The 57671-nt window shown below is 70.8% G+C and carries 48 protein-coding genes (1 of these 48 running past the window's edge); 24 read left to right on the top strand and 24 right to left on the bottom strand.

Features of this window, described 5'->3' with window-relative positions:
• The 11 genes from JNK30_RS21750 to JNK30_RS21700 all read right to left on the bottom strand — a co-directional run.
• Positions 1-253 carry the beginning of an alginate export family protein gene (locus JNK30_RS21750; protein WP_293485670.1) on the bottom strand. The gene continues 1088 nt to the left of window position 1, outside the view, so the window shows 253 of its 1341 coding nt (coding positions 1-253); its start codon is at positions 251-253; the stop codon falls past the left edge of the window.
• Positions 250-1941, bottom strand: coding sequence for an amidohydrolase (locus tag JNK30_RS21745; protein ID WP_293485668.1), 1692 nt, complete (start codon positions 1939-1941; stop codon positions 250-252). The genes JNK30_RS21750 and JNK30_RS21745 overlap by 4 nt, the downstream gene beginning before the upstream one ends.
• A 79-nt stretch (positions 1942-2020) precedes the next feature.
• The gene (locus tag JNK30_RS21740) at positions 2021-3745 is read right to left on the bottom strand and encodes an amidohydrolase family protein (protein ID WP_293485666.1); all 1725 of its coding nucleotides are present in this window, start codon (positions 3743-3745) and stop codon (positions 2021-2023) included.
• Between the two features lie 13 nt (positions 3746-3758).
• Positions 3759-6584 carry a TonB-dependent siderophore receptor gene (locus tag JNK30_RS21735; protein WP_293485664.1) on the bottom strand — a complete coding sequence of 942 codons (2826 nt, stop codon included), beginning with the start codon at positions 6582-6584 and terminating at the stop codon, positions 3759-3761.
• Between the two features lie 207 nt (positions 6585-6791).
• Positions 6792-8543, bottom strand: a complete 1752-nt coding sequence (locus tag JNK30_RS21730) for an amidohydrolase (protein WP_293485662.1) — start codon at positions 8541-8543, stop codon at positions 6792-6794.
• A gap of 149 nt (positions 8544-8692) precedes the next feature.
• Positions 8693-10078 carry an amino acid permease gene (locus JNK30_RS21725; RefSeq protein WP_293485660.1) on the bottom strand — a complete coding sequence of 462 codons (1386 nt, stop codon included), beginning with the start codon at positions 10076-10078 and terminating at the stop codon, positions 8693-8695.
• Complete coding sequence (locus JNK30_RS21720; protein WP_293485658.1) at positions 10075-11421, bottom strand: aspartate aminotransferase family protein; 1347 nt, start codon at positions 11419-11421, stop codon at positions 10075-10077. The genes JNK30_RS21725 and JNK30_RS21720 overlap by 4 nt, the downstream gene beginning before the upstream one ends.
• 95 nt (positions 11422-11516) lie before the next feature.
• Positions 11517-12542, bottom strand: coding sequence for a LysR family transcriptional regulator (locus JNK30_RS21715; RefSeq protein WP_293485656.1), 1026 nt, complete (start codon positions 12540-12542; stop codon positions 11517-11519).
• On the bottom strand, positions 12539-14194 hold the full coding sequence (locus tag JNK30_RS21710) for an amidohydrolase (protein ID WP_293485654.1): 1656 nt from the start codon (positions 14192-14194) through the stop codon (positions 12539-12541). Before JNK30_RS21710 ends, JNK30_RS21715 begins: the two co-directional genes overlap by 4 nt.
• Positions 14184-15827, bottom strand: coding sequence for an amidohydrolase (locus tag JNK30_RS21705; protein ID WP_293485652.1), 1644 nt, complete (start codon positions 15825-15827; stop codon positions 14184-14186). Before JNK30_RS21705 ends, JNK30_RS21710 begins: the two co-directional genes overlap by 11 nt.
• Positions 15828-15993: 166 nt before the next feature.
• Entirely contained in the window at positions 15994-17472 is a 1479-nt protein-coding gene (locus JNK30_RS21700; RefSeq protein ID WP_293485650.1) for an MFS transporter, read from the bottom strand.
• Between the two features lie 499 nt (positions 17473-17971).
• On the opposite strand from JNK30_RS21700, the gene JNK30_RS21695 reads away from it, so the two are divergent.
• The 13 genes from JNK30_RS21695 (at position 17972) to JNK30_RS21635 (ending at position 28848) form a co-directional block, all read left to right on the top strand.
• A complete protein-coding gene (locus JNK30_RS21695) occupies positions 17972-19654 on the top strand; it encodes a globin-coupled sensor protein (protein WP_293485648.1) in 1683 nt (560 codons plus the stop codon).
• Positions 19654-19923, top strand: coding sequence for an STAS domain-containing protein (locus tag JNK30_RS21690; protein WP_293485646.1), 270 nt, complete (start codon positions 19654-19656; stop codon positions 19921-19923). Before JNK30_RS21695 ends, JNK30_RS21690 begins: the two co-directional genes overlap by 1 nt.
• Positions 19924-20286, top strand: a complete 363-nt coding sequence (locus JNK30_RS21685; protein ID WP_293485644.1) for a response regulator — start codon at positions 19924-19926, stop codon at positions 20284-20286.
• Between the two features lie 8 nt (positions 20287-20294).
• Positions 20295-22469: a chemotaxis protein CheA gene (locus JNK30_RS21680; RefSeq protein ID WP_293485642.1), complete on the top strand. Its 2175-nt coding sequence runs from the start codon at positions 20295-20297 to the stop codon at positions 22467-22469.
• A 7-nt stretch (positions 22470-22476) separates the two neighbouring features.
• Positions 22477-22938 carry a chemotaxis protein CheW gene (locus tag JNK30_RS21675; RefSeq protein WP_293485640.1) on the top strand — a complete coding sequence of 154 codons (462 nt, stop codon included), beginning with the start codon at positions 22477-22479 and terminating at the stop codon, positions 22936-22938.
• The gene (locus JNK30_RS21670) at positions 22938-23792 is read left to right on the top strand and encodes a protein-glutamate O-methyltransferase (protein ID WP_293485638.1); all 855 of its coding nucleotides are present in this window, start codon (positions 22938-22940) and stop codon (positions 23790-23792) included. The genes JNK30_RS21675 and JNK30_RS21670 overlap by 1 nt, the downstream gene beginning before the upstream one ends.
• Positions 23789-24820, top strand: a complete 1032-nt coding sequence (locus tag JNK30_RS21665) for a chemotaxis response regulator protein-glutamate methylesterase (RefSeq protein ID WP_293485636.1) — start codon at positions 23789-23791, stop codon at positions 24818-24820. The genes JNK30_RS21670 and JNK30_RS21665 overlap by 4 nt, the downstream gene beginning before the upstream one ends.
• Positions 24820-25209, top strand: coding sequence for a response regulator (locus JNK30_RS21660; RefSeq protein WP_293485634.1), 390 nt, complete (start codon positions 24820-24822; stop codon positions 25207-25209). Before JNK30_RS21665 ends, JNK30_RS21660 begins: the two co-directional genes overlap by 1 nt.
• Positions 25206-25757: a chemotaxis protein CheD gene (locus tag JNK30_RS21655; RefSeq protein WP_293485632.1), complete on the top strand. Its 552-nt coding sequence runs from the start codon at positions 25206-25208 to the stop codon at positions 25755-25757. The genes JNK30_RS21660 and JNK30_RS21655 overlap by 4 nt, the downstream gene beginning before the upstream one ends.
• Positions 25757-26107 carry a hypothetical protein gene (locus JNK30_RS21650; protein ID WP_293485630.1) on the top strand — a complete coding sequence of 117 codons (351 nt, stop codon included), beginning with the start codon at positions 25757-25759 and terminating at the stop codon, positions 26105-26107. The genes JNK30_RS21655 and JNK30_RS21650 overlap by 1 nt, the downstream gene beginning before the upstream one ends.
• Complete coding sequence (locus tag JNK30_RS21645; protein ID WP_293485628.1) at positions 26101-26706, top strand: response regulator; 606 nt, start codon at positions 26101-26103, stop codon at positions 26704-26706. Before JNK30_RS21650 ends, JNK30_RS21645 begins: the two co-directional genes overlap by 7 nt.
• Entirely contained in the window at positions 26703-27188 is a 486-nt protein-coding gene (locus JNK30_RS21640) for a hypothetical protein (protein ID WP_293485626.1), read from the top strand. Before JNK30_RS21645 ends, JNK30_RS21640 begins: the two co-directional genes overlap by 4 nt.
• Before the next feature lie 94 nt (positions 27189-27282).
• Positions 27283-28848 carry an ATP-binding protein gene (locus JNK30_RS21635; protein WP_293485625.1) on the top strand — a complete coding sequence of 522 codons (1566 nt, stop codon included), beginning with the start codon at positions 27283-27285 and terminating at the stop codon, positions 28846-28848.
• Positions 28849-29066: 218 nt separating this feature from the next.
• Here JNK30_RS21635 and JNK30_RS21630 read toward each other — a convergent pair whose 3' ends face one another.
• The 4 genes from JNK30_RS21630 to JNK30_RS21615 form a co-directional block, all read right to left on the bottom strand.
• A complete protein-coding gene (locus tag JNK30_RS21630) occupies positions 29067-29699 on the bottom strand; it encodes a response regulator (RefSeq protein WP_293485623.1) in 633 nt (210 codons plus the stop codon).
• Between the two features lie 127 nt (positions 29700-29826).
• The gene (locus JNK30_RS21625; protein WP_293485621.1) at positions 29827-30228 is read right to left on the bottom strand and encodes a MarR family transcriptional regulator; all 402 of its coding nucleotides are present in this window, start codon (positions 30226-30228) and stop codon (positions 29827-29829) included.
• A gap of 142 nt (positions 30229-30370) precedes the next feature.
• Positions 30371-30799 (bottom strand): response regulator, encoded by a 429-nt coding sequence (locus tag JNK30_RS21620; protein WP_293485620.1) that lies wholly within the window; start codon positions 30797-30799, stop codon positions 30371-30373.
• 83 nt (positions 30800-30882) lie between these two features.
• On the bottom strand, positions 30883-31281 hold the full coding sequence (locus tag JNK30_RS21615) for a response regulator (RefSeq protein WP_293485619.1): 399 nt from the start codon (positions 31279-31281) through the stop codon (positions 30883-30885).
• 401 nt (positions 31282-31682) lie between these two features.
• Here JNK30_RS21615 and JNK30_RS23025 point away from each other — a divergent pair, with 401 nt between their 5' ends.
• Together JNK30_RS23025 and fixJ are read left to right on the top strand one after the other, a co-directional pair.
• Positions 31683-33614, top strand: coding sequence for a PAS domain S-box protein (locus JNK30_RS23025; protein ID WP_367118774.1), 1932 nt, complete (start codon positions 31683-31685; stop codon positions 33612-33614).
• The gene (fixJ, locus tag JNK30_RS21600) at positions 33607-34209 is read left to right on the top strand and encodes a response regulator FixJ (RefSeq protein WP_293485617.1); all 603 of its coding nucleotides are present in this window, start codon (positions 33607-33609) and stop codon (positions 34207-34209) included. Before JNK30_RS23025 ends, fixJ begins: the two co-directional genes overlap by 8 nt.
• Before the next feature lie 58 nt (positions 34210-34267).
• Here the strand turns inward: fixJ and glf are convergent, their stop codons facing one another.
• Positions 34268-36523 (bottom strand): UDP-galactopyranose mutase, encoded by a 2256-nt coding sequence (glf, locus tag JNK30_RS21595; RefSeq protein ID WP_293485615.1) that lies wholly within the window; start codon positions 36521-36523, stop codon positions 34268-34270.
• A 157-nt stretch (positions 36524-36680) separates the two neighbouring features.
• Positions 36681-37733 carry a UDP-glucose 4-epimerase GalE gene (galE, locus tag JNK30_RS21590; protein WP_293485613.1) on the bottom strand — a complete coding sequence of 351 codons (1053 nt, stop codon included), beginning with the start codon at positions 37731-37733 and terminating at the stop codon, positions 36681-36683.
• Positions 37734-37843: 110 nt separating this feature from the next.
• Here galE and JNK30_RS21585 point away from each other — a divergent pair, with 110 nt between their 5' ends.
• A complete protein-coding gene (locus tag JNK30_RS21585; protein WP_293485727.1) occupies positions 37844-40078 on the top strand; it encodes a sugar nucleotide-binding protein in 2235 nt (744 codons plus the stop codon).
• 3 nt (positions 40079-40081) lie between these two features.
• Here JNK30_RS21585 and JNK30_RS21580 read toward each other — a convergent pair whose 3' ends face one another.
• The 5 genes from JNK30_RS21580 to JNK30_RS21560 are packed head-to-tail and all read right to left on the bottom strand — an operon-like array spanning position 40082 to position 44359.
• The gene (locus tag JNK30_RS21580) at positions 40082-40294 is read right to left on the bottom strand and encodes a hypothetical protein (protein ID WP_293485611.1); all 213 of its coding nucleotides are present in this window, start codon (positions 40292-40294) and stop codon (positions 40082-40084) included.
• Positions 40295-40343: 49 nt separating this feature from the next.
• Entirely contained in the window at positions 40344-40967 is a 624-nt protein-coding gene (locus tag JNK30_RS21575) for a 2-dehydro-3-deoxy-6-phosphogalactonate aldolase (protein ID WP_293485610.1), read from the bottom strand.
• Positions 40964-41887 carry a 2-dehydro-3-deoxygalactonokinase gene (locus JNK30_RS21570; RefSeq protein WP_293485608.1) on the bottom strand — a complete coding sequence of 308 codons (924 nt, stop codon included), beginning with the start codon at positions 41885-41887 and terminating at the stop codon, positions 40964-40966. Before JNK30_RS21570 ends, JNK30_RS21575 begins: the two co-directional genes overlap by 4 nt.
• The gene (locus tag JNK30_RS21565) at positions 41887-42633 is read right to left on the bottom strand and encodes an SDR family NAD(P)-dependent oxidoreductase (RefSeq protein ID WP_293485606.1); all 747 of its coding nucleotides are present in this window, start codon (positions 42631-42633) and stop codon (positions 41887-41889) included. Before JNK30_RS21565 ends, JNK30_RS21570 begins: the two co-directional genes overlap by 1 nt.
• Position 42634: 1 nt before the next feature.
• Positions 42635-44359, bottom strand: coding sequence for an IlvD/Edd family dehydratase (locus JNK30_RS21560; RefSeq protein ID WP_293485604.1), 1725 nt, complete (start codon positions 44357-44359; stop codon positions 42635-42637).
• Between the two features lie 457 nt (positions 44360-44816).
• Here JNK30_RS21560 and JNK30_RS21555 point away from each other — a divergent pair, with 457 nt between their 5' ends.
• The 3 genes from JNK30_RS21555 (at position 44817) to JNK30_RS21545 (ending at position 47487) form a co-directional block, all read left to right on the top strand.
• Entirely contained in the window at positions 44817-45053 is a 237-nt protein-coding gene (locus JNK30_RS21555; RefSeq protein WP_293485602.1) for a hypothetical protein, read from the top strand.
• 83 nt (positions 45054-45136) lie between these two features.
• Complete coding sequence (locus JNK30_RS21550; RefSeq protein ID WP_293485600.1) at positions 45137-46435, top strand: family 1 glycosylhydrolase; 1299 nt, start codon at positions 45137-45139, stop codon at positions 46433-46435.
• Positions 46435-47487, top strand: coding sequence for a hypothetical protein (locus JNK30_RS21545; protein WP_293485598.1), 1053 nt, complete (start codon positions 46435-46437; stop codon positions 47485-47487). The genes JNK30_RS21550 and JNK30_RS21545 overlap by 1 nt, the downstream gene beginning before the upstream one ends.
• Here the strand turns inward: JNK30_RS21545 and JNK30_RS21540 are convergent.
• On the bottom strand, positions 47459-48787 hold the full coding sequence (locus JNK30_RS21540) for an APC family permease (protein WP_293485596.1): 1329 nt from the start codon (positions 48785-48787) through the stop codon (positions 47459-47461). The two genes, JNK30_RS21545 and JNK30_RS21540, sit on opposite strands and share 29 nt — an antisense overlap.
• A gap of 68 nt (positions 48788-48855) precedes the next feature.
• Positions 48856-49479, bottom strand: a complete 624-nt coding sequence (locus JNK30_RS21535) for a TetR/AcrR family transcriptional regulator (RefSeq protein ID WP_293485594.1) — start codon at positions 49477-49479, stop codon at positions 48856-48858.
• A 236-nt stretch (positions 49480-49715) separates the two neighbouring features.
• Between JNK30_RS21535 and JNK30_RS21530 the strand changes: the two genes are divergently transcribed.
• The 5 genes from JNK30_RS21530 to JNK30_RS21510 form a co-directional block, all read left to right on the top strand.
• A complete protein-coding gene (locus tag JNK30_RS21530; protein WP_293485592.1) occupies positions 49716-52043 on the top strand; it encodes a TonB-dependent receptor in 2328 nt (775 codons plus the stop codon).
• Between the two features lie 26 nt (positions 52044-52069).
• Positions 52070-53329: an aminotransferase class V-fold PLP-dependent enzyme gene (locus tag JNK30_RS21525; protein ID WP_293485590.1), complete on the top strand. Its 1260-nt coding sequence runs from the start codon at positions 52070-52072 to the stop codon at positions 53327-53329.
• Between the two features lie 15 nt (positions 53330-53344).
• Positions 53345-54673: an aspartate aminotransferase family protein gene (locus tag JNK30_RS21520; protein ID WP_293485588.1), complete on the top strand. Its 1329-nt coding sequence runs from the start codon at positions 53345-53347 to the stop codon at positions 54671-54673.
• Between the two features lie 41 nt (positions 54674-54714).
• A complete protein-coding gene (locus JNK30_RS21515; protein ID WP_293485586.1) occupies positions 54715-56238 on the top strand; it encodes an arylsulfatase in 1524 nt (507 codons plus the stop codon).
• On the top strand, positions 56235-57671 hold a 1437-nt coding region (locus tag JNK30_RS21510; protein WP_293485584.1), incomplete at its 3' end, for a DUF3604 domain-containing protein. The genes JNK30_RS21515 and JNK30_RS21510, both read left to right, overlap by 4 nt.

The raw sequence follows: 57671 nt of genomic DNA, 5'->3' as shown, positions 1-57671 counted from the left end.
GCAGGAAGCTGGGCCCGCCCGCGGCGCCCAGGTCGGCGGGGTCGATGCGCTCGATCCGCACGCGGGCCTCTCCGCCCATCGTCACCCAGCCCTCGCCCGCCGCCAGATAGCGCAGGCGGTCGACGCCGGTCAGCGGCTGGCCGGCGAGCGCGCTGCAGTCCTCTAGCCAGCGGATCTGCTGCGGCGCGCAGGGGTCGGCCCGGGCGGCCCCGGCGAAGGCCGCCAGCGCCAGGATCGCCGCCGCCGGCCTCAAGCCTGGTAGACGGTGGCGCCGCCGACCACGGTGCGCTCGATCCGGATGTCCTTGATCCTGTTCGGCTCGACCGTGTGGGGGTCGTCGCCCAGCACCACGAAGTCGGCCAGCTTTCCGGGCGTGATCGACCCCTTCAGGTCTTCCTCCATCGTGTCGTAGGCCCCGTTCAGCGTGTGGACCTTCAGGGCCTCCGCCACGGTGATCCGCTGGCCCGCGCCCCAGGTCTTGCCGTCCCAGCCCGTCCGGGTCACCACGCCCTGCATGCCCATCAGCGGCGGGAAGACGCCGGCGCCGAAGTCCGAGCCGGCGCACACCGGAACGCCGGCGTCCAGAAGGGTCCGGTAGGCCATCATCCGGCCCATCAGGTCCTCGCCGTAGAAGCTGAACTTGTCGGCGTTGAAGTACAGGTAGGTGTTGAACAGGGCCGGGGTGACCCCGGCGGCCTTGATCCGCCGGGCCAGCGCCTCGTCCACCAGGCTGCAGTGCGTGATCTTGAAACGCGGGTCCTTGCGGGGCCACAGCGACTGGGCCCGCTCGAAGGCGGTCAGCGCCTGGGCGATGGTCACGTCGCCGTTGGCGTGCACGTTCACCCGGATGCCGGCGCGGTGCATCTTCTCGACCCAGGCGTTCACGGCCTCCTGGGTTTCCTTCAGGTTGCCCTTGTAGCTGGTGCCGGGGAAGGCGACGCTCATGGCCATGGTCCGTTCTGACAGCGACCCGTCGGTGGACCGTTCAGCCGTTCCGCCCAGCCGGATCCACGCGTCGCCGAGACCGGTCCGCATGCCGGCGGCGATCATCGGCTCCCAGACGTCGACGTAGCACTCGTAGTTCACCCGATGCTTCAGACGGCCCTCGGCGCGGATCTCCTGCAGCGCGCGCAGGCTGCCGCCCTGGTGGCAGACGCCGGTCAGCCCGAACTCGGCGAACTTCTGCGACAGGAAGGCCGCGCCCTCGCGCTCACGCTGCGCCGCCTCCTCGGGCGGCCAGGTCATGGGCTTGCCGACCTTGTCGAACACCAGCCGGGCGTTGTCGGTCACGCGCCCGTTCAGCTCGCCGTCGGGGAACCGGTCGTAGGTGCCGCCCGGTACGTCGGGCGTGGCTCGGCTCAGGCCCGCCATCCGGAGGGCGACCGAGTTGTAGAACGACGTGTGGCCGCCCCGGTGCCTCACCACGACGGGATGGACCGACGAGACCCTGTCGAGGTCGCGGACGTTCAGCGGCCGGCCGTCCCTGGTCTTCACATCGTCGTAGAAGTAGCCGGTGACCCAGACGCCCGGGGGCGTCTTGTCGGCGCGCGCCTTCAGCTTGGCCACGATGTCGTCGATGCTGGAGAAGCCGGTGCCGTAGGGGTCGCCCACGACCACCTCGTAGAGCAGCGACTTGCCGTCGGCGTGGATGTGGCAGTCGATGAAGCCCGGCACGACGGTCATGCCCTTGGCGTCGAGCACCTTCGTGGAGGGGCCCGCCAGGGCGCGCACCTCGGCGTCCGAGCCGACGGCCAGGAAGCGGTCGTCCTTGACGGCCAAGGCCTGGGCGCGCGGGAAGCGGTCGTCGACCGTGTAGACGCGGGCGTTGTGGACCACGAAGTCGGGCCGGGCGTCGGACCCGAAAGCGCGGGTGGCCCAGAGGGCGGCGCCTCCGGCGGTCAGGCTCAGGAAATGGCGGCGGCTGTGCGGAGGCGCGGTCATCGAAGGGCTCCGGGAGAGCAGGACCTTCAGCTACCGCGGCCCGAGGGGACCGGCCGCGGCAGCTTCCGGTCGGCGGAGTTCAGTGCGGAGTCGCTGTTCCCCGGCCGTAGAGGGGCAGCCCCGGCTTGGCGCCGGTATGCTGGCCGTTGTCGATCACGAGCACGCCGTTCACGACCACATAGGGCACGCCGACGGCGTAGGACTTGGGCTTCTCGAAGGTCGCCGTGTCCTTCACCGTGGCGGGGTCGACCACCACGACGTCGGCCCACTGGCCCTGGCGGAGCAGGCCGCGGTCCTGCAGGCCGAGGATCTGGGCGGGCAGCCCCGACATCTTGCGGACGGCGTCTTCCAGCGTGAGCACGTTGGTGTCGCGCACATAGTAGCCCAGCACCTTCACGTTGGTGCCGAAGGCCCGCGGATGCGGGAAGCCCGGCTCCTCGGTGTTGATCGCGCCGGCGTCGCTCGAGATCGCGACCCAGGGCTGCTTCATCACCAGGCGGACGTTGTCCTCGGACATGGTGTGGAAGATGCCGCCGATGCGTCCTTCGGCCTCGGCCATCAGCTTGAGGCAGGTGTCGGCCGGATCGGCGTCGCCCTCGAGCTTGGCGATCTCGGCCAGACGCATGCCTTCGTACTTCTTCTGCCGCTCCACGGTGGTGCGCGCGAGCACGATGCCCTGCCAGCCGCCGTGCTCGATCACCCAGTCGCGGAAATCGGGGTCCGCCTTGATCTTCTTCACGGTCTTCGGGTCCTTCAGCATCTTGGCGAAGGCCTCGGGGCCCTTCTCGCGCGCCCAGACGGGGAAGAAGACGTTCCAGCCGTGGTTCATGGCCGTGTAGGGGTACTGGTTGACGGTGACGTCGATCCCCTCGGCGCGAGCCGCGTTGATCCGGTCGATGTAGTGCTGCTGCTTCGGCCAGTTCACCTCGCCGCGGATCTTGTAGTGGAAGATGTGGATCGGGACCTTGGTCTCCCGGGCCATGCGGAACATGAAGTCCAGTTCCTGGTCCTGCTCGAAGCCCTCGCTGCCGATGTGCGCGGTGACGTTGCCGCCGTACTGATGGACGGTCTTCGCGAGCTCGATCACCTCCTCCGGATAGCGCGGACCGCCGCTCTCGAAGCGGAGCACCATCCCCCAGGCGCCTTCCTCCATGGATCGCGCCATCAGCATCTTCATCCGTTCGAGCTGGGCCGGCGTGGTGGCGCCCGCGCCGTAGCCGGTGGCGGCCAGGCGGATCTGCTCGAAGGCGGCGTGCGAGATGATGTTCATCGACGCGCCCTGGCGCTTCAGCCGGTCGAAGTAGCCGGTGAAGGTGGTCCAGTCGGGCTGGGGGCCGCTCTCCCGCGTCTGAGGCAGGCCGTCGCGCGGGGCGACCGACTGGCTCTCGCCGATCACGTCCAGGGTGACGCCCTGTCGCACTTTGCTCTGCGCCAGCGGGTCGGCGAGGATCGACATGTCGGTGTGGGTGTGCAGGTCGATGTAGCCCGGGGTCACCACCTTGCCCGTGGCGTCGATCACGCGCTTGGCGGTCGCGCCGGGAAGCTCGCCCAGGCCGGCGATGCGGCCGTCGCGGATGCCCACGTCGCCCGCGTACCAGGGGTTGCCGGTGCCATCGATGATGTGGCCGCCCTTGATCAGGATGTCGAAGCTCTGCGGCGCCGGCGGCGCCGACCACGCGGCCCGCGGCGCGGCGAGGCACGCCGCCGCCAAGGCCAGCGCCGTCCCCGTCACCAGCGCCCGCCGGGCGAAGCCGTCGGCCGAAGCCGCTGCCGCCGGGCCGCGGCCCATCGTCTGCCGTGTCATGTCCGTTTCCCCCTTAGAACTGCACTTCGAGGCTGGCCTTGATGATCCGCCCGAGCTGGTCGTAGATCCGCACGGTCTGCGGGAAGGCCGCCGTGCTGTTGCTCGACGTCAGGTTCGCCACCAGGGGCGGGTCCTTGTCGAAGACGTTGCGGATCGACAGCTGCAGGTCGCCCTTCTTGCCCCCGACCTCGAACTCCCAGCCCACCGTGAAGTCGAAGAAGACCGCGGCGGGGATGCTGTTGTCGTTGATGGTCGGGTGCTGGACGGTGGTCGCGGGGCAGTTGGTCTGGCACTCGATGTAGGAGTTATCGAGCTTGCCCGAGCTGACCCCGCGCGCGACGAGGTTGTAGGTCCAGGGCTTGTTCGAATAGGTCGCGCTGAGCCGGTAGATCCAGCTGGGCTGGACGGTGGCGCCGGCGGCGTCGGTCGGGAAGCCGATCCCGCGGTCGGTCACGTTCTCGATGTAGTGGGTGATCATGCCACGGAACGTCAGGTCGCCCGGCAGGTCCGCCATCACGTCGTCCAGCCGCAGGCGGTAGGCGCCTTCGATGTCGAAGCCGCGTTCCTTCTGCTTGGCGAAGTTGAAGGGCTGCAGCTTGATCGTGCTGATCGACTGCAGGACCCCGTTCACATAGGTCCCGATGATGTTGGCGCACTGGGCCTGGACGTTCTGCAGGAAGCAGAGGTCGGCCACGTCCTGCGGCTGCAGCTGGCCGATCGCGTCCTTGATCTTGATCTCGTAGTAGTCGAACGCGACCGTGAAGCCGGGGATCACGCGCGGCGAGGCCACGAAGCCCACGGTGAAGCTGTCGGCCACCTCCGGATCGAGGTTCGGGTTGCCCGTGGCGTTCTGGACGTAGGCGAACGAGCGGTTGTTGATCAGCACGCTGTTGCTGCGCGCCGTGCCCGCCGCGAACAGCTCGTCCAGGTTGGGCGCTCGGATGTCGCGCGAGATGTTGCCGCGGAACTTGATGTCCTCGATCGGCGCCCAGGTGCCCCCGATCTTCCAGGTCTGAACGTCGCCCGAGGTGCTGTAGTGGGTGTAGCGACCGGCGGCGTTCAGGTTCAGGCCCTCGATCACCGGGACGTCCAGTTCGACGAAGCCTTCCTCCACCTCGTAGTTGCCGAAGTTGGGCAGGTAGTTGCCGTACAGCCAGCCGCTGTTGAAGCGCGGTTCCACGAAGCCCGACACCTGCTCGCGGCGCCATTCGCCGCCGAACGCGGCCTGCACGGCGCCGGCCGGCAGGTCGAAGACGGGACCCGAGAACGTCAGCGCCGCCACCGTCTGCGTCAGCTTCTGTTTGCGGTAGGGGTCCGCCGGAATGATGTAGTTCAGGGCCGCCTGAGTGACGCCGCCGATGCCCAGGCGGTTGATGGGCACGCAGCCGTTGGTCGGGGCCGTCAGGGTCGAGCGGCAGACGATGGTCCCCGCCGGGATGCCCGCGGCGTTGCCGGCCGGCGCGAACACGGCGTCCTGGGCCAGCGCCAGGTTGGCGTTGTTCCAGCTCCCGAACAGCTGCTCGCGGGTGCGGGCCTGGCCGCGCTGCACGTAGAAGTCCCAGTTCCAGGGCTTCTCCATCAGCTCGAACTTGCCCTTGGCCCCGGCCACGTAGCGGTAGACCTCGCGGCGATTGCGCGCGCCGCCCACCGGGATGCCGAAGTTGGTGGTGCCGATCTGCAGCGTCGTGAGGCCCAGGGCCGTCATCTGGTTGCGCACCGAGGTCGGCAGGTAGGCGTTGTCCGACCGGATCGTGACGTTCGCGATGTTGGTCGGCTGGATGTAGTGGTTCGAGCCCGAGTAGCGGTTCCAGGACGCCTCGGCGAACAGCTCGATGCTGTCCGAGACCTCGTACGACGTGCGGCCGAACAGGCCGGTGCGAATTTCGCCGGGGAGGAGGGACTCGCTCCCGAAGTAGTTGCTGCCGGTGTACTGCCAGTCGCCGCCGATCATCCATTGGCCCAGCGCCAGGCCGTACGCGAGCTGGCCCACCGTCGCCCGGCCCGTCGCCGGATCGATGCGCCCGAAGTAGGTGCCGCGAAGGGGGCCCGAGGTGACGAGGCCGCCGGGGGTGACCTGCGCGGGCCCGATGCCGTAGCCCACGAACTTCTCGGGCTGGCCGTTGCCCGGCGCGTACAGCGGGTTCTGGATGTTGAAGTAGCCCTTCATGTTCCAGTCGCGCGGAACGTCGGGGATTTCCTCGGTGCGGGCGTACTCGGCGTTGGCGAGGACGCGCAGCTTCCCGCCCATGAACGCGTCGCCGAAGGTGACCGTGGCCTTGTAGTTGGCGCCGTCGCCGTAGGTGGTCTCGCCGTACTCGATCTTCGCCTTCAGGCCCTCGTACTTCTTGTTGAGGATGAAGTTCACCACGCCGCCGACCGCGTCCGAGCCGTAGGCGGCCGAGGCGCCTCCCGTCACGACCTCCACCCGCTCCACCAGGCCCTGCGGGATGGTGTTGATGTCGACGGCGCCCGTGGTGGTCGAGGCGACCGACCGCTGGCCGTCGATCAGCACCAGGGTGCGGGTGATGCCCAGCGCGCGGAGGTTCAGGGCGTTGATGCCGGCCGAGCCCGCGCTCAGCGACGGCGAGCTGCTGGCCGGCGTGGTGCTCCCGACGATCGCCGGGATGGTGTTGACGAAGTCCGCGAGGTTCGCGGGCGCCTGCGCCTTGATCTCGGCGGTGCCGACGACGCTGACCGGCGTGGGCGCATTGTAGCCGTCGCGGACGATCCGCGAGCCGGTGACCGTGATCTCCTCGACCTCGGACTCGGCGGTGGCCACGGCGTCCTCGGCCGCGTCCGCGGCCTGCGCCGCCTGGGCGCCGATGAGCAGCGCGGCCACGCTCGCCGTCGCGAGCCTGTAGACGCGCGCGCTTCGGCCAGCCCTGGACTGAGCCGCGCGTTGCTGATGAAGATCCATGACTGCCCCCTCGTTTCGTGATGACGCAGTCGAGCCGGCGTCATCAGTCCTGCATTCGTTCCATTCGATACTCCCTACTCGGACGTTCTCTTCTTGAGCCGCTCTGACGGCGGCTTTGTTGTTTATTGTCTAGTTCTTCTGGTCCCGTACGAAGACGTCTCGTCCACCGATGACCGTCCTCTCGATCTTGATGTCCTGGAGCCGCTCGGGCGGGATGGTCAGGGGGTCGTCGCTCAGCACCACGAGATCGGCGACCTTGCCGGGCTCGATGGAGCCCTTGGTCTTCTCGTCGAAGGTGAACCAGGCGGGCTCCAGGGTGTGCATGGTGATGGCCTCCTTGACCGTCACCGCCTCCTCGGGCCCGTGGACCTTGCCGTTCCACCCGACCCGGGTGACCGCCGCATAGAGCGCGGCGACCGGGCCGTAGGGGCCCGCGTCCGAGCCGTAGGAGACGCGGATGCCGCGATCGAGCAGGCTGCGGGACGGATCCTGGCGCGCCGCCGCCTCGGGCTCGAGCGCCTCGTCCGCGTAGGATCCCAGCGAAAGCAGGAAGCCCGGCTGGCTCGCCACGTTCAGCTTCAGCCGGGCCATCTTCTGCATGGTCTCTTCCGGCAGCGGCGCGGCCACGTGGTGCACGTAGTCGCGGGGGTCGGACTTGGGCGGTACGGCGGCCCGGACCTTCTCCATCTCGTTGGCGACCATCTGCACGGCCGCGTCGCCCATGGTGTGGATGCCCACCTGCCAGTTCAGCTCGGCCGCGCGCTTGGCGACGGCGTAGAAGGCGGTGTCCGGAATGCGCTGCTCGCCGTGGAAGCCGGGCCGGCCGCGATAGGGCTTGATCGACCAGAAGATCGGCGCCGAGAGCCCGCCGTCGATGCTCATCTTCACGGCGCCGAGCTTGAGCTTGGGGTGCTTGAAGACCTTGCTGCGGTCCTTGCCCAGCGCGTCCAGCTCGGCGATCGAGACCCTCACGCCCTCGGCGACGTCGTCGTGCTGGTCGTAGCCGGGAGACACCCGCAGCTGCACCACCATCCGGGGCAGCTCGTCGCCCCAGCGGGCGTAGAGCGTGTCCACCAGCTTGAGCTCGTTGGGCCGGACCCCGGCCACGTTGACGCTGGTGATGCCGAGGCTCTCGAGCTGGTGCAGCAGCTCGCGCCAGTCGGCCAGGCGCTTCTCGGGATCGCCCGCGCCTTCGCGCGCGCCCGGCGGCATGGCGTTCCAGATGACGCGGCGGGCCGACTCCAGGACGATGCCGGTGGGCTCGCCCTTGCCGTCCCGGACGATCTCGCCCCCCTCGGGCTTCGTCTCGGGCGTCACCTTGGCGGCTTCGAGCGCCTTCGAGTTGACGATCAGGGTGTGGGGGCCGCGCGCGATGGCGACCGGATGGTCCGGCGCCGCCGCGTCGAACGCCCAGCGGTTGGGGAGCGTGCCGTTGGGCCACTCCTCGCGCGGGATCTCCCCGATGATCCAGGTTCCCTTCGGCAGGGTCGCGGCCTGGCCCTTGATGGCCGCCAGCAGCTCCGGGATCGTGTCGACGCCCTGGAGCCAGGGCTCCACGCGCCCGATCATGCTGCTGTACTTCCAGGGCTGCAGCGGCTCGCCCAGGTGGATGTGGTTGTCGTTGAAGCCGGGCAGCATGGTCTTGCCGCCGAGGTCGATGACCGTCGTGGAGCCCTTGGCCATGGCGCGGATCTGGGCGGTCGTCCCGACGGCCAGGATCTTCCCATCCGAGACGGCGACCGCCTCGCGGATGTCGAAGGCCGGATTGACCGTCACGACCTTGCCGTTGACGTAGATCGTGTCGGGGACCGAGCCCTTGCCCCACGCGGCCGAGGCGACGGCGAGGACGCTCAGGCAGGCGGCGGCGGCGAATTTCGACATCGATCGGACCCCTCGGGGAATGCCGGCCGCCTGTCCCCTGCAGGGGCTTCGGCCGGGCTTTCCTGTGAAAAATCCTGTCGGTGCGGCGGGTGGTGCGAAAGGTGCGAAACTCCCGCCCCTGGTGCGCGGGGCGCACCGCCCCGGAGCCCTCAGGACCCCGCGCGGCGCCGCCGGGCGGCGACGAGGCAGGCCACGCCGGCGACGGCGACGATCAGGAGGCTGGCCCAGACCTGCGAGGCGAGCTCGGGCGTCAGCGCCATGGCCAGCAGCACGCCCGCCATGGCCGCGAGCGTCGCCAGCGCGCCCCAGGGATGCAGCCACATGCGCAGCACCAGCCGGTCCGGTTCGCTGCGTTCGAGGCGGTTGCGGATACGGATCTGCGCGACGGCGATCATCCCGTAGATGACGATCATCAGCGCGCCGGACGCGTTGACCAGGAAGGCGAAGACGCGCTCGGGCGAGATCACGGACGCCCCAAGCGCCGCATAGGCGAAGACGCTGCCGATGAGGATCGCGCGCGCCGGCACGCGGCGGCGGTCCACGGCCACCAGCCAGGGCGGGGCGTCGCCCTGGGCCGCCAGTCCGAACAGGACGCGGGACGTCACATAGAGGCCGGAGTTCAGGCAGGACAGCACCGCCACGAGCACGATGGCGTTCATGACGAGTTCGCCGCCGGGGACGCCCATGACGCCCAGGGCCGTCGCGAACGGCGACACGCCCGGCGTGATCTGCGTCCAGGGAATGGCCGCCACGATCAGGCCGATGGACAGCACGTAGAAGATCAGGATGCGCAGGGCGACGGTGTAGGTCATCCGGGCGACGGTGCGCGCGCCGCCCGCGGATTCGGCGGCGGCCACCGTCGCGATCTCGGCCCCCGTGAGGGCGAAGATGACGCTGGTGACGCCGCCGATCACCGCGGTCGCGCCGTTCGGTATGAAGCCGCCGTGCGCCGTCAGGTTGGCGAGAGTCGGTCCGTCGGGGGCGGTGAGGCCCGCCACGAACGCCCCGGCCACCAGGATGAACACCAGGATCGCGGCGACCTTGATCGAGGACAGCCAGAACTCGAACTCGCCGTAGCTGCGCGTGGACAGGAGGTTCACGCCGGTCAGCACGGCCATCAGGCCGACGCCGATGACGCCCACCGGAAGGGTGGGCAGCCATTCGTGGATGATCCTGGCCCCGGCGATCGCCTCGATGGCGACGACGACGACCCAGAAGTACCAGTAGAGCCAGCCGCTCACGAAGCCGGCCCAGTGACCCAGGCCCAGCCGGGCGAAGTCGGCGAACGACTGCACGCCGGGCAGCGCGACCGCCATCTCGCTCAGCATGCGCATGACCATCAGCACGATCGCGCCGGCCAGGCCGTAGCTGACCATCACGGCGGGTCCGACCGCGGCGATGGAGGCGCTGCTGCCGACGAACAGGCCGGCGCCGATGATCCCGCCGATCGCGATCATCTCGACGTGCCGGTCTTCCAGCGCCTTGCCCAGCGGCGCGGCCGCCGGAGCCGCGGCGTCGTCGGGGACTGCGCTCATTCGACGTCCTTCAGGATCTGGCCGAGACGGCCGAACATCTCGTGGATCTGCGCCTCCTCGACGATCAGCGGCGGCGACAGCGCGATGATGTCGCCGGTCACACGGATGAGCAGACCGTCGTCGAAGCAGCGCCGGAACGCGTCCATCGCACGTGCGCCCGGGGCGCCCGGGCGGGGCTCGAGCTCTATGCCGGCCACCAGGCCGAGGTTGCGGACGTCGATCACGTGGCGCGCGTCGGCGAGGCTGTGCGCGGCCGCCTCCCAGAGCGGCGCCAGGGCGGCCGCGCGGCCGAAGAGGCCCTCGTCCGCGTACAGCTGCAGGCAGGCGAGACCCGCCGCGGACGAAAGCGGGTGCCCCGAGTAGGTGTAGCCGTGGAAGAACTCGATGCCCGGCGGCGCGCCCTCGACGATGGCGTCGTGCACCGCCCGGCTCGCCGCCACCGCGCCCATGGGCGCCGCGCCGTTGGTCAGGCCCTTGGCCAGGGTGAGGATGTCGGGCGTGACGCCGAAGAACTCCGCGCCTGTGGCCGCGCCCAGCCGGCCGAAGCCGGTGATGACCTCGTCGAAGATCAGCAGGATGCCGTGCTTTCGTGTGATCTCCCGCAGGCGTTGCAGGTATCCGGCGGGCGGCACGAGCACGCCTGTCGAGCCGGCGACCGGCTCCACCATCACCGCGGCGATCGTCTCGGGACCGTGCAGGGCGACCAGGTCCTCCAGCTCGCCCGCGAGGTCGGTGTTCACGGCGGTCACCCCGCGGCTGAAGGCGGGCGCCGCGCCGTGCGTGTGGCCGAGGTGGTCGACCCCCCACACCTGGGCGGCGAAGCCCCGGCGGTTCCCGCCGATGCCGCCGACCGAGGTGCCCCCGAAGTTGGTCCCGTGATAGCCGCGCTGCCGGCCGATCAGGCGCAGGCGGCCGGGCTCGCCCCGCGCGCGGTGGTAGGCCAGCGCCATCTTCAGAGCGGTGTCCGCCGACTCCGACCCCGAGTTGGTGAAGAAGATGCGGTCCATGCCCGCCGGCAGCAGCCGGCTCAGCCGCTCGGCCAGCTCGAAGGGCAGGGGATGTCCCAGCTGGAAGGTGGGCGCGAAGTCCATCACCGCCGCCTGGCGCTGGATGGCCTCGACGATGGGCCGCCGGTTGTGGCCGGCGTTCACGCACCAGAGGCCGGACGTGGCGTCCAGCACGGCGCGTCCCTCGGGCGTGCGGTAGTACATGCCGTCCGCGGACGCGAGCAGACGCGGGTGGGCCTTGAAGTAGCGGTTGTCCGTGAACGGCATCCAGAACGCGGAGAGGTCCCGGGCGGGCGCGGACTGGGGTGCGGCGGCGGCTGTGATGGGCGCGTTCATCGCTCCGGACAGTCCGCCCCCGCCGAGCCCGCGGGCAAGTGCGATCAGCGCCCAGGTGGTGCGCCGCGCGCACCGCTCCGGACAGGCAGGGACGGTCAGCCGCGCGCGGTCACGGCCGCAAACCGCGCCACCTCGCCCTGGAGGAAGCGGCGGAACTGGAGGATGCCGTCCATCGACCAGCGGTCCTCGCGCGTGACGAAGGCGTAGGCGCCGATCACCACCGGACGGGTGCCGGGAGGGCTCACCTCGACGAGGCTGCCGTTGGCAAGGTCATGGCCCACCAGGAAGGTGCTGGCGAGCGCCAGGCCGCGGCTGTTGCGGGCGGCGGCGATGGCGAGGTGCGCATGCCAGAGGAGGGGGCCGGGAAGCACCTCGGGCAGGCTGCTGACGTTGTTGAGGGCCAGCCAGGCCCGCCACTGCTGGTCGTGCTCCTCGTGGAGCAGCGGCGCCTGGCGCAGCTCGTCGACGGTCGCGCCCTTCCACTGCTCGGCCACCGAGGGACTGGCCACGATCATGATCTGGGGCCGGGCCAGCTCGACGTACTGCAGGCCGCGACCGCCCGGGTCGGGCGGCCAGTCGTCGAGGTAGAAGCGGATGTCCACGTCCGCCTCGTGGGTCAGCAGGTTGGCCTTCACGTCGGTCGGGCGCAGTTCGATGCTGAACTCGGGCTTCAGCTTCTCGAAGATCGCCAGGCGGTCCGACACCCACTGGGCGGCGAATCCCGGAACGCACCACACCAGGACCTTGCGCTCCTCGCCGCCGCCGCTGATCTCGGCGGTCGCCAGCGCCAGCTCGGCCAGGGCCGCGGAGATGCGGCCGTGGTAGCGGGCCCCGGCCTCGGTCAGGTTCACCTGGCCGCCCGTCCGCTGGAACAGCGCCACGCCGACCCAGTCCTCGAGCTGGCGCAGGTGCCGGCTCACGACCGAGTGGTCCAGCATCAGGCTGGTGGCCGCCTTGCGGATGCCGCCGAGGCGGCCCACCGCCTCGAACGCGCGGATCGCCGCCAGCGGGGGGATGCCGCGCGCGCTGGCGGGCTCCCGGACCCGCTCGCCGCCCGCGCCGGATTCGGCGAGCTGAACGCCCTCGGCGTGCTCGGAGAGCTTGCCGAGGTGCAGGGTCATTTCCGCCAGTCCCAGTCGATGGACGACTTCTCGAAGGTTGTCTTCGGCGCGTTCGAGGCGCGGCCGACGGCGCTCTGCGGCATGGCCGGCGGGTAGGCGACCTTGAGGAACTGCAGGTAGGTCGCCTTGCCGTCGGGGTCGTACTCGTAGGGCGCGAGCGCGGCGCGGTATCGCGACATCTCCTCGACGTTGAGGTAGGTCGGCGGCTTCGCCTCGGCGGGGATGAAGGACTTCCACGTCGGGTAGGCGGCCAGCTGGCGCGCGAAGTCGCTGCGGATGCCCTCCAGGAGCGCCGGGTCGGTCATCAGGTCGAGCGCGGTGGCCGCCACCGCCTTCGCGCCCGCGGCGATCCCCTTGTGGGCGATGGGCGTCGCCGGACCGAGCGCCGCCGACCAGTGGTGGCCCGCAAGCGCGCCGGGCGTCGTGGTCGGGATGTAGAGGCGCGCCAGCGGCATCTGCCACGACACGTCGCCGGCGTCCGATGTGGACGAGCCCTGGCCGTCCGACCGCAGCGGGGTCGGCGCCGTCGCAAGTCCGGTCAACGGCTGGCCCATGGAGGTCTGCACCGCCCGTGCGAAGGCCACGTCGTCAGCGGACCACTTCGGCATGCCGACGAGCTGGATGTTGCGGTCGACGACCTCGGCCAGGGCCTTGTTGCCGTTGTAGGGCCACGACCCGGAGAGGATCCGCTCGGTCACCTCGGTGCGGGTGGACAGCGCCGCGCCTTTGCCGATGTCGCGCATCCACGCCAGGATCGACTGGACCAGCTCGGGCGACTTGGCGCGGATGTAGTACCAGTTGGTGGCCTCGCCCGGGACGACGTTAGGCTGCCGGCCGCCGTCGGGGATGACGTTCTGGATGCGCGCGTCGGCCGGGTCGTAGCCGTGCTCGCGCATGAAGTTGATCCCGGCGTCCATCAGCTCCACGGCATCCAGGGCCGAACGGCCCTGCCAGGGCCGCGCGCCGTGCGCCTGGAGGCCCTTGAAGCTCCACTGGACCGAGACGTTGCCGAAGTTGTTGAGGCCGTAGCTGACGCCGAACTGGCTGCCGACGTGCACGTCCATGAGCGCGTCCACGCCCTTGAACAGGCCGGCGTTCACCATGTAGCCGCGGCTCGCGAGGAGCTCCTCGGCCGGCCCGCCGTAGACGACGATCGTCCCCGGCAGCTTGTGGCGGTCCTTGACCGCCTTGATGGCGAGCGCGGCGCCGATCAGCGCCGGCTGGTGGGTGTTGTGGCCTTCGCCGTGGCCGGGCGCGCCCTCGACGATCGGATCGTGGACCAGCGCCGTCGGCTTCTGCGAGGCCCCCGGCACCCCGTCGAAGTCGGACATCAGGCCGATCACCGGCGAGCCCGAGCCGTACCGGGCGACATAGGCGGTGGGCATGCCGGCCACGCCCGTTTCCACGGCGAACCCGGCCGCCTTCAGCTCCCGGGTGACCAGGGCGATGGTCTTGGTCTCCTGGAAGCCGATCTCGGAGTACGAGAAGATCGCGTCGCTGAGCCGGCCGAGCCGGTCGGCCTTGCCGTCCACCACGGCGAAGGCTTCGGACTTCAGCTGCGCGATGTCGGCGCGCGGCTCGGCCGACGCCGCGCCGGCAACGGCCAGGCCGGCGAGCACGGCCACCAGGCGAAGGGTGATCCTATTCGCCATCGCGGCCTCCCACGGCGTTCGAGGCCTTGCCCACGGCGCTGTCCGGCATGGGCGGCGGGTACTTGATCTTCAGGAACTCCAGGTAGCTCGGCTTGCCGTTCGGGTCGTATTCGAAGGGCTTCAGCGCCCCGCGATGGCGCGCCATCTCCTGCACGTTGAGGAAGGTGGCCGGTTCGGCGTCGGGCGGGATCAGGCTCTTCCAGGCGGGGTAGCGCGCGAGCTGCGCGGCGAAGTCGGCCTTGATGCCGGCGAGCTTGGCCGGATCGGTCATCAGGTCGACCGCGCTCGCCACCAGCACCTTCGAGGCGGCGGCCATGCCCTTGTGCGCCAGCGGGGTGGCCGGCGCGATGGCCGCCGACCAGTGGTGCGCCGCCAGTTCGCCCTCGGGCTTGGCCGGGATGGTGAGCCGGATGTACGGCGCCTGCCAGGTCACGTCGCCGGCGTCGGACGAGCTCGAGATCTGGCGCGTCTCGCGCAGCGCCCGGACCTTGTCGGGCAGGCCGGTGACCTTCGCGCCCATGGAGACCTGGTAGGCCCGGGCGAACGCCTGGTCGTCCGCCGACCAGGCCGGCATGCCCACCGCCTCGATGTTGCCCTGCACCAGTTCGGCGAGCGCCTTGTTGCCGTTGAAGGGCCACGAGGCCGACAGGATGCGCTCGGACACCGTGGTCCCGGTGGCCAGCGCCGCGCCCTTGGCCGCCGCGCGGGCGCGCTCGAACAGGCCCCACACATTGTCGGCCGTCGTGTGCCGGAAGTAGTACCAGACCGCCGCCTCAGCAGGGACCACATTGGGCTGCTTGCCGCCCTCCGGGATCACGTAGTGGATGCGGGCGGGCGGATCGATGTGCTCGCGCATGTAGTTGGTGGCGGCGTTCATCACCTCGACGGAGTCGAGCGCGCTGCGGCCCTCCCAGGCCCGGGCGGCGTGGGCCTGCCGGCCATGGAAGGTCCACTGGGCCGAGATGATCGCGAGGTTGCCCAGGCCGTAGCTGGTCGAGAGCTCGGAGCCGATGTGGACGTCCATGATCGCGTCCACGCCCTTGAAGAGCCCCGCGTTGACCATGTAGCCGCGGCTGCCCAGCAGCTCCTCGGCCGGGCCGCCGTAGACCACGATCGTGCCCGGCAGGCCGTGGCGGTCCTTCAGCGTCTTGATGGCGATCGCGGCGGCGATGAGGGTCGGCTGGTGGGTGCTGTGCCCCTCGCCGTGACCGGGCGCGCCGGGCGCGATGGGATCGTGGACCAGGGCGGCGGGCTTCTGCGAGGCGCCGGGGATGCCGTCGAAGTCCGACATCAGGCCGATCACGGGCGAGCCCGAGCCGTAGCGGGCCACATAGGCGGTGGGCATGCCGGCGACGCCGGTCTGCACGTCGAAGCCGGCGGCCTTCAGCTCGCGGGTGACGAGGGCGATCGTCTTCGTCTCCTGGAAGCCGATCTCGGCGTACGAGAAGATCGCGTCGCCCAGCCGCCCGATCCGCTCGGCCGAGCCGTCGATGAGCGCGTAGCCCTCCTGCTTGAGCTGCATCGCAGGCGGCGCGGCGTGGGCGGCGCCCGCCAGCAGGAGGACGGCCGCCAGCGCCAGCGCGACCCTCTCGCCCAGCGCGGCCCGATCCGCGCGTCGCTTCGCTTCACTCACGCCAGCCCCCCGTTGGCCCGTGACCCGGCGCGAGGAGGGCGAGCCGGATCGGGTATTGGCAAGACGGCGCGGCGGCGGGCGCTCATCCTTTCGCCCCGGGCGCGCCTTATGCCGCGAAGTTGGGCGCCCGGCGCCGAACTCCAGCGCGGTCTGCGCTCCGCAGCCTTTAGTCGGCGGCCGCGGCGGCCAGCCGCCCGCCGCGTGCGGCCCGGGCCTCGAGCAGCCTGGCGCGCGTCGCCTCGTAGCTGGCGCGCGTGATCCTGTAGCGAGCGTAGAAGAGGAGGGCGATCAGCCCGGGAACGGCGGCGAGCGGGCCGTCGACGATGGCGAGGCTGCGGAGCGTCTCCTCGGGCACCTGGCCGGGGGTGGCCTTTTCCGGGAACGCGACGAGGTCCAGCGCGATGCCCGCGAAGAGGTGCCCGATCGCGGTGTCCAGCTTCGCGAAGAACGACCGCGTCGAGTAGAGGACGCCCTCCTGGCGGTAGCCGTAGCGCAGCTCGTTCTCGTCGGCGATGTCGGCCAGCTGCGACATCACCGAGATGTTCATGACGCTGCCCGCCGCGGCCGAGACGCCGGCGAAGGCGATGACGAGGGGCAGGAGGCTCGGGTCGTCGGGCGCGGGCATCAGGCCGGCGAGCTGCAGCACGAGCGGGACGGCCGGCGTGACGGCCAGGAAGGCGCCGGCCACCAGCACCGCGATCTTCTTGTCGAACCGCGCATGCACCCGTGGGGTCAGGAAGAAGCCCACGAAGAACCCGCTGAGCGTGCCGATCACGAACCAGCGGATCTGCTCCGAGGTGAAGCCCCAGAAGAAGGTGTTGATGTAGAGGTTCAGCCCCTCGCGCATGCCGAGCATCAGCGACAGGAAGAAGAACCCGACCAGCAGCCATACGTAGTTGATGTTGGAAAAGGCCCCCTTCATGTCCCGGAAGAACTCGAAGGGGCTGAACGGCGGCAGGTCCTGCGGCGGTTTCGGCAGGTAGGGGATGCGGTCGCGGGTGAACCAGGCCGAGATCATCAGGATGAGCAGGCCGGCCGCCGCCACGGCCAGGGCGAAGGGCGTGTAGGCGTGGGGGTTCAGGAGCCCGCGCGGATACTCCTCGGTGGCGTGGAAGAACAGGCTGAGCGCGATGAAGGACGTCGAGGCGCGGCCGATCATGCCCAGCAGGTTGTTCCAGGCCATCACCTGGCTGCGCTCGGTGTAGCCGTGCGCCAGCTCGCCCCCCAGCGCCATGTGCGGCACGTGGCAAACCGCCATGAAGATACGCAGGGTGACGACGAAGCTCGCGAACCAGAAGAACAGCCACAGGTGCGGCAGGTCCTTGGGCGGGTTGAAGATGGCGATGACGCAGATCGCCACCGGGATCACGCCCACGAACATGAAGGGGTGGCGGCGGCCCCAGCGGCTGCGCGTCCGGTCCGACAGCGAGCCCACGATCGGCTCGGCCATGCCGTCCAGCACCAGGCTGACCGTGATCGCAAGGCCGGCCAAGGTGGCGGGCAGCCCCACGACCTGATTGTAGAAGAACATGGCGTAGCCGCCGATGGCGGCAAGGGTGACCATCTCCGAGGCTGAGCCCAGCCCGTAGACGAACTTGGTCCAGACCGAGAGCTTCGGCGGCTCCGCCTGCCCCGCCTGCGTCATGCGTCCTCCGTATCGGGTTCTGGTTGGGGTGGGTCGGCCGCGTCAGCCCCGCCGCGGGCGCGCCGCCAGGCCGCGCGCAAAGCTCGGCCGGACCGAGTGCATGGATCGGGCGAATGTCGGACGTCCCACCCCGAGGCTCCTCGCGATCGGCGCCGCGTCCGCGCCAGCCCGCCGGAGGCGGGCCGTGAGGAAAGTCCGACATCGCGCGCGCCGCCACGCACGCCAGAGGGGCCCGGACCTGACTTCGAAGGACTAGATGGGCGCCGGGGCCGAGGGGTCAAGGCCAAGGCGAAGCTCGGCCCGCGCGCCGAGGAACCAGCCGTTCCGCGACCGCCACGTCCCAGGCGCGCTAAGCCCAAGATCAAGGCGAGCATAGTATTGTTTTCAGCCTGAAAACATCTCCATACGAGACGTTATCTGGCTCGGAATATTGCAAAGCACGAGTAAATCCAGATGTGGAACAACGGTCCCGACGAACAGGAAAGTCAGGGGCCGATACATGTCTGACGACAACAGCTTGAACGAACGACTGTCGTTCATCCAACTGGACGCCGAGGCGCGGGAGTCGCTCGTCGCGTCCCGCCCCGTCATCGAGAAGGCGATCGACGAGAGCCTTGAACGGTTCTACGCGCAGATCCGGCGCTTCCCCGCGACGGCGCGCTTCTTCTCGACGCCCCAGCAGATCTCCGGCGCCAAGAGCGCCCAGGCCGAGCACTGGCGTCGGATGGCGTCGGGCCAATTCGACGGCCAGTACGTCGCCAACGTCCGCCGCATCGGCCTCACCCACGCCCGCATCGGGCTTGAGCCCCGCTGGTACATCGGCGGCTACGCGATGGTGCTGGACGGCCTGATCGACGGGATCATCCAGAGCCACTTCGCCAGCGCCGGCGGCGCCCAGGACGGCAAGTCGTGGTGGGGCCGCGGCCGGTCGGCCGGGCCGGACGCGCAGGCGCTCAGCCGCTCGCTCAGCGCCATCATGAAGGCGGCCATGCTCGACATGGACCTGTCCATCTCGATCTACCTGGACACCCTGGAGGAGGCCCGAGCGGACGCCGACCGGAAGCGCCTGGAGGCGGAAGCCGAGCAGAAGCGCGTCGTCGAATGCACGGCCGCGGCGCTGGCCGACCTGGCGTCGGGCGACCTGACGAAGCGGATCTCGGCCGACTTCCAGGGCGACTACCTGAAGCTGAAGGAGGACTTCAACCAGGCGCTCGACAGCCTGGAGTCCGTCCTCTCGGAGATCTCCGCCAACGCGGCCGCCATGCGCTCGGGAACGGGCGAGATCAGCCAGGCCGCCGACGACCTCTCCCGCCGGACCGAGCAGCAGGCCGCGACCCTCGAGGAGACGGCGGCCGCCCTCGACCAGATCACCGCGACGGTCCGCAAGACCGCAGAGGGGTCCTCCCGCGCCGGCGCCGTCGTGCTCTCGGCGAAGGAGGACGCCGAGCGCAGTGGCGAGGTCGTGGGCCGGGCCGTGGCGGCGATGGACGCCATCGAGGAGTCCGCAGGCCAGATCGGCCAGATCATCGGCGTGATCGACGAGATCGCCTTCCAGACCAACCTGCTGGCCCTGAACGCGGGCGTCGAGGCGGCGCGCGCCGGCGACGCCGGGCGCGGCTTCGCGGTGGTCGCGTCCGAGGTGCGGGCGCTGGCCCAGCGCTCGGCCGAGGCGGCCAAGGAGATCAAGTCGCTGATCTCGGCCTCCACCTCGCAGGTGAAGACGGGCGTCATGCTGGTGGGCCAGACCGGCGAGGCGCTTACCGCGATCGTGGAGCGCGTGGCCGAGATCAACGGCCTGATGGGCGAGATCAGCGCCTCGGCCCAGGAGCAGGCCACGGCGCTCTCGCAGGTGAACACGGCCGTCAACGAGATGGACCAGACCACCCAGCAGAACGCCGCGATGGTCGAGCAGTCCACGGCCGCCAGCCACAGCCTGACGCAGGAAGCCCTCCAGCTGAACCAGCTCGTCGGGCGCTTCCGGGTTCGCGCGGCTTCAGGGGTCGAGGCCGCCGAGGCGCCTGCCCGGCGCCGGCCGCGGGCCGTCGCCGGGAATCCCCGGATCGAAGAGGCCCGCGCCCGCGCCGCCGCCTTCGCCAAGTCGCTCCCGCCCAGGGGCCGGCACGCCACGGTCGGCGCGGCCGCGGTGGAAGCCTCGTTCGACGCGGACTGGGAGGAATTCTGATGAGCGAGGCGCAGCTTGAGCTGCCCGCGCGCCTGGAAGGCGCGGCCCTGGCGCCGCTCCGCCTCCAGCTCCTGGAGGCCGGCGGTTCCGACCTGACGCTGCAGGGCGCCGGTGTGGAGCGGATCAACGGGCTCGGGCTGCAGCTGCTGGCCGCCGCGGCCCTCACGCGACGCGCTGCGGGCCAACGCCTCCTCATCGCGGACCCCTCCACGACCCTGGCCGCCGCGCTCGCCCGCATCCCCGAGGCCTTCGAGACAACGGAAGAATAGATGAGCAAGACTATTCTGACTGTCGACGACTCCCGCACCATGCGGAACATGCTGCGCCTCGCGCTGGCCCCCTCGTTCGAGGTGGTCCAGGCGGTGGACGGCGAGCACGGGCTCGAGGTGCTGGAAGACTGCGCCCCCGACGCCATCATCACCGACATCAACATGCCAAGGCTCGACGGGTTCGGCTTCATCGAAGCGGTCCGGCGGGATGAGGCGCGGCGCACCATCCCGATCCTCGTCCTCACCACCGAGAGCGACGCCGAGAAGAAGCACCGCGCCCGGGCCGCCGGCGCGACCGGCTGGATCGTCAAGCCCTTCGACTCGGTGAAGCTCGTCGAAGCCGTTCGGCGCGTCACGGACTGAGGCGCGCCATGGACGAAATGGAAGCCATCCGCGCGACGTTCTTCGCCGAGTGCGAGGACCTTCTCGGCGACCTGGAGGCAGGCCTTCTGGCGCTGAAGGCCGGCGCCGTCGACGAGGACACCGTCAACGCCGTGTTCCGCGCCGTGCACTCCGTGAAGGGCGGTGCGGGCGCCTTCAGCCTCGAGGCGCTGGTCGGCTTCTCGCACGCCTTCGAGACGTCGCTGGACGAGCTGCGAAAGGGCAGGCTCAGCCCCGGCGCCGAGGTCGTCGCGGTGCTGCTGCGCGCATCCGACGTCCTGGCCGACCTGGTCTCGGCGGCGCGGGACGACCGCGCGCTCCCGCAGGAGTTCGGCGCCGAGGTCGTCCATGAGCTGGAGGGGCTTCTCACCGTCCAGGACTCTGTCGCGCCGTCGCCGGCGTTCACGGCGCCTCCGGCCGAGGCGCCCGCGCCGGGGGCTCCGTCGTTCGCCTTCACGCCGGTCAACATCGCGTTCGAGGCGGAAGCTCCGCCCTGCGCCTGGATCGTGTGCTTCCGCCCGCTGGACGGCATGTACGCCGCCGCCAACGACGAGATGCTCCTGCTGCGAGAGCTGGAGCGCCTGGGCGCGGCCGAGGTCACGGCCGATGTTTCGGGCCTGCCCGACCTCAGTGAGCTCGAGCCCGAGCGTCCGCGCCTGGCGTGGCGCGTGCGGCTGACGGGCGACGACCTGTCCGAGGCGCGCATTCGCGAGGTGTTCGAGTTCGTCGGCGACGACTGCGACGTCACCGTGGCCCAGGAGGCCGCCCCTGAAACCGTCCCCGAGCCGCTCGCCGACGCAGGGCCGGACGACGCCGTGGCCGAGGTGCTCGCGCGCATCGCCGCAGAGACTGCGCCGCCCGAGCAGGCCGGGCCTCCCGCAGCGCCGGAAGAGCCGGCGGCCACAGCCCCCGCGCCCGCGGCCGCGCTGGCCGCCCAGGGCGGCGAGCGGCGCGACGTCCAGGCCACGATCCGCGTGGATCTCGACCGTGTGGACCGCCTCATCAACCTGGTCGGCGAACTGGTGATCAATCAGGCCATGCTCGGGCAGCGCGTGGTGGAAGCGGGCCTTGCGAAATCGAGCACCGTGGCCGTGGGCCTGGACGACCTGGAGCAGCTGACGCGCGAGATCCAGGACAGCGTCATGGCGATCCGCGCCCAGCCGGTGAAGTCGGTCTTCCAGCGGATGCCGCGCCTGGTCCGTGAGGTCGCCGCGGCCACCCGCAAGCAGGTGCGCCTCGTGACGGAAGGCGAGGGCACCGAGGTCGACAAGACGGTCATCGAGCGGTTGAGCGATCCGATCACCCACATGATCCGCAACGCCATCGACCACGGCCTCGAGTCGCCGGCGGATCGCGTGGCGGCGGGCAAGCCGGCCGAGGGCGTGGTGCGCCTCAGCGCCATGCATCGCTCGGGACGGATCGTCATCGAGGTGGCCGACGACGGGCGCGGCATCAACCGCGACCGCGTCCGCGACATCGCTGTCGAGCGCGGGATCGTGGACCGCGACGCGACCCTCACCGACGAGGAGGTCGACAACCTCATCTTCGCGCCCGGCTTCTCCACGGCGCCGGCGGTGTCCGACATCTCGGGCCGGGGCGTCGGCATGGACGTGGTCAAGCGCTCGATCCAGGCGCTCGGCGGCCGCATCTCGATCAGCTCGCGCCCGGGGGAGGGCTCGACATTCACGCTCAGCCTGCCGCTCACGCTGGCGGTGCTGGATGGGATGGTGGTCACGATCGGCGACCACACGCTGGTGATCCCCATCAGCGTGATCGTGGAGACGCTCCGGCCCCGCGCGGCCGATGTCAGGCCGTTCGGCAGCTCCCGGGTCCTGACGGTCCGCGGCGCCGCCATCCCCTTCGTCGACGTCGCGACGGCCTTCAACTGGCGGCGGGCGTCCACCGAGGCGGCGGCCGGCGTCACCCTCCTGGTGGAGAGCGAGGTCGGCGGTCTCATCGCCCTCGGCGTCGACGCGATCCAGGGCCAGCGCCAGGTCGTCATCAAGAGCCTGGAGCAGAACTTCCGGCAGGTCGACGGCATCGCGGCGGCCACCATCCTGGGCGACGGCCGCGTGGCCCTGATCCTGGACGTCGACGGCATCGTCGCGGCCCGGCGGCGGGGGCAGCCCGCCGTCGCCCCTGAACCCTTCCTGCAAGCGAGCTGAGGTCCACATGAGCAGCCCGAACGTCGCCGACCGGCGCGAACTGATCTCGTTCTGCATCGGCGAGCAGGAGTTCTGCGTCGACATCCGCGCCGTGCGCGAGATCCGCGGCTGGACGCCTGCGACTCCCTTGCCCAACACCCTCGGCTACATCCGCGGGGTCATCAACCTGCGCGGCGCGGTGCTGCCCGTCGTCGACCTGGGGAGCCGCCTCGAGATCGAGACGTCGGCCCCGACCGAACGGCACGTCATCATCGTCGTGCAGATCGGGCAGCGGACCATCGGGCTGCTGGTGGACGCGGTCTCGGACATCCTGACCGTCGACGAGGACACGATCCAGCCCGCGCCGGACGTGGGTTGCGACGCCAACCGCGCCTTCGTTCGGGGACTGATCCCCTCCGAGGGGCGCCTGATCAGCGTGATCAGCCTGGATGGCGTGCTGCCTGACGTTCCTGTCGAGGAGGCGGCCTGATGGGCGCTCAGGCCGCACACGCGGCGAGTTCCGCGGCCGGGGCGGCCTTCGTCCTCGAGCCGAAGGACTTCCGGTTCATCGCGGACATCCTGCATCGCGACTCCGGCATCCGTCTGGGCGAGGGCAAGAGCTCGCTGGTCTACTCGCGGCTGAGCAAGCGCCTGCGCGCCCTGGGACTGACCCGCTTCCGCGACTACTGCGAGCTGATCGAGAGCCCGGAAGGCCGCGAGGAGCGCGCGGCGCTGCTGAGCGCGCTGACGACCAACGTCACGCGCTTCTACCGGGAACCCCACCACTTCGAGGCCCTGCGCGAGCAGGTGGTCACGACGCTCGCGCCCGCGGCGCGGGCGGGCGCCCGGGTGCGCCTGTGGTCCGCCGGCTGTTCGAACGGCCACGAGCCCTATTCGATGGCGATGACGCTTCTCGACGCGCTGCCCGAAGCCGGCCGGCTGGATGTCCGCATCCTCGCCACGGACATCGACCCCGTCGTCGTGCAGCGGGCCCGCCTCGGGCAGTACGACCCGGCCGAGCTTCAGCCCGTCCCGCCCGCGCTTCGGCAGCGCTACAGCCAGGACGTGGACGGCCAGGCGGTGATGGCCGACGAAGTCCGCGCGCTGATCAGCTTCGGCACGCTGAACCTCCACGGCGCGTGGCCCATGAAGGGCGACTTCGACGCCATCTTCTGCCGCAACGTGGCGATCTACTTCGACGAGGCGGCGCAGGCGCAGCTCTGGCGCCGGTTCGCCGAGCGCCTGAGCCCGAAGGGGCGCCTCTACATCGGCCACTCCGAGCGCGCGGACGTCCCCGGCCTCACCAGCGCAGGCCTCACGATCTACCGGCGAGCGGCGTCATGAGCGGCCCTGCGAAGGTCCTGATCGTGGACGACTCGGCGACGATGCGGGCGCTGCTGCGCTCGCGGATCGCGGCGGACCCCCGGCTGCTGGTCGTCGGCGAGGCTGCGGACGCCGACGCCGCGCGCGCCGCCATCAAGGCGCTGAATCCCGACGTGATCACCCTCGACATCGAGATGCCGCGGATGAACGGGCTCGACTTCCTCGAGCGGCTCATGCGGCTGAGGCCGATGCCGGTGGTGATGGTCTCGAGCCTCACCAGCCGCGGCGCCGAGCTGACGCTGGCGGCCCTGGAGCTCGGCGCCATCGATTGCGTGGCGAAGGGCGGCCCGGCCGGCGCCGACGCGTTCGACGACCTGGCCGACATCCTGGTCGTGGCGGCCGGGGCCCACCCGCGCATGCGCGAGGCTCCCGCCGCCGTGGCGTCCGACTACGTGGCCGGCGACCGCGTCGTGGCGATCGGGTCGTCGACAGGCGGCGTCGAGGCGCTGCTGCACGTCCTGGCCTGCTTCCCGGCCAACTGTCCGCCCACCCTCGTCACCCAGCACATGCCGGCGAGTTTCACCGCCAGCTTCGCGGCGAGGCTCGACCGCGTCTGCGCGCCGGAGGTCTCGGAGGCGCAGGACGGAGCCGACGTGGTTCCAGGGCGGATCTACCTCGCGCCCGGCGGCGCGACCCACCTGACCCTGCAGTCCGGGTCGGGCGGGCGCCTCGCCTGCCGCCTCACCGCCGAAGGCCCCGTCAGCGGCCATCGGCCCTCCGTGGACGTCCTGTTCCGGTCGGTCGCGGCCGTGGGCGCGCGCGGCGTGGGGGTGATCCTGACCGGCATGGGCCGGGACGGAGCCGAAGGCCTCCTGGCGATGCGCCGCCGCGGCGCGACGACCATCGCCCAGGATGAGGCCACGTCGATCGTCTACGGCATGCCGCGGGCGGCGGAGGAGCTGGGCGCCGTCGAGCGCGTGCTTCCGCTGCACCGCATCGGACCTGCCGTCCTGCGCGCCGCCGCACAACCCCTTCAAGGAGCCGCCTGATGCCCGCCGCCGCCGCCCTCAAGGTGATGATCGTGGACGACCAGCTGACGATGCGCACGCTGGTGCGCAACGGGCTCAAGTCCATCGGAGTCGAGGAGATCGACGAGGCCGTCGACGGCGAGGACGGCCTGCGCCAGCTGCTGAACAAGTCCGTGAACCTGGTGATCTCGGACTACAACATGCCCAAGCTGGACGGCCTGAGCCTCCTGCGGGCCGTCCGCGCGGCGCCGCAGCTCGGCAAGGTGGGCTTCATCATGCTCACCGGCCGCGCCGACACCGACCTCGTCCAGCGCGCCGCGCAGTTCGGCGTCAACAACTACCTGGTGAAGCCGTTCACGGTCGCCAGCCTCCGGCAGAAGATCGAGGAAGTCTACGGGGCGCTCACGTGAGCGGGGCCACGGCCGTCCTCGACGCCGGGCGCAGGCTGCATGTCGTCCAGGGCGGCCATGCGATCTGCAGCGACGCCGACGTCTGCCTGACGACCATCCTGGGAAGCTGCGTGGCCGCCTGCCTGTGGGATCCGGTGGCCGGCGTCGGCGGCATGAACCACTTCCTGCTGCCCGAGCGGCCGGACGGCGCCGTGGGCGACCGGCGCTACGGCGTTCAGGCCATGGAGGTGCTGATCAACGGCCTCCTGCAACGCGGCGCGCGCCGCGACCGGCTGCGCGCCAAGGCCTTCGGCGGCGCGCGCATGGCGGCCCGGATGGTCGACATCGGCGCCCGCAACGCCGAATTCATCCGGACCTTCCTGGGAGACGAAGCCATTCCGCTGGTGGCCGGGAGCCTCGGCGGCGCCGCCGCCCGCCGGATCCAGTTCTGGCCGGCCAGCGGACGCGCACGCCAGCACAAGGTCGAGGATCGCACGCTCGCCGAGCGCGAGCACGTGCTGCTGAGGCCGGCGCCGGCGGCGCACGCGGGCGAGCTGGAGCTCTTCTGATGACGGCCGCCGACACCGCCGACCTGCCGCAGCTCCTGCAGTCCGTCGGCGAGGAACTCGTCCGCTGGGCCCGGTTCGGCGAGGCCTTCGAGCTGGTGCTGGCCCCGGTCATCGAGCGCCACGTGCTCTCGCGGGAGGAGGTCGAGGCGCTGCAGGGCCTCGACAGCCTCATCCAGCACCTGCACGAGCTGGGCGCGCTCTGCGCCGGACTGGGCGCCAGCGACCTGCCGGGCCTGGCCGACGGCGCGCACGCCGAGGCGCTGGACCGGATCCGTCTCTGCGACCTTCGCCGGCGGCTCGGCGGCGAGCAGACCGACGGCCCGTCCACGGGGGAGTGCGAGCTGTGGTAGCGCCCGCGGACAAGCCGGAACTGCGGCTGGACCTGCGTTCGGCGCACGTCCTGTGCGCCGACTCCACCTCGATCGGGCTCGATATCATCGCCCAGATCCTCCACGGCTTCGGGGTCGCCCAGGTCGTCCGCGCCTGCGGCCCGCAGGAGTTCCGCGACTGGATCAAGAAGAAGACCTTCGACCTGATCATCGTCGACGCCGAGATCGGCGACCACGAGGGCTTCGAACTCATCCGCGCCCTCCGCACGAGCGCCCCGGAGGCGAACCGGGTCGTCCCGGTGGTCTGCGTGAGCGGCTATCTCCCGAAGTCGCGGGTCGTCGCGGCCCGGGACTGCGGCGCCAACTTCGTCGTGGCCAAGCCGCTGAGCGCGGGCGTCCTCCTGGACCGCATCGTCTGGCTCGGGCGCCATGACCGGCTTTTCGTGGAAAGCCCCAACTACGTCGGCCCGGACCGGCGGTTCAAGAACTCGGGCATCCCGTCCGACACGGGCGGACGCCGCGCGGGCGACCTGTCCGTCAACGTCGGCCACCCCATCGGAGCGAATATGTCCCAGGACGAGATCGACGGCATGCTGAAGCCGCAGAGGCTGGGCCTGTGAGCAAGGTCAAGTTGCGGCCCGTGCGCTACCGCCTGCGCGACATGGTCGGCGGGACGCGGGGAGTCAGGGTGAGCGAAGCCCTGGCCCGGGCGGAGGCCAACCTGGAGCAGACGGCCGGCGTGCGGTGGGCGGCGCTGGACGAGGGCCTGCAGGAGCTGGTCCGGATGATCGGGCACGGCCGCGCAGAGCGTCCCGGCGACGACGAGCTTAAGCATGTCCGCCGGACCGCCAGCTCCATCATCGCCTGCTGCATGGAACAGCCGCTGCCGAGCGTGGCGCGGGTGCTGGCCAAGCTCTGCGAGATGACCGACAGCCTGCTGGCCTCGCGCTACTGGGTCGCCGGGGCGCTCGACCCGGCGATCGAGCTCGCGCTGCTCTGCCGGCGCGGCGAGGTCCCCGAGGCGCACGTCGGCCCGCTGCTCGACGCGCTGGATGCGTGCATCGCGCGCTACCGGGCGGAGGAGGAGGACGTCACCGCCTGAACCGCATCCGTTGCAGCCGGAAAAGGTTCTACCGCGGCGGTTAGGGCCGCCAGCCCTAGCCTTCTCGCAGGCTCTCGACAGGTCGAGGTAGAGAATGAAACTCGCCAACGCGCCGAATGGACGCTCGCTGATCGCCGCCCTCGATCAGTCGGCGATCGTGGCCGCTACCGATGGCGCCGGCCGCATCATCTACTGCAACGCCCGCTTCATCGAGGTCAGCGGCTACGCCGAGGTCGAACTGCTGGGCCGCAACCACAACATCCTCAACAGCGGCACGCACCCCAAGACGTTTTTCCAGGAGATGTACCGGACGATCACCTCGGGCGAGACCTGGCGCGGGACCGTCTGCAACCGGCGCAAGGACGGGGAGCTCTACTGGGTCGACACCACCATCGTGCCCGAGCGCGAGGGCGACGGTCCGATCACGGGCTACATCGCCATCCGCACCGAGGTCACCGGCCACGTGGCCGCCCTCCAGGCGCTGAAGCGGGCGAAGGAGGCGGCGCTGCGGGCGGGTTCGGCGAAGGACCAGTTCCTCGCCAACATGAGCCACGAAGTGCGGACTCCCCTCAGCGGCATCGTCGGCCTGGCCGAGGTGCTCGCGCGCACGCCGCTCACGGCCGAGCAGCGCGGCATGGTCGACCTGATCATGGACTCCAGCCACTCGCTGCGCCGGATCGTCGACGACGTGCTGGACCTCGCCAAGGCCGAGGCGGGCGAGCTGTCCATCGAGTCCCAGCCGTTCGACCTGCGCGAGGAGGTCGTCTCGGCCGCCGAGCTTCACCGCGTCCGTGCGGTGGAAAAGGGGCTCGCGTTTGACATCGCCTTCTCGGACGAAGCCTCGGGCTGGATATCGGCGGACCCGCTGCGCATGCGGCAGGTGCTCGCGAACCTGATCTCGAACGCGATCAAGTTCACCCAGGTCGGCTCGGTGCAGGTTCGCGTCACCCTCGACGAGACGGACGCAGGACTCGTCCTGGCGATCGAGGTGGAGGACACCGGCATCGGCTTCGACGAGGACACCGCGGCGCGGCTGTTCGACCGCTTCGCCCAGGCGGACGAGTCCACCGCGCGCAAGTTCGGCGGCACGGGGCTGGGCCTTCCGATCGCCCGCAACCTCGCCCAGCTCATGGGCGGCGACGTGACCACGCGCAGCCGTCCGGGCGAGGGCAGCTGCTTCCGGCTGACGATCCCCGTGACGAGGGCCGCGCCGCCCGGCGCGCTGACGCGGCCTGTCCCCGGGTCGGACGACGTGGCGGCCGCCGGCGTGCGGGTGCTGGTGGCCGAGGACCACCCCGTGAACCAGCTGGTGGTGAAGGGCCTGCTGGATCCGCTGGGCGTGGAACTCACGATCGTGCCGGACGGCGCCGAGGCGGTCCGCGAGGCCGCCATCGGCGCCTACGACGCCATCCTCATGGATCTGCAGATGCCCGTGATGGACGGCATCGAGGCCATCCGACGGATCCGCATGCGCGAACGGGCCGACCGCCGCGCGCGCACGCCGATCGCGGTCATGACCGCCAACACCTCGGATGCGCACCACCGCGCCGCTGAGGAGGCCGGCGCGGACGGCTTCATCCCCAAGCCGCTGTCCCTGGACACATTGCTGGGCGGTCTCGAGGACCTGCTGGCGGGCCTGAGCCGCGCGGCGGCGGCCTAGGTTTCAGGGTCAGTTCCAGATCGGCGATCTCGACAGCTTCCGGCCGTCCCGGCGAATGCCGGGACCCAGATCCACGTGCGAGATCTTGGTTGGAGGGGCTTCAAGCCTAGGAACCCGCATCTGAGCCATTCCATCTGGATCCCGGCCTTCGCCGGGATGATCGGGTATCGTGTGTTGAAACAGCCGATCTCGCAGGGCCTGAGCCTGGAGCCGTCCCCTCAGGGCGGAGCGTCGGGGCGCCAATCCGCCGCGATCGCCAGGCGGAGCAGTTCCGGCAGCGAGCGCGTCTGGGTCTTCACGTGCAGCAGGCGGCGGTATTCTTCCACGGTGCGCGCGCTGATACCGAGCTGCGCGGCGATCGTGCGCGAGTTGCCGCCCGCCATCAGGGCCGACAAGACCTCGCCTTCGCGCGGCGAGAGGCTGGCGAGGCGGTGGGTGGCGCTGATCCGCGCCGCGGCGCGCTGCCGGGCGTCATGGCGGGCGCGCACCCGCTCCAGGGCGGCGAGCAGATCGTCCTGTTCGAAGGGCTTCTCGATGAAGTCGTCGGCGCCCTCCTTCATGGCGCGGACGGCCATCGCGACCTCGCCGTAGGCCGACATCACGATCACCGGGTTGGTCCGGCCGCGGGACCGCAGATCGGACAGCAGGCTGAAGCCGTCCCGCCCCGGCATCCGGAGATCCGTGAGCACGCAGAGGTCCTCGTCGTCGGCGATCTTCCGGAGGGCGGCGTCCACCGACTCGGCGGTCTCGGTCGGAATCCCGAGGACGGCGTCCAGCAGGGTCCGGAGGGACGACCTCATCCCATCATCGTCATCGACGACCAGGATCCGGAGATCCGCTGGTGCATCCATCCTTCCGCGCCCCGCAAGCACACCGGAGACCCGGCTAAGAATTACCCGCTACGGGTAATTGCCGATCTGATTCCCCCAGTCGGGGAGCAAGTCAACGACAGGTTGCCGTCACGCTGGGCGCGACCTTTCAGCGCGCGCCGCCGATGCCGTCGAGGGCCTCGACCAATTGCTGCAGGGACATGCGCCCGCGGGTGGCGGCGAAGTCGGTTTCCAGCCGCGCCAGGCGCTGCTGGGCCTGGCCGAGCACGTCGCGGCCCCGGTCGGTGATCGCCACCATCTTCGTGCGGCGATCGTGCACATGCTGCCGGCGCTCGACGAGGCGGTGCATCGAGAGCTCGTCGACCAGCCGGGTGACCGAGGCCGGCGACACGCGCAGGCGCGCCGCGAGGGCGCTCTGCGACAGGCCGCGCGGCCCCTCGTGAGCCACGCCCTGGAGCGCCCGCATCGCCGCGAACGAGAGGCCTTGCGGAGCCAGGTCGCGGCTGAAGGACTCGGTGATCCTGCGCGCCGCCTGGAACAGGGCGTCCATCAGGGCGCCATCGCCGGAACCTGCCTCGGGGGCCGCTGCCCGTAACCCACTCATGACAAACCTTCGTGAAACTGGCCGGCGAACGCGGCGGCCGGCGATGGAGGGTGCGCGGCGACAACTGGCCGACCGCGATGCTCTGCCGTCAGGCGGCGCGGATGGACGTCGGCGCCCAGCGCCAGGCGACGGCGCGTTCCCGGGCCTGCTGTTCCAGCAGCGTCCGGGCCACGTCCAGCAACCTTTCGGGATTGACGGGCTTGGAGAGCGCGACGTCGGCGCCGAGGAGCTTGGCCAGCCTCAGGACATCCATGCCGCACTGCGTGCCGCCGCCCGAGATCGCGATCATCTTCGGTGGGAAGGTCTCCTGGCGCAGTGCGATGATCGTCTCGATCCCGTCCTGCTCGGGCATGAAGATGTCGGTGACCACCAGATCCGCGGGCTCCACGTTGAACAGGGCCATGGCGGCGCGGCCGTCGTCGGCCTGCTGCACCTGATATCCGGCATCGCGGAAGATCTCGGCGATCAGGGTCTGGCAGACGATGTCGTCGTCGATGATCAGGATGCTCTGCGTCACGTCTGGTTCCCCCCGCCGCCTGCCTGCGGCCGTCCAGACAAGAAAGTCATAGCGGGTGGAAAACTTCACCCTGGGACAATTACTTACGGCAATTCCGACCCTTGGTTGCGCGCCAGCAGATCCGAGACCGCCTGGGCAAGACGGTCGCCCAGCACGGGCTTCTCCAGGAGCAGGGCGGCCGCGCGGTTCGCCCGCCGCCGGAGCTGGCGTGGCGGCAGCGTCGCCATCAGGACGATGGGCAGCGGGTCGCCCTGGCGCCGCAGCGCCTCCACCACGTCGATGGCCGACGCCCCCCTCATGTTCGCGTCCACGACGAGGACCGAGGGCGCGAGCGCCGCGACGCGCGCCAGGAGGTCGTCCGTGCTGCTCGCCAGCTCGACTTCGCAGCCGCGAACGCGCAGGCCGAAGCGCAGGGCTTCGCGCACGGCGATGTCGTCTTCCACGAGGAGGACGAGCGGACGGGCGGCAGCGAGGCGGGGCATCGACCGTTCCGGTGGACATGGATACTGGGCCAGAAGGAGGCCGCAGCACCGCTAACACCGCGCGCTCCGGGCGCACAGTTGAGGCGGTTGCGTACGTAGAAACCCGTAGATCGAGCCGGCGGCTTCCCAACGCCGCAACGGGTCGGCTAGGCTCTCGTAACCCCTGTCGTGTCGCCTCATGCACGCCAAGCGTGAGTCGTCCTGAGCGTCGCACCATGACCCGCGCAGCATTTTCACGTTTCGTGCCGGGCATTCTCATCGCAACGTCGTTGGGGCTGTTGGCGTTCGCGGCGGGCGGTGTGCTCCAGGCCGCGCGCGCAGATCGTGCGGTCGCCCGAGAGGTCGCCGCGGCGTTCCAACGGGTCGGGCTGGCGGACGAGCTGGCCCTGTCGCTAGCCGCCATGAATGCGGAGATCGATCGTAACGCGGACGGGGGACCGCTCCCCGTAGCGTACGCGCAGGCGCAGCGCACCGCCGCGGCGCAGCTATCCGCCCTGGAGCGGGTCGTCGGGGGCGATCCGCAACAGGGCCCCCGCCTCTCGAGCGTGCGGACCGCCCTGACGATGGACGGCGCCCTGGCGTCCCGGACCGCGATCGCCGCCGCTGAAGCTGCTGTGGTCGAGTTCCGGCGTGAGGAGCGGCGGCGCCTCATGGCCGCGCGCGCCGGCTCGTACGACCGCCGAGCCTGGGCCATCTACAGCGCGATCGCCGCCACGGGCGCCGGCTTCCTGGCGGGCGGCATGGCCACGACGGCCCTCATATGGCGCCGCCGGGCGATCGAGGCCGAACTCGTGGCCGCGGCGCACGATGCGCGCAACAGCGCGGAACTCCTGGCCGGGATCGGCGCGGCGACGCCGGACCTCATCTACGCCAAGGACCGCGATCGCCGCGTGATCTACGCGAACGCGGCGGCGCTGCAGGTTCTGGGGAAGAGCTGGGAGGAGACGGTCGGCCGGACCAGCGAGGAGATCACCAACGACTTCAACCCCCAGGAAATCGAAGCGGACCTGCAGGTGCTCGCGACCGGGGAGGAGCATCGGTCGGAGCTCGAATGGACGACGCCCGACGGGATCGACCGCTTCTACCGAGTCACCAAGTTCCCGCTGCGCAACGCCGAGGGCGAGGTGGTGGGCGTCGGCGGCGTCAGCACCGAGATCACCGACACCTTCGCCACGCGCGCGGAGCTCGCCAACACCATCGCGCACCTGGAGATGCGCGAGGCGCACCTGAGCTCGATCCTGGCCTCCATCCCCGACGCCATGATCGTCATCGACGAGCGCGGCGCCATCCAGTCCTTCAGCGCCGCCGCCGAGCGGCTGTTTGGCTGGACCGCCGCCGAGATGGACGGGGTCAACGTCAACCGCCTGATGCCGGAGCCCTACCGCGGCGGGCACGACGGCTACCTCAGCCGCTACCTGGCCACCGGCGAGCGGCGCATCATCGGCGTGGGGCGCGTGGTGGTCGGTGAGCGCAAGGACGGATCCACGTTCCCGATGGAGCTCGCCGTCGGCGAGATGCGCACCGGACGCGTCCGGTTCTTCACGGGCTTCGTCCGGGACCTCACCGAGCGCCAGGCCGCCGAGCGCCGCTTCCAGGACGTGCAGGCGGAGCTGGCCCACGTCAGCCGGCTGTCGGCCATGGGCGAGATGGCCTCGGCTCTCGCGCACGAGCTCAACCAGCCCCTGGCCGCCACGGTGAACTACATCCAGGGCGCCATGCTTCTCCTGGACCGGCCTGAGTTCGACCGCGACCTCGCGCGCGAGGCCCTGAGCGACGCGCGCGAGCAGATGCTGCGCGCGGGCTCGATCATCCGCCGGCTGCGGGAGTTCGTGGCCAAGGGCGAGACCGAGCATTCCATCGAGAACCTGTCGCAGCTGCTGGAGGAAGCCGGCGCCCTGGCGATGGTGGGCGCCAAGGACCGCGGGGTGCGTCTCCGCTACGACGTCGCGACCTCGGCCAGGTTCGTGCTGGTGGACCGGGTGCAGATCCAGCAGGTGCTGCTCAATCTGATCCGCAACGCCGTGGAAGCTATGGCCGACGCCGAGCGCCGCGAACTGACCGTGGGCGCCAGGGACGCGCCGGACGAGATGGTGCAGATCATCGTGAAGGACACCGGGCCCGGCATCAGCCCGGAGATCGCCGAGCACCTATTCCAACCGTTCATGACCACCAAGCGCGATGGCATGGGCGTGGGGCTTTCCATCTCGCGCACGATCGTGGAAGCCCACGGCGGCCGGATCTGGGCCGAGCCCAATCCGGCGGGCGGCACGATCTTCAACTTCACGCTCCGCGCGATGCCGACGCGCGACATCGAGGAGGCCGTACTTGCCTGACCGGCTCGAGATCTACGTCGTCGACGACGACGAAGCGGTCCGGAAGTCCCTGAACTTCATGCTGCGGGCCGCGGGCTTCCTGGTGCGGACCTATGACAGCGCCGCGGACTTCCTGGCGGACGCGAAGGACCTTGGGCCGGGCTGCCTGCTGACCGACGTCCGGATGCCGGACATGGACGGCCTTGAACTCCTGCGCCGGATGAAGGCCCAGGGCCTCGCGTTCCCGGTGGTGGTGATGACCGGCCACGGCGACGTGCCGCTCGCGGTCGAGGCGATGAAGCTGGGCGCGGCCGACTTCATCGAGAAGCCGTTCAGCGACGAGGTGCTGCTGGCGGCCCTGGGCGCGGCGCGGCGCGGCGTGAGCCTGAACGGGGAGGCGGACGCGCAGCCCTACAAGGACCTGGTGGCGAAGCTCACCCCCCGCGAGGTGGAGGTGCTGAAGAGCGTGGTGGCCGGGCACACGAACAAGGTGATCGGCCGCCAGTTCGGGATCAGTCCCCGGACCGTGGAGGTGCACCGGGCGAACCTCATGCTCAAGCTGAACGTGACCACACTCTCCGAACTGGTCCGCACGGCCCTCCTCGCAGGGCTCTGAACGTCTGAGGTTGCCGGGAAGAGCCGGCGCGCCTGCGGAGGCAGGCGGCGGCTTGCTTCTAGGCCGTGCGCGTGAGCGTGGGGGCTTCGGCGGCGACGGCAGGCTCCACCGTGCGGCCGGCCGCCTGGGCGATGCGGCGGAACGTGGCCAGCGCCTGACCGGTCACCTGGTCCATGTTGTAGTAGCGGTAGGTGGCCAGGCGACCCACGAACAGAACCTCCGGGGTGCGCTGGGCGAGCGCCTCGTACTTCTTGAAGAGGGCCTGGTTCTCGGGCCGCGGGACCGGGTAGTAGGGGTCGCCGTCGGCGCGCGGGTACTCGTAGGTGATCGTGGTGCGCGGCGAGACCTGCCCCGTCATGTGCTTGTATTCGCTGATCCGCGTGTAGGGCGTCGACTCGTCGGGATAGTTCACCGTGCCGACCGCCTGGAACTGCTCCTGCTCGAGCGTTTCGTGCCGGAAGGCGAGGCTGCGGTAGGGCAGCTTCCCGTAGCGGTGGTCGAAGTACTCGTCGATCGGGCCGGTGAAGATCAGCCGGTCGAACACGGCCTCGTCCCGCACGTCCTCGAACTCCACGCCGGTCTGGATCGTGACCCCGGGCCGGTCCAGCATGTTCTCGAACATGCGCGTGTAGCCCTCGGCCGGCATGGCCTGGAACCTGTCGGTGAAGTAGCGGTCGTCGGTGTTGACGCGTGTCGGCACCCGGGCCGTGACCGACTTGTCGAGCTCGGACGGGTCCATGCCCCACTGCTTGCGGGTGTAGCCGCGGAAGAAGGTCTCGTAGAGCTCGCGCCCGACCTGGCTGATCACCACGTCCTCGGAGGTGCGGATCCGCTCCACGGGCTCGGCGCGGCTCTTGAGGTAGGCCTCGGCCTCGGCGTCGCTGGCGAGCTGCAGGCCGTAGAGGGCGTTCAGCGTCGTCCGGTTGATGGGGATGGGCACCTGCTGGTCCCCGACCTGGGCCAGGACGCGGTGCTCGTACGGACGCCAGCCGGTGAACTGCGACAGGTAGCCGAACACCTCCTCGGAGTTGGTGTGGAAGATGTGCGGGCCGTAGCGGTGCATGAGCACGCCCGCGGCGTCCTTCTCGTCGTAGGCGTTGCCGCCGATGTGCGGGCGCCGGTCCACCAGCAGCACCCGCTTGCCGAGCTGGGAACTGAGGCGTTCGGCCAGCACGGATCCCGCGTAGCCCGCGCCGACGATCAGGTAGTCGAAGGGGCGCCTGCGGTCGGACGGGCGCGCGACCGGCGCGCCGAGCATGACGCGGGCGGCGGCGGCGTGCGCCGAGAGCACCTTGGCGATCTCGGCGGACATGGCCTCGAAGGTGTGCTCCCAGGACATGGCGGCGAGGGCCGTGTCCGCGGCCTCCAGCCAGGGGCCGGGCTGGCGGGCCAGCCGCAGCGCGACCTCGCAGGCCTCCACGAACGCCGGCGCCGTGTCGGCGATCTTCACGGCCTCCAGCTCTCCGTAGTGCCGGATCACGTCCGTGATGGGGGTCGAGACCACCGGGCGGCCGCCGGACAGGTACTCGGGCGTCTTGGTGGGGCTGATGAAGCGCGTGGCCTCGTTCACGGCGAAGGGCATCAGCGCCACGTCCCAGCCCGACAGGTAGGCCGGCAGCTCGGCGTACGTCTTGCCGCCCAGGAAGTGGAGGTTGGGACGGCGCGGCAAGGTGTCGGGGTCGATCTTCACGACCGGTCCCACCATCACCAGCCGCCAGTCGGGCCGCGCGTCGGCGACGGCGGCCAGGAGATCGAGGTCCATGCGCTCGTCGACGACCCCGTAGAAGCCCAGGCGCGGCCCTGGAATGGCGCCCTGATCCTCGGGCGAGTGATCTCCCTTGCGGGCCTGCGCGAAGTGCTGGCGGTCGACGCTGGAGGGGAAGGGATGGATGTTCGGGTGCCGGTCGCGTTTGGCTTCCCACAGGCTGTAGCCGCCGGTGAACACCACGTCGGCCAGCGACATCAGTTCCTGCTCCAGGGACACGAGCTCGGGCGGAGCGAACTTGAAGTTCGCGAGCTCGTCCATGCAGTCGTAGACGGTGCAGGCGGACGAGAGGTGCCGCGAGAACGGCAGCATCATCGGCGTGTAGTACCAGCGGACCAGCTGGTGCTCGGCGGGCAGGGCCTGGTCCAGCAGGGCCTTCAGGGCGGCTTCCCGCGCAGGGCCCTGCAGGTCGTCCGGGAGGCGCGGGGTGGCGACCGTGACGCCGCTCTGGGCGCATACCCGGGCGTCGAGCGATGGCGGTGAACCGGGGGCCGACGGCAGCGGCTCTTCCCAGAAGATCACCTGCCGATCGCGCGCGAAGCGCGTCATCAGGTGCTGCGGACGCTGGAAAACAAAATCCCACCGAAGATGAGAGAAGCAGACCAGGAGGTTTCGGCGGGACGCGATCACGGGGTTTTCCTGAGTTTGAAACGCGGAAACGAGCAACGCCCGCCAGAGGCGGGCGTGAAGCGAATGGGGAGCCGGCTCACTCTGCCGCGTCCGCGACGCGTGGAGCCCGGAAGGCTCTGGGGCCGGCGCCGTAGGCGGGATGACGCTCCCAGCGGACCGCGTCGCCGACGATCTCTTCCAGCGACGGACGTGTCGCCGTCCAGCCGAGCACCGATCGCGCCCGGGAGGGGTCGGCGACGAGGCTCGGCGGGTCGCCGGCCCGGCGTGGCCCGACCGCGTGCGGCGTCGGGCGGCCGAGCGCCCGGTCGACGGCCTGGATGACCTCACGGACGGATCGTCCGTGTCCCGTGCCGACGTTCACAGCCTCGAAGCCGCCCGCGGGCAAGGGCGCCTCCAGCGCCGCCACATGGGCCGCCGCGAGGTCGCAGACATGGATATAGTCCCGCAGGCACGTCCCGTCGGGCGTGTCGAAGTCGTCGCCGAAGAGCGTCAGCGGGCTCCCGGCGCCCAGGCCGGCCGCGATGGCCAGGGGGATGAGGTGGGTCTCGGGCTCGTGCGCCTCGCCGATCCCGCCGGAGGGGTCGGCGCCCGCGGCGTTGAAGTATCGAAGGGCCACAGCGGACAGCCCGAAGGCCCGGCAGTGCGCCTCGATCAGCCGCTCGCCGGCCAGCTTGGTGTCGCCATAGGGGCTGGAGGGGGCCTTGGGGTCGGCCTCGCGGATGGGCGCGAGGGCGTCGCGGCCGCTCTGGCCATAGACCGCCGCGCTGGAGGAGAAGACCAGCCTGGGCACGTTGCGCGCGCGCATCGCCTCGAGCACCCCCGCCGTGCCGCCGACGTTCACGTCCCAGAACAGGTCCGGCCGCGCGACCGAGCGCCCGACCTCGATCAGGCCCGCGAAGTGGATGACGGCGGTGACGCCATGGGCGTCGATGGCGTCGGTCAGCCGCGCACGGTCGCGGATGTCGCCATGGACGAAGGGGCCCCAGCGAACCGCTTCCCGGAAACCCGAGCTCAGGTTGTCGTAGACGACAGGCTGATGGCCCCGCTCGTACAACGCCTTCGCCGTGTGCGCGCCGATATAACCCGCGCCCCCGGTGACAAGGACGACCTGCCTCGTTCCCCGATTCATGGACTGGTAAATGGCCAGAGAGGGTGTCTCGTTCCCGTGGCCCCGAACACGGACCGCTGGAACAAAATCGCTGGTGCGGCATTGGCCTAGATCGCCAGGGATGCCGCGTGATGCTGGAGCTGTGGGGCGGGCACGAGTGCACCGTCAATCGCGTGGGCGAGGTCTATTTCGACCAGACGCTCCGCTCCGGGCATGAGACCCGCATCGGAGACCTTGACCGGTTCGCGGACCTCGGGTTGAAGGCGCTCCGGTACCCGGTCCTGTGGGAGCGCGCGTGCCCGACCGTCGATGCGGCGGCCGACTGGAGCTGGACCGACGCGCGGCTCGGTCGCATCCGCGCGCTGGACATGCGCCCCATCGTGGGCCTGCTCCACCACGGCAGCGGGCCGCCGGGGACGAGCCTGCTCGATCCGGACTTTCCGGCCCGCTTCGCGCGCTACGCCCGGGCCGCCGCGGAGCGGTATCCCTGGGTCGACGACTGGACGCCGATCAACGAGCCTTTGACCACCGCGCGCTTCGCGGCCCTGTACGGGCTCTGGTACCCGCACGTGCGCGACGAGACGGCGTTCTGGACGGCGCTGCTGAACCAGATCGAGGCGACCTGCCTCGCCATGGGCGAGATCCGGGCGGTCAATCCTGCGGCGCGACTGATCCAGACCGAAGACCTCGGTCGTACCTACGGCACCCGGCCGGTCGGCCACCAGGTGGCCTACGACAACGCCCGCCGCTGGATGACCTGGGACCTGCTCTGCGGGCGGGTCACGCCCGGCCACTTCCTGCACGGGCGGCTGGCGGCGTTCGGGCTGGGCGACCGGCTCGCGGACCTCTCGGAGCACCCGTGCGCGCCGGACGTCGTGGGGGTGAACCACTACCTCACGAGCGACCGGTTCCTGGATCACCGCGTCCAGGACTATCCGCCGGCGGTCCGGGGCGGGAACGACTGGATGGCCTTCGCCGACGTGGAGGCGATCCGTGTCGCGAGCCCCGCGCCGGGCGGTCTGGAGGGCGCGCTGGAGGAGGCGTTCGCGCGCTACGGCCTGCCGCTCGCGGTGACGGAGAGCCACAACGGCTGCACGCGCGAGGAACAGGTTCGCTGGGTGCGCGAGGCCTGGGACATCGCCGAACGGCTGAGAGCCCGCGGCGTGGACGTGCGCGCCGTGACGGCCTGGGCCCTCCTGGGCTCGCACGACTGGCAGAGCCTGCTGACCCGCGCCGAAGGGGCCTATGAGGTCGGCGCCTTCGACGTGCGTGGCGGCGTCCCGAGGCCCACCGCCGTCGCCCAGGAACTGAAGCGCCTCGCAACGCAGGGCGGTGCGCCGCATCCGGCCACCACCGGCCCCGGCTGGTGGCGGCGTGACGTCCGGCTGGAGTACAGGCCCGTGATCCGCACCCCCGACGGCGCCGAGCCCCGGCGCGAATGGCGCTCCGGTCCCGGCGACGGGCGGCCCCTCCTGATCGCCGGCGCCACAGGCACCCTGGGACAGGCCCTGGCGCACGCCTGCGAACTGCGCGGCATCACCTATCACCTCACCAACCGGCGCGAACTCGACCTGGAGAACCCGGACGCCATCGCCCGCCGGCTCGACGACACGGGCGCCTGGGGCGTGATCAACGCCGCCGGCTGGGTCCGCGTGGACGAGGCCGAGACGAAGCGGGACGCGTGCTTCGCCGCCAACGCCAGGGGCGCGATCGACCTGGCGCGCGCCTGCGCCCGGCGGGGTCTTCGCTACGTGACCTACTCCAGCGACCTCGTCTTCGACGGCCGGAAGGGCGAGGCGTACGTCGAAGCCGACGCGCCGTCGCCGCTCAACGTCTACGGCGCCAGCAAGGCCGAGGCCGAGCGGGGCGTCATGGAGGCCTGCGATACGGCCCTCGTGCTGCGGACGTCGGCGTTCTTCTCGCCGCACGACGCCTACAACTTCGCCCACCACGTGCGGCTGACGCTGATGGACGGCGAGCGCTTCCAGGCGGCGGACGACCTCGTGGTCTCGCCGACCTATGTGCCGCACCTCGTGGAAGCCAGCCTGGACCTGCTGATCGACGGGGACACGGGGATCCGGCACCTGGCCAACGGCGGCGCGGTCACCTGGGCGGAGTTCGCCGGCCGGCTGGCGCGCGCGCTGGACCTCGACGAACGGCTCGTGGTCGGCGTTCCGCATGCGACGTTCGGCTGGGCCGCCGCCCGGCCGCCGGCCGTGGCGCTGGCGACGGAGCGCGGCGAGGTGCTGCCCTCGCTCGACGACGCCATCCGGCGCTACGCCCAGCGCGTCGGCGAGTGCGGCCTGATCCATGCGGAGGAAGCGCTCGAGCGTCGCGGCGGCGCGCCCGCCGCGCGCCTGCGCTGAGCCTCAGTTTCTCGCGCCGGGGACCCCGGAGTCGTCGTCCTCGTCCGCCTCGAACGCGGTGTCGTCCTCGTCGAGCAGCTCGTCGGCCGCATCGATCAGGGCATCGAGCTGCTCGGCGGTCAGCGTCAGCGAGACCGCGCCGCCCTCGTCGTCCTCGAACCGCAGCAGGAAGTCGCCGTCTCGGGGCGTGATCTCGAACTTGGCCAGGCTGTTCATGCGCGGTCCTCCGTGGGGGGCAGGGAGAACACGTGAACCGCGCGATCGTTCAGCCGAGGGCGCGGGCGGCCGCGACGACGCGCTGGGCCTTCTCTCTCGTCTGTGCCGCGTCCTGGCCCGGGCGGTAGAGCTCCCCGCCCAGGCCGAAGCCCCGGGCGCCGGCCTCCCACCACTGCGCCATGGCGTCGGGCCCCACGCCGCCCACCGCCCAGACGTCGGCGTCCGCGGGCAGCACGGCGCGCAGCTGGCGGAGGTGGGTGGTCCCGTAAGTCGCGGCCGGGAACAGCTTCAACCGGCGCGCGCCGGCCTCGTAGGCGTCGAAGGCCTCGGTGGCGGTGGCGAAGCCCGGCACGGGTTCGAGGCCCAGATCCAGTGTCCGGCGGATCACGTCGGGCCGGGTGTTCGGCGAGACGACGATGCGGCCGCCGGCCGCGGCGACCTCGTCCACCTGCGCGGGCGACAGCACAGTCCCGGCGCCGACCGCCATCCGGCCCGCGAACGCCTCGGCGATGCGCCGGACGCTCTCCAGGGGCTGCGGGGAGTTCAGGGGGACCTCGACCGCCCGGACGCCGGCCTGGAAGAGGGCCTCGACGTGCGCCGAGGCCTCGTCGGGCGTCACGCCGCGAAAGATCGCCACGACCGGGCAGGCTGCCAGCGCGTCCTCGAGCCTCAAGGCGATCTCCCTGCCAGATGAAGCGCTCTGAGCCCCGCCACCGCGGCGGCCTCGCCGTCGAAGGCGCGGGTCGCGACGCCGCGCGCCTGCAGGGCGCGGGCGTAGAGCGCGCAAAGCCGGGCGTCGCCCAGCAGGACGACCTCGTCCGAGAGCCCGCCGGCGCCCGCGCCCAGGAGCTGCGGCGTGGCCGCCACGTCGGCGCCGATCAGCAGACCGGACAGGTAGCTGGACGAGGTCTCGGGCGCCGCGCCGCCGCCCACGACCCGGGCGCGCACGGTGAAGAGCCGGGCGGCCAGCGCGTCGCCGTCGCCGGCGGCCGCGAGGCCGGCGTCGAACGCCCCGCTGTCGTCCGGCGGCGCGTCGCTCTTGAGCACGCTGTGCTTCGACAGCACCGCGAACAGCTCGCCCGTCATGGCGGTGACGAAGTCGGACAGGCGCCCGTCCTCCACGACCATCCACTTGGTGTGCGTGCCCGGATGACAGACCAAGCTGCGGCCGCGCGCGTGGTCCGGGTGCTGCGCGAGCCAGCCGAACAGTTGGGTTTCCTCGCCCCGCATCACGTCGCCCTGGCCGTCGAACCCGCGCGATCGCACCCCGGGCACGATCCGCACGTCCGGCGAGCCGGGGGCTTCCGTCATGGCCGAGGCGAGGTCGGCGAGGGTGGCCGGACAGTCGCGATAGGGCACGGTCGTCCAGCCCAGATTGGACCCGACCATCCCGCAGAGCACCGCCGGAAGGCCCTCGGCGCCGAGGGCGGGGCGAACCTGTTCGGCAAACACCCGCGGCGCCTCGCCGGCCGCGAGCCGCGAGACTCCAAGCGGGAGGTCCCGGTCGACCAGGACGGCGCCCGACGCATCCAGCGTCCAGGCCCGCAGATTGGTGGTCCCCCAGTCGCAGGCGAGGAGTGCGGGTTCCGCCATCAGACCCGGCCCGCGTCGACGACCAGGTTCTGGCCGGTCATCATGCGGCTCTCGTCCGAGGCCAGGAACAGGGCGGCGCGGGCGATGTCCTGCGGCAGGATCCGGTCCTTCAGCGCCACCTGGTCGGCCCAGGCGGCCTCGGCCTGCGGGGTCAGCCACAGCTCGAGCTGGCGCTCGGTGACCACCCAGCCGGGCGACAGCGCGTTGACGCGGATCCGGTCCGGCCCCCACTCGCGGGCGAGGCCCTTGCTCAGGCTGTTGATCGCGCCCTTCGCGGCCACGTACGCCGACATGCCCGCCGGCCCCCACAGGGCGTTGATCGAGCTGACGTTGACGATTGCGCCGCCGCCCGCCGCCTTCATCATCGGATAGACCGCCACCGAGGCGATCAGGGCGGGGTCCAGGTTGACCGCCAGCGCCTTGCGCCACGCGTCCGGCGTCAGGTCGGCGGCTGCGTGGCGGGTGTCGTTCGCCACATTGTTGATCAGCACCGTCACCGGGCCCAGCTCCGCGGCGGCGTCGCCGATCGCCGCCTGCAGCGCTGCGGCGTCGGTGACGTCGCAGCGGCGGAACCAGCCGCCGACCTGCGCGGCCAGCGCGTCGCCGGCCTCCTGCTGCAGGTCGACGAACGCCACCCGGCAGCCCTGGGCGGCGAAATGCTCCACGAAGCTCGCGCCGATGCCCGAGGCGCCGCCGGTCACGAAGACGACGCGGTCCTTCAGGCTGGGGTAGGCGGCCACGTCCATCTCAATGGGACTCGCGCGTCACGTCGGCGCTCGACTTGCCGACCAGGAAGTCGAGGTCGGCGCCCTGGTCCGCCTGCAGGACGGTGTCGATGTAGAGCTTGTACCAGCCGCGGGTGAAGTCCGAGGGCCGGCGCTGGGCCGCCCAGGCCTCCCGCCGGCGGGCGAGTTCGGCGTCGTCGACGAGAAGGCCCAGCGTCCGACCGGGCCCGTCGAAGGCGATCTCGTCGCCGGTGCGGACGAGCGCGAGGGGCCCCCCGGCCTCGGCCTCCGGCGAGACATGCAGGATCACCGTGCCGTACGCGGTGCCGCTCATGCGTGCGTCCGAGATGCGCACCATGTCGCGCACGCCCTGCTGCAGCAGCTTCGGGGGGAGCGCCATGTTCCCGACCTCGGGCATTCCCGGGTAGCCCTTCGGCCCGCAGCCCTTGAGAACCAGGATCGACGTCGCATCGACCTCGAGATCCGGGTCGTCGATGCGGGCCTTGTAGTCCTCGATGTCCTCGAACACGACCGCTCGCCCGCGGTGGGTGAGCAACTCGGGCGAGGCGGCGCTGGGCTTCAGGATCGCGCCGTCCGGGCAGAGATTGCCGCGCAGCACCCAGACCCCCGACGAGGGCCCCACGGGTTCGGCCATCGAGCCGATCACCTCGCGGTTCCAGACCTCGGCGGCGTCGGCGATCTCGCCCTGGGTGTGCCCGGACACCGTCATCGCGTCGCGGCGGAAGGCGCCGGCCATCTCGCGCATCACCGCCGGACAACCGCCGGCGTAGCAGAAGTCCTCCATCAGGAACCGGCCGGACGGCATCAGGTCGACCAGCAGCGGGACCTCGCGGCCCAGCCGGTCGAAATCCTCGAGGCTGAGCTCCACGCCGACGCGTCCGGCCAGCGCCAGCAGGTGGACCACCGCGTTGGTCGAGCCGCCGATGGCCGCGTGCATCAGGATCGCGTTCTCGAACGCCTCGCGGGTCAGGATCTGCGACAGCCGGACGTCGTCCTTCACGAGCTGGACGATGCGGTTGCCGGTGAGGTGCGCCAGCGTCTTGCGGCGGGCGTCGACGCCCGGCAGCGCCGCGTTGTTCGGCAGGCAGACGCCCAGCGCCTCCATCAGGCTCGCCATGGTCGAGGCCGTGCCCATGGTGTTGCAGACGCCGTGGCTGCGGCTCATCGAGCTCTCGGCCGAGAGGAAGTCCTTCAGCGTCATCTCGCCGGCCCGCACGGCTTCGGAGAACCGCCAGACGTCGGTGCCGGAGCCGATGTCGCGGCCCTGCCACTTGCCGTTCAGCATCGGGCCGGACGAGACGACCATGGTGGGCAGGTCCACGCTGGCGGCGCCCATGAGCTGGCCCGGCGTGGTCTTGTCGCAGCCGCCCAGCAGTACGACGCCGTCGATCGGATTGGCGCGGATCGACTCCTCGACCTCCATGGCCAGCAGGTTGCGGAACAGCATCGCCGTGGGCCGCATCTGGGTCTCGGGCAGGCTCATGGCCGGGAACTCGATCGGCACGCCGCCGGCCTCCCAGACGCCCCGCTTCACATACTCGGCGAGGTCGCGCAGGTGGAACTGGCAGGTGACCAGCTCGGACCAGGTGTTGCAGATCCCGATGACCGGCCGGCCGTCGAAGACGTGGTCGGGAAGCCCCGTGCCCTTGATCCAGCTGCGGTGGATGAAGCCGTCCCGGTCCAGCTTGCCGTAGCTTCTCTGGCTGCGCAGCTTCCTGTCCGCCACCTGGCGTCCCCTTCTCGATCCCTGGGGCTAAACCCCCAAGCGGGCATGCAGGTTCTGTCCATACCCGGCGAAGGACGCGAGGGGCAGTCCGGGAATGCCGGCCGCCGGGCGAGGGCGGTCAGCCCGCCGCCGGCCGGTCGACTGCGACGCTTGCGCGCAGCGTCGGGGCCCAGGCGGGCTTCGGCTGCGGCCACGCGCCGCGCCGACTGGGCTCGGCGGGTCAGGCGCGCCGCGCCAGAGCGGCTCGTCCGCGCCCGCCTGGGGCCGCCTGTTCTCCAGGAATTTCAGCAACTTGTGGAGGCGGCGATCCGGCTCGGGTGGGGCCGTACGTCGCCACTGCGCGCGCATCCCGACCGGCGGGCGTCTGCGACAACCTGACGGCCGCGTTTTGGTTCCGTTCAACCTTTCGAGTCGACTATCTTCCCCACGAGCAACCCGGGCGGGGGCCCGCAGAGTCATGACGTTGTCCAGCTATTCCGACGTGTTTTCGATCTCTCACGAGAGAGAGCACCCCGAGGACATCCACCCGGGAGATCTCGTCCGGACGGGCGAGAACTACCACCCGCACTACGAGGTGGTCGCGGTGAACGGGGACAAGGCCTGGGTCCGGAACGTGCAGAACGGGGCCGACAGCCTGGCCCTCCTGGCGCGCTGCCGGAAGATCGCCCCGTCCCTGATGATGGCCGCCGAGTAGGCTCCGACTGAACCGCGCATCGCCGCCGGAGTTGTATCCGGGGGAACCGCCGGGCAGCGGGAGGATGCGTCATTTCGGCTTTCATGTTTGCGACCGGGATCGAGAACTCGATTCCGCGGATCCAGAACGGTCGGCTCCGGATCGACCAGATGGAGGCGTGCGGCCACTACGCGCGCTGGCGCGAGGATTTCGACCTCGTCGAGGAGCTGGGCCTAGCCTACCTGCGCTACGGCCCGCCTCTGCACACGACCCTTCTCGGGCCCGACCGCCACGACTGGGAGTTCGCTGACGTCACCTTCGCCGACCTGCGGCGGCGCAACATCAGCCCGATCGTCGATCTCTGCCACTTCGGCGTCCCCGACTGGATCGGTGACTTCCAGAACCCGGATTTCTCGGAGCAGTTCGCCCGCTACGCCGGCGCTTTCGCGCGGCGTTTCCCGTGGGTCCAGCTCTACACGCCGGTCAACGAGATGTTCATCTGCGCCCAGTTCTCGGCCAAGTACGGCTGGTGGAACGAGCAGGGGACCACGGACCGGACCTTCGTCACGGCGCTGAAGCACATCGTGAAGGCCAATGTGCTGGCCATGCACGAGATCCTGAAGGTCCGGCCGGACGCGATCTTCATCCAGAGCGAGTCGTCGGAGTACTTCCACGCCGAGAACCCGGCCGCGATCAAACCGGCCGAGATCGAGAACTCCAAGCGGTTCCTGTCCCTCGACCTGAACTACGGGCATCGCGTGGACTCCGAGATGTACGAGTACCTCTTCGACAACGGCATGACGAAGGCGGAGTACCACTTCTTCCTCGGCCACTCGCTCCGTCACCACTGCATCCTGGGCAACGACTACTATTGGACCAACGAGCACCGGGTCGCCGCCAACGGGATGACCCGCGCCTCGGGCGAGATCTTCGGCTACTCCGAGATCACGCGGCAGTATTACGCGCGCTACCGGCTGCCGGTGATGCACACCGAGACCAACATCGCCGAGGGCCCGAACGGCGACGAGGCCGTGAACTGGCTGTGGAAGGAATGGGCCAACGTCCTGCGGGTCCGCAACGACGGCGTCCCGACGGTGGGCTTCACCTGGTACTCGCTGACCGACCAGATCGACTGGGACGTGGGCCTTCGCGAGCAGAACAACCGGGTGCATCCCGTGGGCCTCTACGACCTGAACCGCAACATCCGGCCGGTGGGGCGCTCGTACAAGCAGCTCATCCATGACTGGGGAACCGTGCTGCCCACCCAGAGCGTCTGCCTGACGGTGCCGGTGGTCCCGCCCTCGGAGTACGGGCACGAGACGGCCGCGCGCCACGCGGACGAGGCCCGCGAGCTGCGCGCCACCGAACTGGCGACCGGAAGCGCCGGCAGCGCGCCGGGCTGATGGACCCGTCGCCGCTCATCGGCGGGGCGCCGATGGTGACCCTCGTGGCCGAGCGGCCGCCGGACGGCCCCGGGATCGTGGAGGCGACGGTGCTTCCCGGCCGCGGCTTCATGCTCCTGCAGGCCCGCGCGCGACAGCCGGGCGGCGAGGTCATCGACCTCTTGCATGCGCCCGACCCCGCCGCCGCGGCGGCCGAGCTGGACGGCGGCCCGGACGACTTCGCCGGCAACCGCGCGTTCGCCTTCGGCGGCGCGATCCTCGCGCCCTTCGCCAACCGGATCCGCGGCCGCGCCCTGGCGGAAACCCGCGAGATCGAGACGACGATCGGCGGCCGGCCGGTCCGGCTTCCGCGGAACTGGGGCGGCAAGCGTCCGGGCGCGGAAGCCTACGCCATGCACGGGCTCATCCTGGCCCGCCCGATCGCGTTCGAACGCGACGGCCCGGGTGCGGTGAACGGACGGCTGGACGCGCTCGCCGGCTGGCCCGGGCCGCTCGAGCTCTCGTTCCGCTGGTCGCTGGTCGACGGCGAGCTCGCGTTGCGGCTGGAGGCGCGGAACACGGGAACCGGGCCCGCGCCCTTCGGAGCGGGCTGGCATCCGTACTTCCGGCTCCCCGGCGGCGACCGTCGCCGTGTCCGCCTGCGTCTTCCCGCAAAGCTCCGCGCCGAGGTGAACAACTACGACGAGGTGCTCCCGACGGGGCGGCTGCTGCCCGTGGCCGAAACTCCGTACGACTTCCGCGCCGGACGGGCGCTCGGGGATCTCTACCTCGACGACTGCTTCACCGGCCTGGAGCCCCGCCCGCTGAGCATCGAGGTGGCCGACCCCGCGGCCGGGCTGGCGCTGCGCATCGCTTCGACCTCGTCCCGCCTGCGCGCGGTGCAGGTCTATGCGCCGCCGGAGGAGGCCTTCGTCGTGATCGAGCCGCAGTTCAACCTCGCCGACCCGTTCGGCGCGGTCTGGCCGCGGGACGTCGACACCGGCATGGCCTGGCTGGCGCCGGGCGAGACGGCGACGTACGACGTCAGCCTTCGGGTCCTGGCCTGTCCGTGACCGGCGCCTGAGCGGGGCGGCCGCGGGCCAGGAAGAGCACCAGCCCCACCGCCAGGCCGGACACGATCGCCACCGCCTGGACCGCGGTCATCTGCACCAGGATGCCGGCGCAGCCCAGGACGACCACCGCCAGCACCAGCGGCGCCGCCGGCATCCGGTAGGCGGCGGGCGGCGCCGCGCCGGTGCGCTCGACCCGCCGCAGCCGCATCGCGGCCAGGGCGACGCTGAGGTAGACCACCAGCCGCGTGCCCACGGCCAGGACGACCAGCGACTGGAACGTGCCGGTCAGGGCCAGGGCGACGACCAGGACCGAGCTGATCACCACCGCGACCACGGGCGTGCCGAACCGCGCCGACCGCGTCCCGAACCAGGCCCAGGTGTCGCCCTGGTCGGCCAGACCCTGCAGCAGCCGCGAGTTCGCCAGGACCGCGCCGGCGTTGCTGCCTGCGACCGCCAGGATCGCGGTGGCGGCGATGGCCCACCAGCCGGCGGGCCCGAGCACGATACCCGCGGCGTCGCCCAGAGCGAGGCGGCTGTCGGCGAGGTTCGGGACCAGTCCGATGGCCACGGCGTTGGCGCCCACCAGCAGGACGACGCCGGCCGCCAGGGACGCTAAGAGGGCGCGCGGGACGTCCCGCTGCGGGTCGCGCGCCTCTCCGGCCGGGATCGCGAGGTTCTCGAAGCCCGCATACGAGAACATCGCCATGGTGGCCGCGGCGACCGCGGCCGACAGGCCCAGCGGCTGCGCGGGGACGAGGGCCGAGACCTCCAGGCGGTGGACGGCGAGGACGATGAGCAGGACGACGGGCGTCACCTTGATGACCGCCAGCGCCGTCAGGAGGCCTGCGTTGACCTTGCCGCCGATGATCGAGAACGCGGCGATGACCGTGGCGAGCGGGATGACCATGGCGGCCGTGGCGCCGAGGCCCAGCGTGCGCCCCGTGGTGACCTCCACGAGCATCACCAGGGCGGCGAACATCGACGCGGTGGAGATCACCCGCGAGACGTAGAGGATCCAGCCGATCTCGAAGCCCGCGAGCGGCCCGAAGGCGCTGCGCACATAGAGGTAGGCGCCGCCGTTCTCCCGGAAGCGGCTCCCGACTTCGGCGAAGCAGAGCGCGATGGCGAACATCAGCACGCCCACCACCAGCAGCACGACGGGCGCCCAGGCGCCGGCGGTGGCGAAGTACTGCGCCGGCAGCAGATAGAAGCCGGCGCCGATGATGCTGTTCACGCCGACCGCGGCGAGGGTCGGCAGGCCCATGGCCCGCGGAGACGAACTGAGGCGGGGCTGCGACATGGGGGGCCTGTGCGGCCGGCGCGGACTGCGTCGGATCAGCCGAGCCTAGAATATGTTACCAGGTCGGATCAACCGCCGTCCGCTTCGCCCGGCAGGCGGTACTTCATCGGCACCGTGCCGAGCTGGAAGGCGGCGCGGGTCGCCAGATGGAACTCGCGCTGGATGCGGGCGCACCAGAGGTAGCGGGTCTCGTCGTCGAGGCCGTCCGCGCCTTCGATCCAGCGGATCATCATGTCGATGAACTGGCCGACGTTCAGCCGCGACGCGTATTCGGCGCGCGCCTCCGCGCCCGGCGGAGCATCGGGCCCGATCTGGAACCAGCGCTCCCGCGTATAGGCCGACATGGCGTCCTCGAGCGCCTTGCGCCAGTCGAGCCCTTCGACCCCGCCCTGGCTGTAGCGGAACACGAGCAGGAAAGGCTCGGGCTGCTCGCGGGCGGCCATGGCCATGCCGCGCAGGCGGGCGCCGTATTCGTAGCCCGGCACGGCCCAGACCTCGTGGATCTTGGCGACCACCCTGTCGCGGATCGCGTCCAGCAGCGCCTGCTTGGAGCGGAAGATCCGATAGATCAGGATCTTTGGGACGCCGGCCGCGTCGGCCACATCCTGCATGGTGGCGGTGCCGACGCCCCGTTCCAGGAAGACGCGGCAGGCCGCCAGCAGGAACGCCTCGCGCCGTTCCGGGACGTTCACCCGCGGCTTGGAACCCCTCCCGCTGCGGGGCCGTGCGCCATCTGCGGCGCTCGCCTTTGCCAACTCGATCTCCGTCTCCGATGCAGGGATCTGGTCTAGCCGCCCGCGCCCGACGCACAAAGGGCGATGCGATATGAAACCAAGTCGTAGCATAAATTGACAGCCGGGCAACGTGAGCGCACTGTTACCGGGTAGGAACAAGTGCGGATTCACCGCCGGCTCAGGGGGAAAACGACATGGCTCGTGGCAAGTTGTTTCTTGGCGTGGCGCTCGTGGCGATCTGTGGGCCGCTGGCCGCACAGGCGCAGGACGAGGGGGTGGGCGTCGAAGAGGTGGTCGTGACCGCCCAGAAGCGCGCCGAGAACCTCCAGGACGTGCCGATCTCGGTGACGGCGTTCAGCGGCGAGACGCTGGAGGCGGCGGGCGTGCAGGACATCCGCGACCTTCGCCGCATCACGCCCAGCCTCTACCTCGCCACCTCGTCCAACACGAGCAACACCCGCATCATGATGCGCGGCATCGGCACGAGCGGAAACACCGCGGTCGAGCCCAGCGTCGCCACCTTCGTGGACGGGGTCTATGTGCCGCGCATCGGCTCGATGCTGGCCGGCCTCAACGACATCGGATCGGTGGAGGTCCTGCGCGGGCCGCAGGGCACGCTCTTCGGGCGCAACGCCTCGATGGGCGCCGTGCTGATCCGCACCACGCCGCCCGGCGACACCATGGGCGCAGAGGTCGCCGCGACCTACGGCACGTACGGGGTCCGCCGCGTCTCGGCCATGGCCGACCTGCCCATCAGCGAGACCGTCAAGACCCGCGTCTCGGTGCTCGGCTACGAGGCGGACGGGTACGGCCGCAACGACCTGACCGGCAAGCGCATGGGCCGCAACGACGGGTTCAGCATCCGCGGCGCCGTGCAGTGGGACATCACGCCGGACCTGACCTTCACCCTGCGCGGCGACCACCAGAACCTCAGCGGCGATGGCTACAACACCATCACCGTCGTCACCCGCACGGTGACGCCCCAGACCCTGGCCAACTGGCAGACGCGGCTGGATCCCGACGGGGCGGGGCCGCAGACGGGTCTGCTGCCCTACGTGGCCGACACCTATTCCCGCCGGGTGCGCCAGTCGACCGAGGGCGACGTGACCGACTACCAGACCGGTCTCGCCAGCGAGCTGACGTGGGACATGGCCAGCGGCTATCAGCTCAAGCTGATCAGCGGCTACCGCGACTGGAAGAACATCCAGTACCAGGCTTCGAACGGGAACATCCCGCTGGAACTGCAGCGCCGCACGACCTTCGCCGACAGCCAGAACCACTCGCAGGAACTGCAGCTGCTGTCGCCCGACACGCTGCTGGACGGACGCCTGAACTTCGTCACCGGCCTCTACTACTACGAGGAGGCCTATGACATCGGTCAGAACATCGACCTGACCAACGAGTACTGCGAGGTGTTCATCCGCAACACCTCCACCGCCGCGCGCCTGGCCCAGTGCCGGACCAACACCAAGACCGGCGCCTCGTACTACGTGTTCACCCAGGACACCGAGTCGGTGGCCGCCTACGCCCAGGCCAGCTTCAAGCTCACCGAGCAGTTCGAGGTGACCGGCGGCATCCGCTACTCTGAGGACGACAAGACCGCGAAGTACCGGGGCATCACGCGGAACCCGGCCGCCGCCCAGGCCGCCGAGGTCACCGACATGGCGCTGAAGGAGGACAAGGTCACCTACCGCCTGAACGGGACCTTCCGGCCGAACAGCGACATCATGGTGTTCGGCAGCTTCTCCACCGGCTTCAAGTCGGGCGGCTTCGACTCCGCCCCGGGCACCACGGCCGCGGTCGGCGCCGCCGCGCGGAGCTTCCTGGCCGAGACGGTCGAGAACTGGGAACTGGGCGTGAAGTCCGAGCTCTTCGAGCGCCGGGTGGTGGCCAATGTCACGCTCTTCCGCTCGGATATCAGCGACCTGCAGTTCCGCAGCTTCGACGGGCTCCAGTTCCGGACCCGCAACAACGGCAAGGCGCGCCAGCAGGGCGTCGAGTTCGAGACCACGGCCCGGCCCATCCCGCCGCTCACGCTGAGCCTGGCTGGGACCTACCTCGACTCCGAGTACCTGGACTTCCGGGGCGCGCCCGGGCTGCCGGGCTTCGGCGGGTCGCAGGACCTCACCGGCCAGCGGCTGCCGTACTCGCCGAAGTGGCAGGGGACGCTGTCGGGCCAGTATGTCGGCGACATGGCCAACGGCTGGAGCTGGTTCGCCCGGGCGGACCTCTCCTTCTCGAGCAAGATCAACCTGGCCTCGTCGGGCGACAACAATCCCGACGCCGACCAGAAGGGCTACCAGCAGCTCAGCGCGCGGCTCGCGATCCGCGGACCGGAGCAGAAGTGGGAAGCGGCCGTGTTCGGCCAGAACCTCACCAACGAGACGTTCTGCACCGGCATCTTCAACCAGCCCAACAACGCCGCGTTCGGACTCAACAATGCGACGACGGGGGCGACGGCGCTGCGCTGCACGCTCAACGATCCACGCCAGGTGGGCGTCGAGCTCAAGGCCCGCTTCTGACGCCGGACAGGGAAGGGAACCACGACATGACCCAGCATTCCCGCGCCGCCTTCCCTCCCGGCGGGCGGTCCTGGCCGGACCTCCAGGCCGAGATGGCCGCCCGCACCGCCGGCGACGCCGACTGGCGCGGCGGCCGGACGGCCATCTTCTTCTTCCTGGCGGACGACGAGGCGTACCAGGTCGGCAAGCGCGCCTACATGGAGCACTTCTCGGAGAACGCGCTGGGGGCGGGCCGCGCCTACCCCGGCATCGGGGCCATGGAGCGCGATGTCGTCGACTACGGCCTCGACCTGATGCATGCCCCCGCCGGGGGGGCCGGCGTCTTCACCACGGGCGGGACCGAGAGCGTCCTCCTCGGGGTCAAGGCCGCCCGTGAGCGCCACCGCGCCCTCGGACGCGGCAAGGTCGGCAAGCCGCTGAACATCGTGATGCCGGTCAGCGGCCATCCGGCGTTCGACAAGACGGCCATCCTGATGGACGTCGAGGTCCGGCGCGCGCCGCTGCGCGACGACCGGCGCTGCGACGTGGAGGCGATGCGTGGGCTGATCGACGAGAACACCTTCATGGTGATGGGCTCGGCGCCCTGCTTCCCCCACGGGGTGATCGACCCCATCGCCGAGATCAGCGCGCTGGCCCTCGAGCGCGACGTCTGGATGCATGTGGACGCCTGCGTCGGCGGCTGGGTCGCGCCGTTCTTCGAACGCATCGGCCGCGGGACGCCGGTGTTCGACTTCCGGAACGGGGGGGTGCGGTCCATCTCGGCCGACCTGCACAAGTTCGGCTTCGCGCCGAAGCCGTCGTCCACGGTCTTCTTCCGCGATGGCGAGGACCTGGACCGCTCGACCTTCCGCCTCGGCTACTGGCCCAGCGGCCTCTACACGACCGCCACCCTGTCGGGCTCGCGGCCCGCCGGCGCGGTCGCGGGCGCCTGGGCGGTCCTGAACCACCTCGGGATCTCGGGTTACGAACGCGCGGCGCGGGATCTCGCCGCGATGACCGACGCCTATGTGGCCGGGATCCGCGCGATCCCCGAACTCGAGCTCTGGGCGCAGCCGGACGTCACCATCCTCAACTTCGGGTCCAGGGTCGTCGACATCTACGCCGTGGCCGAGCGGATGAAGACCCGCGGCTGGATTCCGGGGCTCACCAGCGAGCCGCGCGGCATGCACACCATGCTGGCCATGCAGCACGCGCCGGCCCGCGAGGCCTGGCTGGCCGACATGGCCGCCAGCATCGCCGAGGTCCGCGCGACCCAGGCCAAGAGCGACCTCGCCGCCACCTACTAGCAAGGAGACGATCCCGTGGACTCCGGCCCAGCTCTCGCCCCGCTGCCCACGGACTGGACTACGGAGGGCATAGTCGCCCGGCGCGACCGCTACTATGCGGCCTCGCAGCGGCGGTTCGTGCCCTACAAGACGCCGCTGATCTTCCGCCGCGGCCAGATGCAATACCTCTGGGACGAGAACGACCGGAAGTACGTCGATCTCCTGGGCATGAACCTCTGCATCTCGGTCGGCCACGCCCATCCGGCGGTCGTGGCCGCGGTGCAGAACCAGGCGGCGATGCTCACCCACTGCACCACCATGTTCTACCACCCTACGCCGGCGCACCTGGCGGAGGAGCTGACCCAGACCATGCCGGCGGGCCACGAGTGGGTGGTCCATTTCACCAACAGCGGCGCCGAGGCCATCGACCTCGCCCTGCTGATGGCGCGGGCCTACACCGGCGCGATCGACATGCTGTCGCTCCGGACCAGCTACCATGGCGCCACGTTCGGCGCGCAGGCGCTCACCGGCATCGCAGGCTTCCGCCACAACGTGCCGCAGCTGGGCGGCGTCGCCTTCCTGCCCGAGCCGAACGCCTATCGCGGCCTGTTCGGCCAGGAACTGCAGCCCTATCTCGACGAGGTCGAGCGCGCGATCGAGAGCTCCACGTCCGGGCGTCTCGCCGGGATGATCCTGGAAAGCGTGCAGGGCTACGGCGGCATTGTGGAGATCCCGCCGGCCTACATCGCCGGCGCCGCCGAGCGGGTGCGCGCCGCGGGCGGACTGATGATCATCGACGAGGTCCAGTCGGGCTTCGCGCGGACCGGGGACAACTACTGGGCCTTCGAGGCCAGCGGCATCGTCCCCGACATCGTGGTGATGGCCAAGGGCATCGGCAACGGCATCCCGCTGGGCGCCGTGGTGACCCACCGCCACATCGCCGAGTGCATGGCCGACAAGTTCCTGTTCCACACCTACGGCGCCAACCCGGTCGCCTGCGCCGCCGGACGCGCCGTGCTGCAGATCATCCGGGAAGAGGGCCTGCAGGCGAACGCCAAGGCCGTGGGCGCGGCGCTGAAGTCGGGCCTGGTCGCTCTGCAGGCGCGTCACCCGATCATCGGCGACGTCCGCGGGCTGGGCCTGATGATGGCCGTCGAGCTGGTGAAGGACCGCAAGACCAAGGCGCCCGCCACCGAGGAGACCGCCGCGGTCTTCGAGGAGACCCGAAGACAGGGTCTCGTGGTGTCCAAGTCCGGCCCGCATCGCAGCGTCCTGCGGATGGTGCCGCCGCTGTGCCTGTCGATGGACGACGTCCCCGGCGTGCTGGAGGCGTTCGACCGCAGCTTCACCGTGGCGCTGGCCTGAGCCCCCCGCCGCCCGTCAGTCCCGTCGTTCCGGAGTCGTCCATGCCGTCACGCCGATCGTCCCCCGCGCCGACCACCCGCCGGGCGCTGCTGGCCGGCACCGCAGGCCTCGCGGCCGCCGCCGGCGCCGCGGCCGCCCAGCCGGCGCGGCGCGGTGCGGCCCGGGCGCCGAACATCGTGCTCATGATGGTCGACAACTTCGGCTACGGGGACCTGGGGTGCTACGGCGGCGGCGAACTGCGCGGCGCCCCCACGCCCCGCATCGATGCGCTGGCCGCCGAGGGCCTGCGGCTGACCAACTTCAACGTCGAGCCCGAGTGCACGCCCAGCCGCTCGGCCCTGCTGACCGGCCGCATGCCCATCCGCACCGGCACCTCGATCGTGGAGTCCCGCGGGCTGAAGGACGGGATCGCGCCCTGGGAGTACACCCTGGCCGAGCTGCTGTCGGACGCCGGCTACGCCACCGCCTGCTACGGCAAGTGGCACCTGGGCTCCAGCGACGAGCGCGCGCCCACCCGGCAGGGCTTCGACGAGTGGTTCGGCATCCCGCGCAGCAGCGGCGAGGTCAACTGGCCGCTGCAGCCCGGCTTCGATCCCCGCGAGTACACGCTGCAGTCGATCATGGAAGGCCGGCGCGGCGAGCCGAGCCGCCCCTTGCGCACCTACGACCGCGCGGCCCGGCCGCTGATCGACCGCGAGATCACCGAGCGGGCCGAGGCCTATATCCGCCGCCAGTCCAGGGCCGACCGGCCGTTCTTCCTCTACCTGCCCTTCACCCTGCCGCACGAGCCGCCGCTGGCCCACCCGGACTTCGTGAAGCCGGGCCGGTCGAACCACCAGAACGCCCTCGTCGAGATCGACCACAACGCCGGCCGCGTGATCGACGCCGTCGACAAGGCCGGCCTCAAGGACGACACCATCGTCATCTTCTGCAGCGAGAACGGGCCGCAGAGCTTCCAGGGCATCGGCGTGGACTTCGGCGGGCGATCGGACACCGGCCCGTTCCGCGGCGAGTTCCCCAGCGGCTGGGAGGGCGCGATCCGCACGCCCTGCGTCATCCGCTGGCCGGGCCGCGCCCAGGCGGGCCGGGTCAGCAACCAGATGGTGTCGATCCAGGACTTCTACCGCACCTTCGCCAACCTCGCCGGCGCGAGCGGACGGGTCCCCACCGACCGCGCGGTGGACTCGATCGACCAGACCGACTTCCTGTTCGGCGGCAAGGCCGCGTCCAACCGCGAGCACCTGATGATCTTCCACAACAACCGCCTGCTGGCCGTGAAGTGGAAGAACTTCAAGATGCACTTCGCCGTGCGCGAGCCGCCGCGCGGCGCGGTCGTCGCCTCGGGCCAGGCCGTCACCACGTCCTATCTGGAGGAACTGCCGAGTCCCTGGGTCTTCGATCTCGAGAACGACCCCAAGGAGCTCTGGAACATCTACACCACCAACATCTGGGTCCGCCGTCCCATCGCCCGGATCCAGCGGGAGTACGAGGAAAGCGTGGCCAGATTCCCCAACGTCCCCACCGGCGGCGAAGGCCCGGTGCGCCCGGCTGGAGCCTCGGCGTGAGGGTCCGGATCGGACCGGTCGCCGCGGCGGCGGCCGTTGGCGTGCTCGTCGCCTCGGGCGTCGCCGTGAGCCAGGCGCCGCCGAAGGCCGCCGCGAAGCCGGCGGCGGCCGCGACCGCGCGTCCTGCCGCCAAGGCCGCCGCCCCCGCGCGGCTGCCGGGCTGGAACGCCGACCGCAACGCCTACTTCGGCGACCTGCACGTCCACACCTACCTGTCCAACGACGCCTACATCTCGAACGTCCGCCGTACGCCCGACGACGCCTACCGCTTCGCGCGCGGCGAGCCGATCGGCCATCCGTCGGGCTACACCGTGCGCCTGGCGGGCGCGCCGCTGGACTTCACCGCCGTCACCGACCACGCGGAGTACCTGGCGGTGGTCAGCGCCGCGGCGCGGCCGGGCCATCCGCTGGGCAAGCTGCCGTTCAGCCAGAACCTCATCGCCACGGATCCGGCCCAGGCGCAGAAGGGCTTCGAAGCCTTCACCAGCGCCAAGCGCGACGGCACGATGCCCAAGGAGTACGACGACCCCGCGATCGTCACCGAGGGCTGGCGCGAGGTCCGCGACGCCGCCCAGCGCCACAACCAGCCGGGCCGCTTCACGACCTTCGTGGGCTACGAGTTCACCGCCTCCCTGGACGGCCGGAATCTGCACCGCAACGTCATCTTCAAGGGCGCCCGCGTCCCCGCCGCGCCGTTCTCGGCCACCAGCGTGTACGACCCCGAGCTTCTGTGGCAGGCCATGGACGCCTGGCGCGCCAAGGGCATGGAGGCCCTGGCGATCCCGCACAATTCGAACGGCTCGGACGGGATCATGTTCGACAGCGTCCGGCTTAACGGCAAGCCCGTCGACCGCGCCTATGCGGAACTGCGCGCGCGGAACGAGCCCCTGGTCGAGATCACCCAGACGAAGGGCACGTCCGAAACCCACCCCACGCTGTCGCCCAACGACGAGTGGGCGAACTTTGAGATCTGGGAGCGCTACATCGCCGTCAACAAGATGGTGACGCGGTTCCCGGGCAGCTACGTCCGCCGGGCGCTCCAGGACGGCATTCTGCAGCGGGAGAAGCTGGGCGTGAACCCGTTCAAGCTGGGGTTCATCGGCTCGACCGACAATCACAACGCCACGCCCGGCTTCACGGACGAGGCGACCTACGCCGGCGCTTCGGGCCTGCGCGACGGCGCGCCCGAGCAGCGCGGCTCGGTGCGTCCGAAGAGCGCCTCGGAATGGCCAAGCCCGGGTCCGATCCAGTACTCGGCGCGCGGCGGCTCGGGCCTGGCGGGTGTCTGGGCCGAGGAGAACAGCCGCGACGCGATCTACGCGGCGCTGCGGCGCAAGGAGACGTTCGCCACCTCGGGTCCGCGGATCAAGGTGCGGTTCTTCGCCAGCTACGACTTCCCGGCCGATCTCCTGAGCCGCACCGACACCGTGCGC

Origin of the sequence: Phenylobacterium sp. (assembly GCF_016793225.1) — a bacterium.
In the GTDB taxonomy this organism is placed as follows: domain Bacteria; phylum Pseudomonadota; class Alphaproteobacteria; order Caulobacterales; family Caulobacteraceae; genus Phenylobacterium.
Note: the sequence above shows the minus strand (reverse complement) of the source record. Positions and strands in the feature narration are given on the sequence as shown.

What these genes read in the sequence shown, in the direction of transcription:
- JNK30_RS21685 (WP_293485644.1), top strand. Translation starts at nt 19,924, where the DNA reads ATGAGCAAGACTATTCTGACTGTCGACGACTCCCGCACCATGCGGAAC.
- JNK30_RS21525 (WP_293485590.1), top strand. Translation starts at nt 52,070, where the DNA reads ATGACCCAGCATTCCCGCGCCGCCTTCCCTCCCGGCGGGCGGTCCTGG.
- JNK30_RS21540 (WP_293485596.1), bottom strand. Translation starts at nt 48,787, where the DNA reads ATGTCGCAGCCCCGCCTCAGTTCGTCTCCGCGGGCCATGGGCCTGCCG.
- JNK30_RS21570 (WP_293485608.1), bottom strand. Translation starts at nt 41,887, where the DNA reads ATGGCGGAACCCGCACTCCTCGCCTGCGACTGGGGGACCACCAATCTG.
- JNK30_RS21615 (WP_293485619.1), bottom strand. Translation starts at nt 31,281, where the DNA reads ATGCCCCGCCTCGCTGCCGCCCGTCCGCTCGTCCTCCTCGTGGAAGAC.
- JNK30_RS21515 (WP_293485586.1), top strand. Translation starts at nt 54,715, where the DNA reads ATGCCGTCACGCCGATCGTCCCCCGCGCCGACCACCCGCCGGGCGCTG.
- JNK30_RS21745 (WP_293485668.1), bottom strand. Translation starts at nt 1,941, where the DNA reads ATGACCGCGCCTCCGCACAGCCGCCGCCATTTCCTGAGCCTGACCGCC.
- JNK30_RS21665 (WP_293485636.1), top strand. Translation starts at nt 23,789, where the DNA reads ATGAGCGGCCCTGCGAAGGTCCTGATCGTGGACGACTCGGCGACGATG.
- JNK30_RS21580 (WP_293485611.1), bottom strand. Translation starts at nt 40,294, where the DNA reads ATGAACAGCCTGGCCAAGTTCGAGATCACGCCCCGAGACGGCGACTTC.
- JNK30_RS21585 (WP_293485727.1), top strand. Translation starts at nt 37,844, where the DNA reads ATGCTGGAGCTGTGGGGCGGGCACGAGTGCACCGTCAATCGCGTGGGC.
- JNK30_RS21660 (WP_293485634.1), top strand. Translation starts at nt 24,820, where the DNA reads ATGCCCGCCGCCGCCGCCCTCAAGGTGATGATCGTGGACGACCAGCTG.
- JNK30_RS21740 (WP_293485666.1), bottom strand. Translation starts at nt 3,745, where the DNA reads ATGACACGGCAGACGATGGGCCGCGGCCCGGCGGCAGCGGCTTCGGCC.
- JNK30_RS21565 (WP_293485606.1), bottom strand. Translation starts at nt 42,633, where the DNA reads ATGGACGTGGCCGCCTACCCCAGCCTGAAGGACCGCGTCGTCTTCGTG.
- JNK30_RS21725 (WP_293485660.1), bottom strand. Translation starts at nt 10,078, where the DNA reads ATGAGCGCAGTCCCCGACGACGCCGCGGCTCCGGCGGCCGCGCCGCTG.
- JNK30_RS21680 (WP_293485642.1), top strand. Translation starts at nt 20,295, where the DNA reads ATGGACGAAATGGAAGCCATCCGCGCGACGTTCTTCGCCGAGTGCGAG.
- JNK30_RS21730 (WP_293485662.1), bottom strand. Translation starts at nt 8,543, where the DNA reads ATGTCGAAATTCGCCGCCGCCGCCTGCCTGAGCGTCCTCGCCGTCGCC.
- JNK30_RS21695 (WP_293485648.1), top strand. Translation starts at nt 17,972, where the DNA reads ATGTCTGACGACAACAGCTTGAACGAACGACTGTCGTTCATCCAACTG.
- galE (WP_293485613.1), bottom strand. Translation starts at nt 37,733, where the DNA reads ATGAATCGGGGAACGAGGCAGGTCGTCCTTGTCACCGGGGGCGCGGGT.
- JNK30_RS21675 (WP_293485640.1), top strand. Translation starts at nt 22,477, where the DNA reads ATGAGCAGCCCGAACGTCGCCGACCGGCGCGAACTGATCTCGTTCTGC.
- JNK30_RS21545 (WP_293485598.1), top strand. Translation starts at nt 46,435, where the DNA reads ATGGACCCGTCGCCGCTCATCGGCGGGGCGCCGATGGTGACCCTCGTG.
- JNK30_RS21650 (WP_293485630.1), top strand. Translation starts at nt 25,757, where the DNA reads ATGACGGCCGCCGACACCGCCGACCTGCCGCAGCTCCTGCAGTCCGTC.
- JNK30_RS23025 (WP_367118774.1), top strand. Translation starts at nt 31,683, where the DNA reads ATGAATGCGGAGATCGATCGTAACGCGGACGGGGGACCGCTCCCCGTA.
- JNK30_RS21555 (WP_293485602.1), top strand. Translation starts at nt 44,817, where the DNA reads ATGACGTTGTCCAGCTATTCCGACGTGTTTTCGATCTCTCACGAGAGA.
- JNK30_RS21670 (WP_293485638.1), top strand. Translation starts at nt 22,938, where the DNA reads ATGGGCGCTCAGGCCGCACACGCGGCGAGTTCCGCGGCCGGGGCGGCC.
- JNK30_RS21625 (WP_293485621.1), bottom strand. Translation starts at nt 30,228, where the DNA reads ATGGACGCCCTGTTCCAGGCGGCGCGCAGGATCACCGAGTCCTTCAGC.
- JNK30_RS21720 (WP_293485658.1), bottom strand. Translation starts at nt 11,421, where the DNA reads ATGAACGCGCCCATCACAGCCGCCGCCGCACCCCAGTCCGCGCCCGCC.
- JNK30_RS21700 (WP_293485650.1), bottom strand. Translation starts at nt 17,472, where the DNA reads ATGACGCAGGCGGGGCAGGCGGAGCCGCCGAAGCTCTCGGTCTGGACC.
- JNK30_RS21715 (WP_293485656.1), bottom strand. Translation starts at nt 12,542, where the DNA reads ATGACCCTGCACCTCGGCAAGCTCTCCGAGCACGCCGAGGGCGTTCAG.
- JNK30_RS21710 (WP_293485654.1), bottom strand. Translation starts at nt 14,194, where the DNA reads ATGGCGAATAGGATCACCCTTCGCCTGGTGGCCGTGCTCGCCGGCCTG.
- JNK30_RS21530 (WP_293485592.1), top strand. Translation starts at nt 49,716, where the DNA reads ATGGCTCGTGGCAAGTTGTTTCTTGGCGTGGCGCTCGTGGCGATCTGT.
- JNK30_RS21630 (WP_293485623.1), bottom strand. Translation starts at nt 29,699, where the DNA reads ATGGATGCACCAGCGGATCTCCGGATCCTGGTCGTCGATGACGATGAT.
- glf (WP_293485615.1), bottom strand. Translation starts at nt 36,523, where the DNA reads ATGACGCGCTTCGCGCGCGATCGGCAGGTGATCTTCTGGGAAGAGCCG.
- JNK30_RS21690 (WP_293485646.1), top strand. Translation starts at nt 19,654, where the DNA reads ATGAGCGAGGCGCAGCTTGAGCTGCCCGCGCGCCTGGAAGGCGCGGCC.
- JNK30_RS21635 (WP_293485625.1), top strand. Translation starts at nt 27,283, where the DNA reads ATGAAACTCGCCAACGCGCCGAATGGACGCTCGCTGATCGCCGCCCTC.
- JNK30_RS21550 (WP_293485600.1), top strand. Translation starts at nt 45,137, where the DNA reads ATGTTTGCGACCGGGATCGAGAACTCGATTCCGCGGATCCAGAACGGT.